We start from the raw sequence: 43887 nt of genomic DNA on the forward strand, positions 1-43887 counted from the left end.
AGCCGTTTGAGTCAGGCGATCGCTATGTTTTTCTAAGATTTTAGGTGTTCTGAAGAAAAAAGGGGTGAAACTGCTTCCAATTTTAGCTCCTCGCGATCGCAAAATTTTAGAATGAAACAGCCCTGCCCTTTTTAAGGGGGGATCAAGGGGGGATTGGAGAGGGGTTGGGGGAGAGGTCAAACCTAATCTCAAAAAAATATCAAAATGGAAGCAAAAAACATTGTTATCGGACAAAAAATAACCCCTGAAAAATATCAACGTTCAAAACAGCTACGCAAAGAAATGACACCAGAAGAAAAAATACTCTGGGAACAGTTAAGAAGGAATAACATCAAAGGATTACACTTTCGCCGTCAGCAAATTATTGACGGTTTTATTGTAGATTTTTACTGTCATAAAGCAAAATTAGTTATAGAAGTTGATGGCGAAATTCATAACCAACAGCTTGAATCTGATCAAGAAAGAGATCAAATTTTATCAGCTAGAGGGTTAAAGATATTGCGAGTTACAAATCAAGATGTTAGAGAGAATTTGCAGGAAGTTTTACAAAAAATTATGGAGAGTTTGTAGTAGAGTACGAGTAAATGCTAAACCTGACTTTTTGATTAAGTCACAGCGTTAGGTTTCATTGCGTTCAATACAGCCTACAGGTTAAGAGGCGATGACCCTATCGAAGCTAAATGTCATTCTCTTGTCTAATAGAAAAAAAATGTTGGGTTTCACTGCGTTCAACCCAACCTACAGGTTAAAAGGCGATCGCACTGAAGATTGTTAGAATATAATGATAATAATTGTGCAGAATCAAGATTATGTTACCACAACCTCTATCCAATCTCAGCATTGAACAATTAAAAGGCCTAGTTATTTCTATTGTTGATGAAAGACTGAGCCAACATCAAGTTATACAAAAAACTCCCAATCAACAGCAATTGCAAGAACTCTTTAACTCGATTGACTCTCATATTTGGAATCCCCCTTCCTCTGCACCTTCTACCTTAAAACTCTTGCAGGAGGAGCGTCATCAATAATGAATCATTATATTATTGATGCGAGTATTGTAATTCAGCGATTTATTCAGCAAGAATATACTCCACAAGTCAGAATGCTTTTTAATCGTCTCTTGAAAGGAGATCGGTTTTACATTCCTGAATTTTGCTTACTAGAATGTACAAATGTCATCTGGAAACAAGTCAGATTTTATGGACTTCCAGAAGAACAAGCACAATTACTGATTCTGGATTTACAATCTATCCCTTTTAATATAGCTTCTGTTAATTACTTACTCTCTTCTGCATTAGATATTGGGTTAACTCATCAATTGGCTATTTATGATTCTCTATATATTGCTTTGGCATTGCAGTTAGATTATCCTTTAATTACGGTTGATGATCGCCAACTTAATGCTGCGATTAATTGCGGTGTTACACTGATTCCGATTACAGATTTTACTGAATAGAATAACTGCTAATTTTTGTTTGTTAGTTTTGAGACTGTTGTTCACTGGCTACTTCTAACCACGCTTCGATCGCCTCTTTAACCATTTCCATTAAATTTTCGTAACTCTCACCCCAAGTATGACAACCCGGTAACGCAGGAACACTCGCACACCAAACGTTATCTTCTTGCCAAACAATCACTTTAATTTTCATATCATTATTTTTTTGGGTTAATTTTAATTGATTTTATCACAATTAATCTGAATTGGCTTATCGTTTAAAACTGTTGGGTTGAACGCAGTGAAACCCAAGCTACAGGTTAATGAATGCGATCGCGCTGAACATTGTTAGACTATAATGATAATAACCGTGCTGAATAAAGATCATGTTACCACAACCTCTATCCAATCTCAGCATTGAACAATTAAAAACTCTAGTTATTTCCATGTTTACAACCATTTGATGAATTAATATACAGTATTTATATTGATCGTTTTTGGTAAAAACTTATGAAAATACACAATAATCTCTATGAACAAGACTTTTACCTGTGGACACAAAAAACGGCTCAACAGTTGAAGGAAAATCAATTCAATGAGGTAGATATTCCGAATTTAATTGAAGAAGTTGAAAGTATGGGGAGAAGTGAGAAACGAGAATTAAAAAGTCGTTTGATTATACTGTTAATGCACCTGCTAAAATGGCATTATCAGCCTGAAAAACGTAATGAAAGTTGGCGCAGTACCATCACCGAACAACGGATTTGTATTGAAGAATTACTAGAAGATAGTCCTAGTTTGAAACCTCTGCTTTCAGAAGTATTTGAGGACTGTTATCAAAAAGCACGTTTCAAAGCATCGGATGAAACCAAAATTAAATTAATTTTTTTTCCAAAAGAATCACCTTTCACTCTTGAGGAAACCTTAGAATCTAATATTATTAACGAATAAAACCAATTGTCATTGAAATTCTAAGTTTTTTAGGCTGTTCTTCCATGCAATCAGAAGATATTATCTTAGCGTTTTTCCATCGGAAGAACGGAAATTTACCGAGTTTACAACGGTTTAATAGGTAGACTGTTAACTCAAATAGGTGCGATCGCACTTCTAAACCTCAGAAACGCGATCGCAGATTGCTAAATTTATTTGCTATAACTAAATCTAATCTTGTATTTCTTCTGATTGAGAATCAAAAGCGAGGGTAAAGGAAGCTTTCGGGAGAACCTGTTTCAAATGTTGTAAGTGACCCTCGGCATTAGACCGACTGCGGAATCGACCTATGACTGTACGTTCTAAGTTGGGAAGTAAACGAGTGATTGTCCAGGGATTCAGACGATCTCGATAGGAGACTGCTGAAGACTTTGAGGTAGAATTGTTCTCTGGCATGATCAAATTATCCCTACAATTTTTAAACTTGGACATTTATGACATCCGGAGATGAAAATCGTTTCTGCCCTTCTTATAGCATTAAATACTGATAAATATAAAATGTCAAGGGTTAAGAATTAATAGTCAAAATTAAAATAACATTTTATGCCGTTTGAATGATATAATTGATCAGGTGACTTTTTCAAAAATCATATAATATCCTTAAATATTTGCTATAACTGCTTTACCGATTAACTAAATCAAGAATCGCTGTAATTAAACGATCCGGTTCAACAGGCTTACAAATATGTTGGTTAAACCCGGCAGCAATGGCTTTATGAAAATCACTTTCTCCCGCATAAGCCGTTAATGCGATCGCAGGCATTTGTTGGTCTGATCTATTCTTATACAAAGATCGAACTTGCTTCATTAACTGATAACCATCCATTGCAGGCATCCCAATATCACTGACTAAAATATCGGGAGTCGAACGCATAAACGCTTTCAGGGCTTCTATTGCAGAATCAACAGCAATCACCGTTGCACCCGCTTGTTTTAACATTAAAGTGAGAAAATCTCGGGTATCCGCTTCATCCTCAGCAATTAAAATCCGAATTCCCTGCAAGCACTTAGGGTTGAAAGACTCAGCATCTAGAGTTTGGTCATTTTTGGCAGATTCGCCGTTTTGAGGAATCAGGGGAAACTTGACAATAAAAGTAGCTCCCTGTCCTTCACCGGGACTATCCGCTTGCACTGTTCCGCCGTGCATTTCGGTAATATAACGAACTATAGCCAATCCTAAGCCCAGTCCGCCAAACTTGCGCGTCGTCGTTCCATCTTCCTGACGGAAATATTCAAAGACATGAGGTAAAAATTCAGGACTAATTCCCTTACCTGCATCTTTGACGCGAATTTGAGCCTCAGTCCCGACTTGTTCTAACCAGATATCTACTTTGGCGCCAATCGAACTAAATTTAACGCTATTGGAGAGCAAATTCCAGACAATTTGTTGTAAACGCCCCGCATCACCGAGAACTTGTCCGACTTGAGGATAGAGGTGAGTTTTAATCTCAATGGACTTCGCTTCGGCAGCCAGACGAACAGTTTCCACAGCCGAGATGATCACAATTCTCAGATCAACCGATGAGCGATTTAAGTTCAGCTTACCGCGTAGAATCCGAGAAACATCTAACAAATCATCAATCAACTGCACTTGTAGCTTGACATTGCGCTCAATCGTTGTCAACGCTTGATGGAGGATTTTGTCATCCACCTTTTGACGCTGAAGCAAATTCGCCCAACCCAGAATCGGATTTAACGGCGATCGCAATTCGTGAGACAAAACCGCCAAAAATTCATCTTTGATGCGGTTAGCGGCCTCTGCTTCTTCTCTAGCGGCGCGTTCACGGGCGAGAAGTTGGTCTCGTTCGGCTTCGGCTCGTTTGCGATCGCTAATATCAGCCGTCGAACCAACAACCCGAACTAACTCACCTTTGCGATCGCGAAGAATATACCCTCGATCCCAAACATCAACCCAATGTCCATCCTCATGGCGAACTCGATATTCAAAACTATAGCGATCAAAGCCATTGTCTATATTTGACAACATCTGAGGTTGAATCACTAAACGATCCTCGGGGTGCATCCGTTCACTCCACCAATCTCGATCTTGAGGAACCTCTTCCGGGCCTAGACCAATCAGTTGACGCAAACCTTCCGATCGATAGACGTGGTTGGTTTGCAGATCCCAGTCATAGACAATCCCTGTTACCGCCCGAGTCGCTAACCGGAACCGTTCTTCACTGGCTTGTAGGGCTTCTTCAGCGCGTTTGCGTTCCGTCATATCCAAAAACGCTCCAATCACTCCCCGCACTTGTCCATTGTCATCTCGCAACGGCACCGCTTTACCGTAGATATAACGAACCTCCCCAGAATCAAAAATAAATTCTAATTCCCCTTCGACTTCCTCACCTGTTCGTCCGGCTTTCTGCATGGGTAACTCCTGGGGGGGAATATTTTTGCCATTAATTTGTTGCTTGAAAGGTAGAGGGTTTTTTCCATCAGCCGGAGTCGCCGTTGGCACTGAACCGGGAAACATCCGCATCAGTTCATAAGCCGTTAAGTTGGCGCTCATCTGATGACAGTGGCGATCATGGGCTATCCAAATAGCCGCCGGAACCGCTTCCATCAAGGCTTCGAGTTCTTCTGCTCTAGCTCGGGCGTTGGCTTCACTTAAACGTAACGCCACTTCTGCTTGTTTGCGATCGCTAATATTGCTAAAGGAAACTGCTACCCCATCTTCTAATTTAACCGCCATATTGTGAAACCAACCTCTAATCCCGTCAGCATCGTAGAAAAGCTCAATATCGTCAGGTTCACCTGTTTCAACAACTTCAACATAACGTTTAAACAAATTAAAGTGGAACTGGTTTCCGGGTAAAACCTCTAAAAGTCGTTGACCGAGGAGATCTTCTGCGGGACGTTTGAGGGCTTCTGCGGCTTTGGGATTAACGTAAATCCATTCAAAGTCAATGATCTCTCCGGTTTTATCCCGTATACTTTTGAGGATGGTAAACGCATACAGTGATAACTCTTGAGCGACGCGAAATTGTTGTTCACTGCGTCGCAGAGCCGCTTCAACTTGTTTGGCTGGGGTAATATCTTCAGCAATCCTAGCAACCCGACGAATTACACCCTGTTCATTGTAAATGGGAAACGAGCGATCGCGAATCCAACGAACGGAACCATCGGAACGAACAATGCGATATTCTTGACTAAATTGACCTTCAACAGCCTGTTCAAAAAAGGCTCGTCTAACGCGCTCTTGATCTTCAGGATGAATCGTCTCTAACCAGTCATAGGGATTATTGCAAAGGCTTTGCAGGGAATTTCCCCAGATGCGTTCATAGGCAGGACTGACATAAAGAATTTTAATCTCCTGCATATCCATGATCCAGAAAACATCCTCGATATTTTCCGCCAATTGCCGAAATCGTTCTTCACTCTGACGCAGTGCCACTTCTGATCGCTTGCGATGGTCTACATCGGTGATCGTCCCGACCCATTCTCGGAGCGAACCATCCGAGTTAAACAATGGGATTCCCTTGGCTTCAAAGTAGCGATATTTCTGGGTTGCAGTATTCCAGATCCGTCCTTCAGACTGATACAGGGTTTTGCTATCTCGTGCTTGTATCCACAGGGATTTGACTCGCTCTTGGTCATCCGAATGAATCGCTTGTAACCAGCCCCAGTTTTGATGTTCACTCCAGCTTTGTCCGGTGTAGGTTTCCCAGGCGGGCTGAGGCTGAATAAATTGACCTTCGGGGTCAGCGATCCAAACTATCGAACTGAGAATGGAGACAAGAGATCGATAGCGTTGTTCACTCTGGCGAAGGGCTTCTTCGGTTTGCTTTAAGGTGGTAATGTCAGTAATCAGTGCATAAAATCCTGTTACCGTAGCATCACTGGCAATATTGGGAATATATTGACGACGAACATAGCGGGGGCCGCCATATTTAAAGGGCATCAAGAGTTCAGCCGTTACGGGTTCTCCAGCGAGTGCGGACTCGACATCAGGACGCATGAACTGATAGGCGGTTTCCCCAAGAAATTCAGCAAGATGCTGACCGATAATGTTTTCCGGGAGATGCCCAAACCAATCAGAATAAGCCCGATTAACAAAGCGATACCGTTGATCGCGATCAACGTAGGCGATTAAAGCCGGAACTGCATCGGTAATTAAGCGCAGTTCTTCTTCTCGTTGTTTTAAGGCGGCTTCGGCTTGTTTTCGTTCGGTAATATCTTCTGCAATTCCGGCGACTCGGCGAATTTGACCGTCTTCTTCGGGAATGGGAAAACCGCGATCGCGTATCCACCGAATAGAACCATCGGGACGAATCACCCGAAATTCAACCGCACATCGACCGGTTTTAACCTGTTCGGTAAAGGCGACTTCAGCTTTTGAACGATCTTCGGGATGGATCATTTCCATCCATTTATAGGGATTTGCATAAAGACTTTCACAGGAATATCCCCAGAGTGTTTCATAGGCGGGACTAACGTAGAGAACTTTGTAGTCTTGCATTTGGGCGATCCAGAAGACATCTTCAACATTTTCTGCCATTTGTCGAAATCGTTCTTCGCTGGTTTGTAGGGCTTCTTGGGTCTGTTGGCGTTCGCTAATATCTCGAACAAAGGCTTGCCAGCGGCCATCGGGTAATATTTTGGTACTGATTTCAACGGGAACGATAGTGCCATCTTTTCTAATCAGCGTCCATTCTTCGACGTGGGTATTCCCCAGCAGTAAGGATTGTTTGACGGCTTCGAGTCGAGGTTGATCTTTGGGGGGAATAATCTCTAGGATTTGCTTACCAATCAGTTCTTCTCGTGAATAACCGAGTAAGTTACAGGCGTTGTTATTCACATCGATATAGGTGCCTTGGAGATCGGCGATTAATACAGCATCGGGTGCCTGTTCGATCAGGGCGCGAAATCGTTCTTCACCCCGTCTCAGCGCCAGTTCTGCTTGCCGTTGATAGGTAATATCTCGAAACACAACAACGGCTGCTAAAATCTCTCCTTGTTGATCTCGAATCGGGCTAGAATTCACATCAATAATGATGCGCTGACCATCTGCTCGGTGAATTTCGATTTCTTCGCCTAAAACCACTTCGCCTGTCCGTAGCGATCGCATGAGGGGATATTCATCGGGACGATAAGGCTGTCCATTGGGATGAAAACCCTCAAAGGTGACGTCTTGATCGTAGGCTTCTAACTGCCATTCTAGGGCGTAGGAGTAGCCCAGTATCTCTTCTACTTGTTGGTTCGCCAGGACTAATTCTTCGGTTTCAGCATCCGCGATTAGGACTCCGGCTGGCATTTGCTGTAAGATGGCTCTCATCCGGGAGCGTTCGGTTTCAAGCTGTTGGAGAAGTTGCTCTCGTTCGGCTTCGGCTTGTTTGCGTTCGTGGATGTCTGTGGTGATGCCTATCCATTTTATGATGTTTCCGCTTTCGTCTTTGAGGGGAACCGCACGACCCATAAACCAACGATAAACCCCGTCATGGCGGCGATAACGAAATTCCGCTTCAAAAGCTGTTCCTTGTTGTTTGGCTTGATCCCAGGCTTCTTGTAAGTAGGGATAGTCATCGGGATGGTTAATCTGTTGTAAGCCTTTTTTATTCAGTTCTTCTAGGGTTAAACCCGTGTATTCTATCCAGCGTGAGTTAACAAAATCAGTTTGTCCTTTACTATCACAAGACCAGATAAAGTCGGGGACTGCATCACTGAGAGTTCGATAGAGGCTTTCGCTGGTTCGCAGCAAATCTTCTGCTTGTTTTAAGTTAGTAATCTCTCGGGATAACGCCAGAATTTGTTCGACTTTTCCTTGACTTCCAAAGATGGGAGTGAGCAACACATCCCACCATTTTGGTTTACCTGTTTGACTCGGACAATAGCCTTGAAAGCGACTGGTTTTTCCTATTCGTGCTTGAGTTAGGGCTATTTCTGCTTTTTCGCGATCGCCATCTTGCCAAAATTCCACCCAAGGTTGATGCAAATAGGGCTGAATATTATTGATTTCTAACAGGTATTGTCCGCCGGAGTTTATCAACAGCAGTCGCCCTTCTAAGTCTAACACTTTGATACAGTCCATGCTGCTTTCGATAATCCGACGGTTAAATTCTTCACTCGAACGCAGTTGGGATTCGATTTGTTTGCGTTTGCTAATATCTCGAAAATAAACAGAAATTCCTTCTTCTGATGGACAGGCGTTGATTTCTAAATAGCGATTAAGCACCGACGAAAACGTTTCTAATTGTAGGGGGATTTGTTCTCTCATGGCTAGACGCAATTGTTGCGTTGCCGGATGTTCTGCCTCCTCAGAAAATACATCTTTCCAGAGTTCTTTACCCAGCAATTCTTCCCGAGTATATCCCAACAAACGAGCGGCTTCTTGATTAATGTAGGTATAACGCCAATTTCGATCTAAGGCAACAAAAGCATCAGTAATTCGTTCTAATATCTTGTAACTTTGATTGAACTGAGGTTGGCTAAGGGTTTGAGAGGTGGTTTCGATCAGCGTTCCCAATACTCCGGCGACTTCACCCGTTTGACCCAAAATCGGACTATAAGAGATGTTAAAATAACGCTGTTTTTTGGAACTGAATAATTGTGAATTAAATTGTTTATTTTCCCGCAAAATTGCTTGTCTAGTTTCTAAAATCTCTTGTAGATCTGAAGCGATTTCCTGGCTCATTTCCGACCAACAAGAATTCAACGGTTGACCCAAGGTAGAGAGAGGCTGAATTTTACCCCAAATTGAATAATAGGCATCATTGTAGAGTAAAATCTGTTCATTTCCCCAGAGGATAAACTGAGGATGACAGGTATTTAAAACAAGATTTAAAATCGTTTTGAGCTGTACAGACCATTGTTCAACGGCACCCAGGGGAGTTGGCGACCAATTCTGCGATCGGATTATTTTCCCCATTTCACCTCCAGCTTGAAATGGATCGGGTGATGTTGCTTTCACGGTCTTTTTTCCTCCACTGATGAAGCAGAACCCATAGATTTTTTTGTGTTTCTAGGCTAAGTTTTGAGTCAAAAAACAGGTGGTCAGTGAGTCCAGATTAAACTGATATTTTAGCTTGACGGTATCCTGCTATCGCTCTATTTTAACAATAAATATAACGCGAATTCCAAGGGTTGACTAGATCTATTTTTTCCGATATTAACTCTTTCAGGCAAGATCGGCAGATCCGAGGCAAATGTTTTCGGCTGGAGATGGAGTTGGTGTCTTCTGTTAATTGGTGTAACGAGGGATATCTAATCGGTGACAGGGGTACTGAAATTTGGGTAGATTGTCTATTCTAGCTTAAGATGAGCCAGGGGTTAGATATCTCTATCTTGAGATAGATTCAGGCAATTGGATTTTTCAGTAAAAAAGGTGCGCTCACGTTTTAAAATGAAATGGAGCTGATGCTGTGTAGAGTGCTAGATTAAATGATGTCTCAACCCAATGAAAATCAGGATGACGTTTTCTCTAAACCTGTTAAGAAATATTCTCAATTTGAAATTGATGAGTTTTTCTCGGAAATTGCAGCGACACCTCCTGAATATCGGCCACATCTATTAAAGATGATTCGCCTATTTCGTGAAAGTGTGACGCTGAATTTACAGGTTTCCCAACGGCATGAACCCGACACCAAGACTACAGCTATTTTAACAGAAAATTTCGCTCCGGCTCCACCTGTTAAAAAAACGCAAGAAACTCGAAAAGATTCATCACAAATGGAGGAAGTCACCCTTTATACGGATGGGGCTTGTTTGGGAAATCCGGGGCCGGGTGGTTATGGTATTGTATTAATTCAGGGAGATGATCGACAGGAATTATCGGGGGGTTTTCAGTTAACAACCAATAACCGGATGGAAATGATGGCGGCTATTGTTGGACTCCAAGCTTTAGAGACAAAAAGTAGAGTCACGCTGTATAGTGATTCAAAATATGTGATTGATGCGATCGAAAAAGGTTGGGCTAAACGCTGGAAAGCCAATGGCTGGAAACGCAATAGCAAAGAATGGGCGATGAATCCTGATCTTTGGGAACAGTTATTAGAACTTTGTTCACAGCATGAGGTAAAATTGGTTTGGGTGAAAGGTCATGCGGGAAATCTAGAAAATGAATGCTGCGATCGCCTCGCAGTTCGAGCTTCTCAACAAAGAAATTTACCGCCCGATTTAGGCTATGAAAATCCTGCGATGCAGCAGCAAATCTCTTTGTTTTAAAGGTGTTAATTTGGCTTCAGACAATATTCCAGAAAGTTTTCAGGATATAAAGTCAGTTCACCGGATAAAAAGCCTGAGAGTGGAACCCAAAGTGCGATGTTTTCGCGTTTTCCTTCTTTAAAAGTGAGTTGTTCGATCTGATAAAATTTCGGATCGGCAAAGTCACATTTATAGAGTTGAATGATTTCATGTCCGGGTTTATCTTTGTAGACAAAGAGACTTTCTAAGCAGCCTAAATACTGAATATTGGTTAGGGCTGCTTGAATTTCTTCTAAAAATTCTCGTTGTAAAGCGTCTCGACTCTGTTCTCCAAAGTCTACACCGCCCCCTAAAGCCCGATAAAAGGTTTCTTGCTTGATAGGATCATAACCTTGGGATAAAAACAAGCGGTTTTTATCTTGAATTAATCCTAAAGCTAATACCCGAATTTTCTTCCCCATAATTCCCCCAATCCCTTGAATTATTTTGCAGTTAATGCTCGATTTAGACGGTTAGTTATAGTCTGCAAACGTTGAATTTTTGTAATCTTCATCAACAGGCCAATCTTCATTTTGTCCGCCAATAATTAATTCTTCAATGGTGACGTATTCTTTACTCAGTTGTTGGAAAGCATTAATCAAAATATCGAGGGAAAAAGAGTCAGTGGTTCCTAAGTCAAACCAACATCTCACCCAAAGTCCTTGATATTCTATTTCCCCCATATTGTGCATGAGTGCCATCATGCTACTCTCGCTGCTATCTGTATCATAGGTCATGTAGTTGAGATCGACTCCACACTCTTGAACTTGCAGATTTTCTGCATTAAATCCTCCCAATTTTCCTAAGAGAAACCAGGAATCAAAAACTTCTTCAATATATTGGCGTTCAGTCATGGAGGGAACGGTACTAAATCTCAGCCAAATCCACAAATCAAAGGGATTACATTCGCGAAATAGAATATCCATAGAATTGCTCGTTGATGGGGTTTACAAGGAGGGCATTTGCTCAGGAACAGGCCCCCACGGGCTATTTATTGATCTGATTGTATCTCGCATTGGATCACAAGCACGACTTTGATTATCAATGCGGTTGAGAGTCTTACATTGTTCGTAAAAGATTTGAGCAACAATGGTTTTCGGGAGTTGTTGGGGTTGGGCTAAAGCGGCTTGAAAGTTGTTTTTGGCTTCTGTTAAGGTTAAGGTATTATTGTTATTTCGTCGAGCAATAGAAGAGAGAAGTTGTGCTTTAATATAGAGAACTTCGGGATTATTCGGCACTTCTTCTATCGCTTTATTAATAAACTCTAAGGCTTTTTCATGTTGATCTAAATCCCGATAAGCTAAAGCCAGACCTCGATAGGCAAGATGACGGGGACTGCCATGTTGTTCGAGTTTTTGGATAGCGGATTGAGGATCAGAAAACGGCAGATTGAGAGCTAAAAATATATCCATATAGCCGCGAATTAAATTCAGTTCTGGGTCAGTTGAATCGACTTGAGCTGCGGCATCCATATGTTTGAAAACATCCTGAAGCAGATTTAGGGCAACGGGCGCACCTTTGAACGTGCCTTCTGTGGATAAAATATAAGCCCCGTCTAGAAAGTAAGCGATCGCAATATAAAGATTACTTCGCACTAAATCGCGACTTTGTAAGGCTTTTGCGGCGGTCATGGTTTGGCTCGAATAGGTTTTTAAACCCTGCCAATCTTGCTGTTGATAAGCTAAAGAAGCCAGCAAGGCATAAATCATCGGTTCGTCTGATTCTTCCGACTTTGCTTGTTCGAGATACCATTGGGCATCTTGATAGTTTCCCCGTTCAAACATTGCCTTAAAAGCGGCTTCTGTATTCTCTCCAATTTGTCGGGCTTTATCTCCCTCACGAAAGGGATCGGCTGCTAAAACTGGACTATTCCAAAAACTGAGGGCGATGAGTGTCGCTGTAGCAGTGATAGCACTGATGCTTTGCCAAGTTGTTGTTAAGGATTTTCGGAAAGATTTTGAAGACATGAGCATCTATTTTTGAGCGATTACAAGAGTTTAAGAATAGATTGTTGACGTTAGGAGAAAAGGACAGGTTCCACAAAACGGGCGAGCAGATGTTATGATTTTGAGTAGCTGTGTATAACGGTTTACGAACTTTGAAAGTTTAGCTTTTTTCCCTGATGCTTTATCTCAAAAATATACTTTATCATCCTCCTGCTAGTTCGGTGCCGATTCTCAAAGATGTATGTTTGGAACTTGCGCCCCAACAAATGGGGTTAATTGTCGGTCGTAGTGGTTCCGGTAAAAGTACACTTCTTGAAATTTTAGCGGGTTTAGCTGAAAAAACAAGGGGAGAAATTTGCTGGCGAGATCAGGAGTTAACTGCTGAACACTTACAACAGTTAGCAGGTTTGGTGTTTCAGTTTCCGGAAAGACATTTTTGCGGGGGAACCGTTTTGGAGGAGTTGCGCCTGGGACACCCCGAGTTAGGATTAGAACAGGTTAATAATGCTTTGAACGAGGTGGGTTTGGGTCATTTGTCTCTACAAAATCCGCCCCATTCGTTGAGTGGAGGACAGCAACGACGCTTGGCTTTGGCGGTACAATTGATTCGTCAACCGCATTTGTTGATGTTGGATGAACCGACAGCCGGATTAGATTGGTCAATGCGCCAACAGTTGGTGAGTTTGTTAGGGAAGTTAAAAAACCATTGGACGTTGTTGGTTGTTACGCACGATGCGGCGGATTTAATGGGAGTGGCGGATCGCTGTTGGACGTTGAATCATGGAGATTTACAAGTGATTGATCCGGCTACTTGTTGAATGAATTTAGGCGAATGTTTGTTGAGAGAATTTTTGTAGTTGAAAGGACGATGAACGAGACTGAAAGGCCGATGATTTTAGAGATGACATCCGTTTGGCAAGAAACGTTAAATTGGCAACCGACGGCAGTCCAGCAACAGCTATTTCAACGTCTTTATGAGGGAATATTGGCGGGAAATCAATCTTTGAATTTAACTCGGATTACTGAATCTGATGCTTTTTGGGAAAAACACTTATGGGATTCTCTAGCGGGAATTGCACCGTTTTTTAGGGGAGAATGGGATTTTTCAGCCTCGACTGTTGAGGTTATTGATATTGGAACAGGTGCAGGTTTTCCGGGTTTACCTGTGGCGATTGCGGTTGCCGAAAGTTCGGTCATGTTGTTAGATAGTACCCGCAAAAAAATTACGTTTTTAGAATCATTAATTGAGACTTTAGAGATCAAAAATGCCAGAGGATTCGTCGGTCGTGCTGAACAGGTTAATCAACAATTAAAGTTCAAAAGAAAGTATCATTTAGCTTTAGTTCGTGCAGTAGCAACGGCTTCAGTTTGTGCAGAATATGCTTTACCTTTTTGTACTCAAGGCGGTCGAGTTGTTTTGTACCGAGGACATTGGACGGTTGAAGAAGAAAAAGCGTTACAATTGGTGGTCAAGAATTTAGGCGGTGAAATCGAATCAATTCGCCAGTTTACAACACCCTTAACTGAGAGTATTAGACATTGTATTGATTTGAAGAAGTTGTCAGAATGAAGCTTGAACCCACACCGAAACTGAACCGCCATTACAGCGAAATTCTCCCCAACCGTATTCATTTGTATAAACGGGTTCTTTGATGTGTTCCGTTACATCATAAAATTGAGTATTGGGTTTACCGACTTTCATCCATTGTTGACCCTGAGAAGCGTTACTGAGAATGACAGCCATCGCTTGTGGATGAGTTTGATCACCGAGTCTTGTCCAACCAATGAAATCGGGATGATTAAAATAATCTTCTTGCTCTCCATAGGCAAAATGTTGACGAGCGTATAACAATTTATCAATAATCCAACGGTGAGTATTCATCCAAATTTCATAGCCCTTATCGAAATAATGAGCGCCATAATAATCCGCATAAAAAATACAAGGACAACCTTCTTGTCGCAGTAGAATAATGGCATAAGCTAAGGGTTTAAACCAGGGTTCGACAACAGATTGTAATGCTTGTAAAGGTTGAGAAGCATGATTTTCTACAAATGTAACGGCTAGAGCGGGTTGTTGTTGCATCAGTGTTCCATTTAAAATGGTTCGCATATCATAGTAACCTCCGCTTTGGCTAGCCCGATGAAAATTGTAGTGTAAAGGAACATCAAATAATGACATTTTTCCCTGGGTTTTACTAATATATTCATGTAGGGCTTCTACATTGTTTTCCCAGTATTCCCCGACTGTAAATAATTCTCGACCTGTGTATTGACGTAGAAAATTTAACCAATCTACAAAAAAGCTAGAACTAATGTGTTTAATCGCATCTAACCGAAAGCCATCAACGCCAGTTGTTTCTAATATCCATTTTCCCCAATGGTACAGTTCTTGACGCACTTCTTCGTTGGAGGTATCGAGATCACAAGCCATCAAAAAATCATAATTTCCATGACGTGGATCAACCTGGGTTTCAAAGGTTTTATCTTTAAGGCGATAAATCGTTTGATCATTCCAGTTAGACGCATTATGATTAACCGCATCAAAATGCCACCAGCGCCATTTTAAGCTAGAATATTTGTCTTGGCGACCGGGAAATTTAAAATGGCTGTAAATTTGAATGGTTCGGGTGTGACCCATATCAACATTTCGGTTATTCCAAGCCACAGGAATAGCTTCGACAAATTCGGGATCATCGGCTGCATTTTTATGCTTAAAAACCACATCAGCGTAAATTTGAATTCCCGCATGATGAGCGGCTTGAATCGCGGCTAGATATTGTTCACGAGTACCATATCGGGTGCGAATGGCTCCTTTTTGATCAAATTCACCCAAATCAAATAAATCGTATGTACTATAACCGACGTCATTCCAAGCCCGTTCGGGTTCAGTCAGGTTACAACCTTTGTAGGCGGGAGGTAGCCAAAGAGCCGTAATTCCAGCATCGGCGAGTTCTTTTGCTCGGTTTTTGATTTCATTCCACAGGCTTAAACTCGGATCGATATACCAGTGGAAATACTGCATGATGGTACCGTTAATTTTACTCATTTTGATGAGATCCTGGCAGAATGTATGAATGCGAGTCTGTTGATGATACCATTAGAAAGTTGGAAGTGAGTTGTCTGGATTTTTTGAGTGAGAAAGGAAAAATTGACCGTTAGTGCGGTATGATTATAATAGCAACAATATTCTGAAGCCCAAAAAGAAAGTGATATCTTAGGTACAATTTCTACTCAAAACGGATCGAGTTTTTGATGGAATACCCGATCCGCACGTTGCGGTTATAGAGAGTGAAAGACTCTGAAAAAGGGATTATTTTTGAGGGGGTACAACGCAGGTTTCTTGACAATCTTCTAAAGTAATAAAGTTATTTTCGTTCCCTTCACAACCGCCAAAGGAAAAGGTGACACACTCGCTACCGTTAAAAGCGTATCGGTTGAAATCTGCTTGGCAGGAGCCACTCTCTATCCGTTGAGCGCAAATTTCTTCGGCTGTACTCACTTCCGGCTTGACGGCTGATGCTTCACCCAAACAGGTTTGTTGACAGTCACCGAGGGTAATAAAGTTATTTTCGTTTCCTTCACAACCGCCAAAGCTAAACTGAACGCATTCGCTCCCATTAAACGCATAGCGGTTAAAACTGGCTCGACAACTCCCGGTTTCAATGGGTTGATTACAAATGGTTTTTTCTTGAGCAAAAACAGTTTGAGGGAATAGCGCCACATTAAAAATGACGATAGCGATCGCTATAAAAATTTTGGTGATCAGCCAGATCGTTTGTTTTTTCATTATGGATTTTCAAGCAAGGTTCAGCTCAAACATTAGCAGAGAGAGGCTACAGGTTGAAGGATTTTGAGATTTATTTCCTATTGACTTCTGGGATTTTGCAAATTTTGTGAATCGAGAGCAGGATTGCTTTGAGAGGGAAAAAAAGTAGAGAGGAAAAAGCAAATCCTCTCTGTTCTATCTAAGATGTTGCACCAATCACCCAAATCCCTATCGCACGGGAGGCGATATCATATCCTGAAGCGGTCGAGTTATCCAATTGAAAGCCACCCTCACTTGATGATCGAGTGTGGGAAAACGATAAAGATAAATCAAACGACGAGCCAAATGTGCCATTTGCCCTTCTAACTTAATCCCCAAACCTGTGAGGGTGGCGTCATCGGTTCCCAAAGTCATCATTTCGCCCAAACCCTGATAGCGGAAGGGTAATAAAGGCCGTCCGGTCATAGAGGCCCAAATATTCCAGGCGGCATAATCGGCTTGTTGAAAGGCGGCTTGAGCGGTGGAAGGAACCTGCTGACCGTCAACATCCTTACAATCAGCCAAATCCCCCAAGGCAAAAATCTCAGAATGGTCAACAGCCTGTAATGTCGTTGTCGTCATCACCTGACCTCGTTGATTGTGTTTTAACGGTAGAGACTGCACAATCGGCGAAATTCTCGTTCCGACTGTCCACAACACTAGGTCAACGGGAATTGGATCAACCTGTTGTCGATACTCCAAAGCCATCGTCGAGGCTTCAATCGATTGAACCGTTGTTTCCAAATCAACCCAAACTCCGCGTTGTTGGAGGGCGCGTTGGGCGGCTTCGCGGTTAAAATTGGGAGAACTCCGCAAAATCCTATCATCTCGTTCAATCAATCGTAGGCGTCCCCGTTCTTGGAGTCGGTCAGCCAGCTTACAAGCCAACTCCACGCCACTGTAACCCCCGCCAACAATGGCGATACGAATTTTGTCTTGATCAGAGGCTTCTAGAAGCCGCAGCCGTTCCTCGAGGCGATAGGCGTCTTCAATGCTTCGGAAGGGAATGGCATATTCCGCAGCGCCCGGTACAATATCGAGGGGTGTTTCACCTCCCATCGCCAAAACTAAATAATCAAAAGTCAGAGCCTCACCTTCAGAAAGCTGAACTTCCTTGGCTTCAATGTCGATAGCGGTGACAACTTGCTGACAGAAGCGTATATTTGTATTTTGCAACAGTTGTTCAAAGGGAGGAGCGATTTCCCAGGTTTGCAGTTCTCCGGTTAAAAGTTCGTACAAAAACGGCGAAAATAAAAAGCGATCGCGGCTGTCAACGAGTGTGATTTCCGGTTGTTCGGACTTCCGCCAGGGTAACTCATTTAAGCGTAGAGCGGTATAGAGTCCACCAAAGCCTCCACCCAAAATACAAATGCGGGTCGGTTGTTCAGTCATAATTTGTGGATGAGGAACGGATAAGCAATTGAGCAGTTTCTCTCACTAGGATAACAAGGTAACTGGGAGTTTTCTGCCTGTCGTTAGGAGTTAAGTGTACGGTTCATGGCGGAGTAAGTCAGTAGAGTGATGCAAGATAGATAGAGAGAAGGTCTTAGCTGTGAACAATTAATCTATGCCGGAAGATAAGTTATTTGGACGTTTACATTACAGTAAATTACTGCTGTTAGAGTTGCAAAGGCGACTGCAAGCATTGGGTCTTGATCCGGGGCCTGTTAATGGTCGATGGAATCCTGAAACAGAAGCGGCTTTAGAAGAAGCACAACGGGCTTATGGAGTACATGGAGGTAAAGCCCAAGCTGCTTATTTTGTTGTCATTCCGGGTGCGTCAGAAGAGTTACCTAGAATTGCTGAACAAGTGGTTTTATTGGGGGTACCTGAAACGGGTGTTTATCAACGCTATAGTGCAAGTGATCCGAAAGTTGCGGTCGGGCCTTTTTCTAATCCTGATATTGCCAAGCGCTGGCAACATTATTTACGTGACTTTGGCTTAGGTCAGGCTAGAATTTACTATGGTTGTTAAGTTCTTGTGAGGGGTTTAAAGTATTTTTATTTTCACCAAATTTTCCTCTTTTACGGGGATGATTGTTCTGTTATTTTTCTAGAGATTAGAGTGAAGAACTGATTTTTTACAAAATTTTTACAATGGAATCTCTAAACAAAAAATATACTCGGCTAGGTAATAAACAACAATTATCTCGACTGAATCGCTGGCTAGCTAGATTGTTACGAGATGTTTTTGAAATTTTGATTATTCTGGCTGCTGTCATTTTGGTCATTCTTTCTATTTTATATCTGGAGAATACACTAGAACAGCAAAAAACCTGGGGGAAATTTTTTATTCAATCTATAGAAGAATCTCGAATTTTAGGAACGTTTGAAAGTATTAGTATTGTTACTGCTTTAGTGGTTTATCTCCGACGAGGAAAGAAACAATCTCATTACGAAGCTTGGCAAGTGATTGATTCTGCCCAAGGACTAGAATTCAGCCACGCTCGGATTAAAGCGTTAGAAGAATTAGCCAAAGATGGGATTAGTTTAAAGGGTTTATTATTACCAAAAGCGAATCTAGAACAAATTCATGTCGTTGATGGTGATTTCAAAGAAGTTAACTTGCAAGGGGCTAAACTTCAAGAAGCCAATCTACAAGGAAGTACATTTGAATTGACTCAGCTTCAGGGCGCGAATTTATGGAAAGCGAATCTTCAAGAAACGTCTTTTCTGCTGGCTCAAATGCAAAAAATTAACTTGAGTTCAGCCAATCTCAGCTATGCAGATTTACAAGGGGTTAACCTGTTAGAAGCTAACTTGCAAAAAGCGGAATTACAAGGGGCTTATATTCTCGGAAATTTGCAAGGGGCTGACTTTCAAGAAGCGAATCTCAAAGGTACAATTCTCGAAGGGGCTTATCTTAAAGATGCAAATTTTCAAAATGCAAACCTCAGAGGGGCTAATCTTAAAGATGCTAACTTACAAGGTGCGAACTTTCAAGGCGCCAATTTGCAAGGGGTTAATTTTCAAAATGCCAAAGGTTTACATCCGTCTCAAGTTTTGGAGGCTGAAAATTGGGAATTTGCTCGATATTCTCAAGAGTTTATTTACCAATTAGGGTTAAAGTTAAAGTCATCAAATTAGAGTGAATTATGCTTGACTTCCTAATAATTTTTACTTTAAAAGTGAGCAAAATGATCGGCTTTTTATTCAACAGGTAAGGCGTAAATTCCTAAATGATTGGCGATGGGACGCTGACGCATGGGGATTCGACTATGAAAGGGTGCATTTAAAACTTTAGTGTTAATTCCCTCGGAAATCACTAACGTTGTGGAACCGCCTCCATCCAAATTTAACGCCGTTTCAACGCCTTCTATTTCTAGGATAATATTCGTTAAAGTGGCTAATGTTGCGCCTTCACTATACAACCCTTGACGACCATCGATTAATATTAACCATAAGGTTTCCCCAGACTGATCAATTGCCACAGCAGTTCGAGGAAATTTTTTATTGAAATCTGAGAATTTTTGGGATTGAACAGGTTTACCTTTCTCAATTAAAACGAGATTTCCTGCTATTCCTTGAACGGTATTTTCTGGACAAGTATCGGTTAATATTTCTGCCTTTTTTTCAGGAGAAATACACAGCACTGGCCAGTCTTTATTGACGCTTGAATATATTTTACCCTGAGAAATTGCTTGTCCTAAGATATTAACCCGATCTCCTGAATAGGGAAAATAATCTATCGGACTTTTTACATAAAATGGATGAAAGAAACTGCCATTAATTGCCAGTTGTAAGTCATGTTTTTGTAAAAATTCTGATGTGGTTTGAGCGGCAATATCCCGATCATCTTCTCCGGGTTCTCCAGGTGTCACTAACAGTTCAATTCCCGGTGTTTTTAAGTCAACTTTAACAATATGAATCATTAAAGAATTGGGTTGTGAACGGCGAATGCGTTGGTAAGTAATGCCTTGAAACAGTTGTTGTTGTTTAGCTGTTGGTAAAGGTCGTCTCAGCATCAATGCGAGGTATAATAAAGCAGGAGTGCCTAGAAGAACTAGGCTGGAAATTAGTATGGTTTTGAGTAGAAAACGTTGATTCATATCAGTTGAGAGAGACACAGAAAAGGCTTAACCCAATTTGAGGGTCATACAACTAATTACTCATTCATTTGGCTGTAATAACCGGATTTTTATCGCAGATTTTATTTTGAATCAATTAATGTGCTATAATGATGCTAGAATTAGCGTTAGATCATCATCGGTTCGTTGAGTGACCCGAGGCGATCGCAAAAAAGATTCTAACTGTTCTTGAGCCTCGGTTTGATCTGTCACTGTTGAGATAAACTGAAAAAGCGGCGAAAAGAAAGGCTTATGAGGTGTTCCTTCGGGCATTTTTAATGCTAACATTTGTAAGCCGTCTGAGAATACCGCTAAATGAGCAGGCTCACCTTGCCAAACGTTAATCTGTGCTGTTTCCACCGCATCAAGCCCAATCAAAAATTTCGTTTCATTCAAATATTCACCCTGTTCGGGTTGCGTTATCGCCTCGATTTTTCCCTGTTTATCTTCGACAACAGCCGCCCCATCTCCCACTTGAGCAACGGCTACAAAATCTGATGTTGCGAGGGTTAAAATCAGCGTTGTTGCTAACTCTCGAATTTCGACTTCTTGAACGGCAGCTTCGACTTCGATTGCCATTTTTGCAGCACTCAATGTATCTGTTAACCGTTCTTTCCAGTCGATTTCTTCAAGTTCTGAAGACGGATGAATAATCGTTTGAGCCAAAGTATTCACAGCCGTTTGTACTGCTACTCTTGAGCCAATTTCTGATAATCTTGCTGAACCCGCTCCATCAGCCACCGCCACAATTAAAATATCATCTGATAATCTTTGGTAGCAATAAGCATCTTGACAGGGAAGATCACTTTTTTCGTGGCTTCTTCCCCGTACTGATGCGGATACAATTTGCCAGTTGGAGTCACAGTTAGACATGGGATATCCCGTAAAGAAAAGGCTCAAAAATCAGCGAATAATGATTAGAAATGGGCAGATTTGATTAGACGGCTCCCCATCCCGGTGGCGGTAAAGCAACTTGTTCATCAACTTTAGAATGAGATACCATCTGCATACTCGCAGACAGCCAAATAAACATTTCTCGAAAGTCTAATCCTTTTAATTTTAAAGGAGCGCGTTCGACGATTAAACTCAGGCGTTCCATATTCGCCCCTTCGACTCCAACCGCAAAAAAAGCAACCTGTTTATTCGCTTCTTCTTGCTTAATTCGTTCAGCCGCTTGGTTCGCCATTCGTTCCGACTCGCCCTGCGGTTCACCATCAGTAATGAGAAAAACCCAGGGGCGATAATAGGCAATACCATTATTACGATATTCGGCTTTACGGGCGGCAACTAAATCAAGGGCTTGGTTAATCGCCGTTCCCATAAACGTTTGTCCCTGTGCTGTTAACATCGGGGGTTCAAACTGATCAGCCGTCACAAAATCTTGTATAATTTTCACCTGATTATCAAAGGAGATGATGGCAACTTCGACTCGTTTTTTTGCCAGTTCATCGCGAACTAAATCCTGTCTAAACGTGTTCAAGCCGTCATTGAGAGCATCAATGGGTACACCTTGCATCGAGGCGGAGGTGTCCAACAACAGCACGCAAGGACACCGGGGTTCAGGGTTTTCAGCAAATTCTACAGCTTCCTCAAGTCTCATAATGGGTGGGGATGAGTTTGCAGTTCTCTTAGGATACTCGATTTTTGCCTGTTTCTATTATCGCTGATTTGAAGCGAGAAATTTGGCGATCGCATGATCGATCATACACCAATTGATTAAATTTGACTACGAATGTAACCCAGTCCGTTCTCGAAGCTAAATAAAATTCGACAGTTGTAGGATGCCAAACTATTAATAATATCGGGAGTGCCAAAATCTTTTGAGTTGCGATTCAAAAAACAGTTATTGCGGCCCGTTATATTGCTGAGATGGCTAATAACAGAAGCATAAACGATAGAATCTTGTGGAGTCAGGTCAAGTTCAGTTTGAAAAGAAATTGCTGCTAAAATAATTTCTTCATTTAAAGGAATGATCTCTGCAAGCTGAACCAACTCAGTAATTGTATCCTGTAATCTCTGCTTTTGATCTTCCTGAGTCCGAACCAAAAAACTGGTTAAATCCCGAAATAAATTGACCTGTTCAGAATAGCTTTGAGAACGACCGAGTTGTTCTAACTCAATCTTCAATTCCCCAGACAGTCTTCTTCTATTTTTTTCATAGCGAATCATTTTTTCATAGGGTTCTACCAGACTGTAGGCTGGAATCACTAAATGAATTTTATTGGCTCTACAAAGTTCAATAATTTGCAAACAGCTTTCGTGCTGTTCTTGCATGAAAGCTAATTCTAGAACAAAGTTTGTCTCAACATAGACGTTCATCGTTTATAACCTGTCCGCCTCTAATTGCATCAACCAACCCGGACTCAAACAGCCAATCTTGATTTTTAAAATCAACTTCATTTTCTCTTTTTATTCCCAACAATACCTCATTGAACCAGGAACACACAATCATTACAAAGCTTGACTCGCTAATTTTTCCAGGAGAGACACCCGATTTCTCAAAATAGGGTTTCAAAAGGGGTTTAGGATCGATTTGGTAGGTGGGTTCTATCAGATGTTCTGAGGTGTTTTCCGAGGTTTTCCACAGGTAAAAAACTTGAGGGTGAGCCAGCAGAAAAAAAGGGGTTTTGGCCATACCAGAAGCATACATATAATGGTAGATTTGAGCCGCCCAATTTAAACTTAAACTGGCTTCCGGGTTAATTTTTACTTCAACAATCAGCTTTAACTGTCCGTCTTGTCCGCAGATCGCGAGATCAAACCAGTTCCAATTTATTTTCCTTCGAGGTTGTATTGATAAAGACTGATTAACGTCAGCATTTGAAATTTGTTCTTTTACCCAAGTTCTAAAGGCTTTCATCGTCTTATTTCGGCCTTCGGTTTTCACCCGCTTCAAATATTCGGGAATAATTTCTTTGAGGGGGAAATTGGGAAAATGGGGGCTAAATTCCGACTCCACATATTGTCCCGATTGCAACAAATTAATTTGCAGCTTACCCTTTTCAAACCGCCACAGTTCAGGAACGCCTAACGCCGCATAAATATTGGGATGGGTGCGAGAAGTGACATCTATTTCCAAAGCCAAATCGGGCGGGGGATCAATCGTTAAATCTAATCTATCTTTACCTCTGACTGCGGCTTCATTCTCAATATAAAAACAATCATCCGGTTCTATCCCTTGCTTCATCAACTCATTTTTAAACGTCGTTGAACCGAGCGGATAAAACTCTATATCCATTTCTTCGAGTAAAGCTTTGATAAAGTCACCGATAAAAACTTTGTCAACTTCGTGTTCGGGTAAGGGGGTCATAATTTCTAAAGTTCCGTGAACATAAGCAATTCTAGCAGCCCGATGTTCTCCCAACTCCTCTAAAATTGTTTCAAACTCTAGCCAACTAACATCTGTTAACAAGACTTTATGACCAGGGGGAACATCAATCCGTTTTAATTCCAATAACATTTTAAAGCCTCCATATTTATCTATTAGTATAGCGCGATCGCAGTTCCTCGTTGAAAGCTAAATTAATGAATAACTTAGCGTTCTCAAGTCTTGATACATCATCTAACCTCAATCCGAAGTTGATTTTTTTTTCAAAATAGTGTATAATCTGAAAATGTAGTATAGTTAAATCGAGTAAAGATTATACTGACTTGACTAAAAAAATACCTAAATTGTAATTATTTATTGCATAAACTTGATATTGATGGCAAGAGGTGACATCCTTAGAAAACTATTTAAAAGCTTCTCTCAAGATGATCGAGAGGAATTTAAAGCTGCGGCTATGCAATTGATTCAAGAAGAAAGAGACAAGAGTCATACTTTACTAGCACACGATCTTGAAAGAATACTTCAAGGTAGTTCCTCAAAAATGCTTGCTTCTAATAATGTGCCTTGGCAAATTTATCCTGAAGTTCCAAAAGACAAGGATACAGGCTTGCCTCTAATTAGTGTACAGATGTATGAATTAAGCTGGAATCAGGTCATTTTACCTCCTAAACAGATAGAAATACTGGAACGAGTAATTTTAGAAAACAGAAAAAAAGAAATTCTCAAATCTCATAATTTGAAACCCAAATCAAAGCTATTATTCTGTGGGCCTCCTGGCTGTGGAAAAACGTTAACAGCAAAGGTTTTAGCTAGTGTACTTAATTATCCACTGGTATATGTCAATCTTGCTGCTGTATTCTCGTCTTATCTGGGAGAAACGGCAGTCAACCTCAAAAGAATATTTGATTATATTGACAAAGGAGAATGGCTGGTATTATTTGATGAATTTGATGCAATTGCTAAAGATAGAAATACACCTAATGAACACGGTGAAATACAGCGTCTTGTCAATAGTCTTCTTCAACTTATTGATCAGTCCAATGATCAAAGCCTATTTATTGCTGCTACAAATTATGAGTCGCTTCTCGACCAAGCAATTTGGAGAAGATTTGACGAAGTTCTTTTTTTCGATAAGCCCAACTATAACCTGAGACGCTCATTATTGAGAAAAAATTTATCTAGCATAAAGCATCCAGGCGTCAATTTAGAAAAATTTGCTTCTCGTCTTAAAGGAGCAACAGGATCAGACATAGAAAGAATTTGCACTGATGCAGTAAAATCTGTAGTTTTACGAGGTGACAGTAATTTAACTACACCGGATCTGGAAACGGCAGTTAAGCATCATTTAGACAGGAAACGTATAATAGAAAAATCGATAAAATTTACGGACTTTTGTATTGAGGAGGAAAATGACCAGTCAGTTTGAGCATCTACAGTTACCGAAAACTAACATAGAAATGCCACGCAGAAGTACAGGAGGTGGATTTGGTAGACGAAGAAGAGATAATCGCAGTAGTCATGGTAAGGCTCTTTTGGATCAAGCATCCACCTTACTTGATAGACCTCCTAGACAGCATACTCCGTTTGGCATTAATCCAAAATTAATTTTTAAATTAAAGCTTAGAGAAGGAGATAGTTTGCAAGATGATGAAGTTATTAGATCGGGATTAAATATCTTAGCTAAAGGAAATAAGTCAGATCAAGCTATCGTTGTTTTCCCATCGGATGATGATTTAACTGAATTCAGGAAGAGACTAGAATCATATAGTGATGAAAGTGAGAGTAGTCATCAGTATGGATACATAGATGCTATAGAAGAATTAGTGCCTTTGCAGCCTGAAGATAGAATCGGGCGTTTGCTAGAGCTAGAACCATTAGAGCCGGGTGAATTAGTACCACTAGATCTAGAGTTATGGCACACAGGAAATAGAGAGTAAATGCAACAATGTATCCAAGACTTAGATCATTTTTTAAGGGACTTTCAAGAATATCCAGAAATGAGAGTCACTGATCGATATATTGGGGAATACCTTTGTATAGCTCGGATTAAAATTAGACAGGAAGTGTTAGAAATTCTTCTGGATTATGATGCTGTAAAGGAAATAGATAGGAGGCCAAGACCTGCATTTGAGAGTTCAAGTCAACTTAGTGTTCCAGTATCAGAATTTCCAGAAGTTATGTCTCCTCCTATAGAAGCTTTTGGAGTATTAGTAATAGATTCAGGTGTTCAAAGAGGACATCCTTTGATTGCTCCTGCTTTAGGTGATGCAGAAGTTTTTCCTGACCCAAATTATACTTTTATTACTGGCGGTCCAGATGACGGGGATCAGACCAATGGTGGTCATGGAACAGGAGTTTCCGGAGTTGCTATCTATGGAGATGTTCGTCAGTCTTTTGAAGAACGCTCATTTCAACCCGAAGTCTGGCTATTTTCAGCTCGGGTGACTAATGAAAACAATGAATATGATCCTGATTTACTGCTAGAGAATCAATTAGAAAACGCAATTGATTATTTCACTCGAAACTACCCAAACTGCAAAGTTATTAATATTTCTTTAGGAGACAGCACATTAGTCTATCGAGAGGGGGAGAAGCAATTTCGTCTAGCCGCTAAAATTGATGAAATTGCATATCGATTGCAAAATAGAAATATTTTATTTGTGATTTCTGCGGGTAACTTTAAATTTTACGATCAAGTTGACTCTAAAGAACTTTTGCGACAAGATTATCCGCACTACTTAACCTTTGAAGAATCGCGTATTTTAGAACCTGCTACTGCTGCGATCGCCCTAACAGTAGGTTCTCTATCAATGGGTACAGGTAGTTGTCAATACCCTGATGATGCTCAGAGGAATGCAATTGCTAAAATTGAAGGATATCCCTCTCCATTTACAAGGACAGGATTTGGTGTAGATGGCATGGTTAAACCCGATTTAGTAGACTTTGGTGGCGATCTAATTTTAGATGGAACTAGAGTCATTAAAAATGAGATTGGTGTCTGCATACTTACCTTAGCTAAAAACTATCAAGGCTCTCTTTTTAGAGTATTTTCTGGAACTAGCTTTGCTGCGCCTCGTGTAGCAAATTTAGCAGCAAAACTATTTAATATATTCCCGAATGCAACACCTAACTTAATCAGAGCATTAATAGCAGATTCAGCAAATCTACCCGATGAAATTCCCCCAGATTTTCAGGCAGACGAGAAGTTAAGTTTAAGAATATATGGATATGGACAGCCAAATTTTGAAAAAGCTGCATACTCAACTGAAAATGAAGTTATCTTATTAGAAGATAATCGCATCATCACTGTAGGGAATTTTGAAATCTATGAAATCCCTCCTCTTCCGAATGAATTTTTAGAAGTACAAGGAAGTAAAAAAATATCTGTAACTTTAGCTTTTGATCCTCCAACTCGTCACACCAGAGGAGATTCTTATCTAGGAGTAACAATGGAATTTAATTTATTCCGAAATATAGATATTGAAAGTTTGAGAGGGGCATTTCAGAAAGTCAATAAGGAAGATAATGCTGAAAATATCATAGAAGTTACAATGGAGGAATTGAAGAAAAAACATGGCTCCAGTATTAAAGTTGATCTTCAACCAGGAGTAAATACAAGAAAGAAAGGAACACTTCAGAAGGGTTCAATTGAAATATCAAGCAAAACTTGGAAATATAACTATGAGTCTATGTATGTAGTTATCAGTTGTAGTAGAAAATGGGCAAAAAAGGATGAGATAGAAATGCAAAGGTATGCTTTAGTCGTGTCAGTTCGACACTCTAATCCTCAAGTTGACCTCTATAATAGGTTGAGACAGCAAACTCGTGTTGCTCAGAGAGTAAGAATTCGTTAAAACATGAGTTTTATTCTCATTTCCTCCGATGTTTTCAGGCTGCGGTTTAATAACAGGTATGAAACAAGGACGCAGTTTATGAAACAGTTGTAAAGCGATCGCATTGGGTTTTTTTAGGGACTTTTCCTGTGGCTATACTCAATTTTACAGAAAAATACACCAACCGGATAGAACGATCCTCAACCCGAATAAACTCCCAATGCGATCGCTAATTTTTACCCGGCAAAGTTCAACGTCTAATTTCTAGGAATATTCCCGCTAACCACTTTAGAAAACTCTGTGGGAGTCAGAGATTTTAACACACTCAACGTATAGGGATCTTCTCCAATTTCCTGACCATAGGCGGCTTGCAAATAGGGTTTATATTGGAGATCTTCAGTAACATAGGCTCCAAAAAAGGCAACACTCAAAGCGTTCATATAGTTGCGTGTTACTTCAACTCCGGGTGATAATAATCCGCCCATTCCCGGAATTTCACTCATGTTAGATTTATTCACATCAAAAAAGTGACTATCACCCCGTTTGATGACTAAATAACGATTAGAAGTGGTCAACCAAGTAAAAGATTGAATTTGTTCTAAAACGGCAGGTGCAAGCAAATCTGCACTACTCGCTCCCATCATTACCGGAATCGAGATTTTACTCAATCCTAATTCACCTAAAAGACCGCTATTAACGGGGTTGAGTACGACCACAGCTTTCACACGCGGATCGCGGAATTGATACTCAGCTTGAGGTAATTCTAAAGCGCGACATTGCAAAAACATTGAGGGATTAACGATTTTATTTTCCGGCGTGCAATTCGCTTGCAATTTTTCAAAATCAATCGTTGCACCTGCTAACGCCAGGGCTGTATATCCCCCAAAAGAATGACCCCAAACACCGACTTTTTCTAAGTTTAATTGATTATTGAGTTGTTTTTTATTTAACCGTTCCAGGTGATTGAGTAAGTAAGAAATATCTCGGGGGCGATCAATAAATTGATTCACTTCAAAGATGTCTGTTGCTTCACCAGCGAGTAATTTTTGTAAGGTTTCATAATCACTACCGGGATGTTGAGGAACCGCTACAGCAAACCCGTAAGACGCTAAATGTCGGGCTAAGTCTTCAAAGCGAGAACGATCAGAAGCTAAACCATGAGAAATAACAATAACCGGAGTTGACTGTTGGGTTGCGGCCTTTTCTTTTACCGCATTCGGTAGGTAAAAGTCTGCCTCAAATTGACGATTTCGCTGCCAATCAAATAAAGATAAAGTTTGCTTGGAAACTTCAAGAGTTCCGCGTTGGCGTAAGTCGGGCATTTGGTTAAAATCAACCGGACTAGAAGCTGTGACTTCGGCTGATGCTAGTTCTTCTAGAGAGGTAATAAGGGTATTCGTTTGTCGAATTAAGGTGACAACTCGTACCATTGTATCTAGGGCTTCTTCAAGATCGATGTGAATTTTTTCGGTGGGGAATTGCCGCAAAATCTCTATCAGATTAAACCCTTCAGGATCGGTAGCCGTTGCTGCAATAATTGCATTATAAATCGCCTCTGAACCATTTTCTCTAGATTCCGTTTGAATTAAACCTCCAAGGTACTCCAAAAAGGAAGCAACCATCGAAGATTTTAAGAGTCGGGAAGCCGCTTCAGTATCAAAAGAGTAACGAGTTCGTAATAATTCTTGAACTTGTCGTCGTTCACTGGGCGTTAACCAATTGAGATAGGTTTCTAAAGGTTGATTATCGGGAAGTAAACCCGTTTCAGCATAATGTTCTAAGGTATCGAGGGAAACCTCCAGATCCATTTTCCCTACAGGAAACACGACGGTTTCCGCAGCGATTGTCGGTAACGCAACCATTACAGCAGGCACAATACTTAAGGCGAGAGACTTTAACCAACCCATAGTTTTAAGCTCTTATTTGAATCTGACAGCTTCTCTCTCTATCCTAATTGATTGAATCGGAGAAAATTCTAATCTATAACGTTTGATTTATCTTTCAATAATAAATATTTAATAATGGTATCTAAAGTCACCAATTTCATCGTATTTCAAGCTGTTTTTTCTTTTGCATAGGTTTAAATAACTATTTCAAATTGCAAGTTTTTACTTTTGATAAAATCGTAACTGAAATGATCGACAATATTTGTATTACTTAATTCTAAATTGTAGAAATCTATTCTATCCTGCTCGAAATACGGCCCAGCGTGCCAAGTTCCAACTTCTAGCTTAATAAAACAGTTTCCTGGGATACGGAATGCTTTTAATTGTTCTAAATCAGGTTCATTGCTGTCTGAAGGGGGTGCAACCGCCATTAACCAATCCTTTCCTTCTAATGACCCTAAACATTGAGTACATTTAATATGACGGGTAATTTTGTTAAATTCGCGACCTCTTTTGTTTAGCCGCATGATGTAAAATCTGGGTATCCCGTTTTTGAGATTCAGTTGAGCATCGGTTTCATCGTAGGTTTTGCCCTCTGTTGATGCTGAAATCACTTGTCCGTAGGGTTGAAAATTTTCAGCAGTAATCCATTCAGCCAACAGTTGTTGAACGGTAATTAACTCACTCATCAGTTTTACCTCATTTAATCTGAACTCGATTGATATTCAAAGCCGTTTTCTTCAGCGTAACGGTTTAAAAATCGCATGACTCGTTCAAAGATATCTTCTGCTTCCACTTCAAACGTACATTCGACTTTAGAAAGTTCATCATCTCCCACATAGAAAAATTTTACTCCCGTTGGAGTCACTTTAATTTCCCCTTCTTCGTCACGTAACCAGAGGTTCGAGATTTGTTTGCGATAAGCCCGCAATTGTTCGACGGCTTGTAAACGTTCAAAGGTTAACACTACGATTTTTTTCTCGGAGTTACGAGGTTTGCGAAGGCTAACTTCACTAATATCTTCGTTCAGTCCTTGTATAAATTGAATTGATGTAGACATATCTAGCACCAACATATATTTATACTTTAAGTTTATCAAATTTTAAGCAAAAAATTCAACTTCAAAATAATAAGTTTTAATAAGTTATGTTTTAAATAAAAACCCGGTTTCGCTAAAGTTACCAGGTTTTTGAGTTGAGTTAGGTTAATTCAAGAAAGCGGGTTAAGGATTCAACTCCAAAACTATAAGTTTTTATAATTTATGTCTCACCGATATTCAACGATAAAACCCGTTTTTTAGAACCCTAAAGACTCAAGTTCTTGACGTATTGTTTAATAACGGGTTGTAGGGTTAAAGCCGGAGATTTTGTCAGTAAATTCCGTTTACTCAGGGATTGTATAGCCTTCAAAAAATCTTCATCCGGTAAAAGATCAGGGGGTTTCTGGTTTATTTCTGGGGAGTTTTCTTGCTGTGCTAACCACCGGAGCAAGATTTTTTCAGATTCACAGAGGCGTTGATAATGTTGTTTGAGGATAGGTTCTAAATCTCCTAGATATAGGGTAGAATAGGAGAGGAATTGTTGAACACTACCATTAAATAAATCCAGGATAGCAGTCGCAATTATATTTAACCATAAAGGGTTGCCATTGTAAAGTTCTATCAGCCGTGACCATTGATGTTTATCTTTGAGTTTTCTGGCGGTGAGGAGTTGGCTGGCTGATTTCCCTAAGCCGGGAATTGGTAAAGTTTTGCAGTAGATATTTTCAGCTTCTAGAGTCGCAATTTCTAATGGTTTTTCCCAACTGAGGAGAAGTAGACAACTGTTGTGGTTTAATTGTCCAATTTCGTTGAGTAGTTGACCATAGTTTTGATATTCTGGGCGATAATGTCCGATAAATTCTCCGGGAGTTAAGGTTTCCTGGAAGTCGTCAAGAATGATAAGACAACGGTGGTTTCTCAGATAGTCTAAGATGGAACTACGGGAGTTGAAGTAGTTGATCATCGAGGGGTTTTTCAGGGGAGAAGCGGGCGCCAGAAATTCGATGATGTTGCTTTGTAGGGCGTTGAGGCTGGGAAATTTGCGATGACTGCGCCATAAAATGCGAACAAAGTTGTCTTTTATTTGTTCAACCAGTTGTCTAGCTAGAGCGGTTTTTCCGATACCAGATAATCCTGTGAGGATGACAATGCGGCTCTTTTCTTCTAATATCCATTGTTTGAGTATCACCAGTGAGTCAGTGCAGTTGTAGAGGGGATGATCGTATTCTGGCGCTTGGCTGAGGTCGTGGCGGGGTTGAGATTCTTTGCTAGTATTGGAAGGCGATCGGTTTTTCGGGATTTTTGAGTGATTGTATAGGTCGTCACAGACATTTATTTGATTACCAATATGTAGCCCGTCATTGTAATAAGATAATACCCCATTTTCAACAAGCGATCGCACATTCTTTTTTTTAACATCTTCTCCCAACAAATCCGACAGGAGTTTCCAGAATTCCGATGCAGATTTTTTCACATGATCGCCACTACAGTGGTATTTCTCAGCGATCTCCTTATATCCTTTACCATCCCATGCCCCCTCCAAAATAGCCCGTTGCAGTGAGTCCAGATGCTTCCCCGTTCTAGCAAAAATCAACTCATCCGTCCACCGCAAGGCTTCTTGAATTTCCATAGCTTTTAAATTCGGTTGTAGTTGGGTCTACTTCAACTGCCAATTATCCCACATTATCCCCCTTTTAACCACAAAATCCCACCTTTTCCCTTTTTTGTACTTTTAACCCCTTAATAAATCCCCCCTAAATCCCACTTTTATGGGCTTGCCAAACTGAGAATAAGTTAAGAAAATAATAGACATGGGGAAATAAAATTACGCAGGAATTAATTAGGATTAAATTCTTTGAAATTTACCTATAAATTAGAATGAAAACTTACTCCGCTTCAGGCGAACGCGGGTCTGAGTTCAGTGAAGAAAAATAGTTAACACGCCATTATCTATCCAGTCTTTCGACTGTTGTAAATTCTTTAAACCCTCAAGGAAATACCATTATGCTTTCTGATATCATCACCGAAAACGGGTTGGACTTGGGTATAGCTACCACTGGGAACGACTCTATTATCATGTCTCAGCTTCCCCCAGAGCAACTTGCCTATTTCAGCGCTTCACCTTTTCCAGATGCGATCGCACTTTTGGAGGGAGACGATAATGTACTCAACGACAATACTGGACGTATTTTCTACGGAAACCAAGGCAGTGACACCATTATTGGCGGGGGTGGAAATGATACCCTCTTTGGCGGTCAAGATAATGATTTCCTAGAAGCTACTGGTGGTAATAATATTTTATTTGGTAATTTCGGAAATGATACTTTAATTGGAGGTCCGGGAAACGATAGTCTGTATGGCGGCGCGGGTAATGATGTGATTATTGGAGGTCTTGGAAATAGTATTATCTCTGGTGATAAAGGATTAGACACTTTAACAGGTAGTGGTGGTGCTAACCAATTTATCCTAGCATCATCGGGGGCTGACGGGGATGTGATTACTGATTTCCAACCCGGTATCGATAAAATGCGTCTCCCCGCAGGTGTTACCTTTAGTGACTTAGAGGTTCGCGGTGTTGGTGGTAATACAGAAATTCTCCGCAATGGTGAAGTTGTGGCAATTCTCAATGGTGTGATATCTTCTTCCATCAATAGCAATGACTTTATCACAGCCGGACAAGAAACATCACCTTCATTCGATAATGTTCCAGTATGGCTTTCAACAGGTGATGGAGCTGTCGGAATATTTAATCCTCAAACAGGAATTTTTTCTGCAATAGGAACAGGAGTGACTTTGACAGACATTGCATTTGATGGTTCTACGCTTTGGGGACTGAATTCCTCAGATTTATATCGGATTAATCTAAACACAGAAGATTATGAATTAGTAGGCACTTTAGATCCTTCTATTAACATTAATGGTCTTGAATTAGATAGCCAAGGTAAACTTTATGCTACAGGAGAACAATATATATTTGAGGTTAACCCTATAAATGGTTCTGCATCAATAATTGGAAATGGCAGAAGTCAAGGGTTTAGAAGTAGTGGAGATTTGGCTTTTGATGAAAGAAAAAATTTATTTTATTCGACATCATCAGGTTCGGACACTGATGATTTATTTTCTATCACAGCGGATGGTATATTTACACGCATCGGGCCGATTGGTTTTCCGGATGTATTTGGATTAAGATTCCGTGATAGCAATCTTTATGGATATACCAGCAATAGCTCTGAAATTTTAATTAATACAAATACTGGGAGTGGTAGTTTTGTTCAATTTGTTCAAGGAGGAGTTGGAGAAATTTTTGGTGCTTCATAATTATAAAACATCTAGCATACCGCGCTAATATTAGGTTTGACTGCGTTTCATCAAACCTACAAAGTTGAGTAATAGGTGGGGCTATTGGAACGAAACCCAACACCACCATCTCTAACTCCTGTTGGGTTTCACTCCGCACAAGTAAAAGCGATCGCTGTTTTGAAATTCCCCCTCAAACTCAATGCGATCGCGTTACTTCCATGCGATCGCCTGAGACTTTGAAACCCAGTTTCTCTGAGAGTTTCAATCGTCCTAACCTAGATATTAATTGAAGTCTTTTTAGATACATCCTTTGCGATCGCCCTATCTTCTATTACAGACCAACATCATATTATAGCCCTTGCATTAGCGACTCAACTATGAGTTGGCGTAAATCAGGTATAATTGACATTAATCAGAAATCGGAGGGATTCATGCTGAATATAGAACTAGATCAAGAAACGGAAGCGTGTTTAGTGGAAATTTTGGCAAGGGAAAAAACGACCAGCGATGAATTGATTAAACGCTTGGTTAAAGAACGCTGGTTGAGTTTACAACCCCGCAAAACTATTGTCGAAAGACGTGGAGGACATCCCGAACATCTGTTAGAAAATGCGCCACCTGGTTTATCAGAACGGGTCAATCGAAAAAAGGCGATTGCTGATTATTTGGAGAAAAAGCATTCTCAACATCATTCGTAATGACTTATTATCCGGTAATTATTGTAGATAGTGGAATTTTAGTGGCTTACTACAGTGTCAAAGATCGCTATCATCAACAGGTACGAGTCTTCTTTGAAAGATGTACAAGTAATCTAGTCACTACTGTTAGCTGTGCTACTGAGGTTATGTGGCTACTTAGTCAAGATTGGCGTACACAAAATGAGTTTCTTCGTGATCTTGCTACAGAACTTTATAAATGTATCCAATTGATTCCTGAAGATTTTTCACGGATTGCTCAACTGAATCAGCAGTATGCAGATTTGCCCGGAGATTTTGCTGATTTATCTCTAATTACTATTTCTGAACGGCTGAATATTCCGGCTATTGCTACTTTGGATAGTGATTTTGATATTTATAAACGTTATCGAAAGCAATCTTTTGAACGGGCATTTATACCTGAGAACTGAAGCTATTTGCACATCGCTAATGCCCAAATTCAAGAAAAACTAGCAGAAATTAGTCTTGATTTTGCCTGTGTGTTGCCTGTTATCTAAGAGCGATCGCGAAGCGTTGCGGATGCTATATCGCCTGAGACTCAGAAACCTAGTTTCTCTGAGAGTTTCAATCGTCCTAACCCAGATATTAATAGAAACCCGCTTTCTCGGCATATAGCGATCGCCCATCTACAATAGTTATAAACCATCACAACTCAACCCCGCTTATGAAAGGTATCCAATTTTTAATCAACGACACAGGCGAGAAAACTGCTGTTCTCATTGACTTAGAGGAGTGGGGGGACTTATGGGAAGACTTTTATGATGTCATGGTATCCCATGTCAGAGCAGATGAACCCGAAGTGAACTGGGATGAGTTAGAGGCTGAAATTGTTGAGAATGCCTAACCTATGGAACCCTATCGTATCAAGTTCAAATCATCTGCGGCTAAAGAATTTCGTAAGAGCGATCGCTGTTTTGAAATTCCCCCTCAAACTCAATGCGATCGCCTGAGACTCAGAAACCTAGTTTCTCTGAGAGTTTCAATCGTCCTAACCTAGATTGAAATAGAAACCCCTCGGCAAAGTCTTTTTGCTTTTATCCTGGGATAACTTCAAAAGCATCCTTATCATATAGTCGATAAATATAAAAATCACTGTCTAATGCACCAATTAAATCTGCGATTTTTTCTGATAAAAGTTCTGCTTCTGGCTGGCACTGATAAAGTTGAGATAAAATCCAGTTTTCCGGGGTTAAACCTTGTTTTTCGGCAACTTATAAGAGAGCTTGGTAAGTTTGTTCAGATAGGATGATGGTATGTTCTGACATGATTTTACTCAGTGAGCTTGATACTATTTTAACCCCAATCAATGTTAATGTCAGTTATTTATAATAAATCATATTACGGCGATCGCGCAAATTCTCCAATGGTTGTAGCATAGATGTATAAATCGGGTTTTGTGCGGGAGATTTCTGCATCCTCATCGAGATGCCAGAAACCCGCTTTCTCTGCACTTCAAACCTGGCGCTACAATAGTTGGACAATTTGAAGTCTTAACATTTAAGTTCTGTTTGAAATAAAAACCCGGTATCTCAAAGAAACCGGGTTTTTGAGTGTTTCGCAGAAGTTACCAAACTTTTGAGTAATCAGATAATATTATTATGGAAATACATGAGTTTATCTTTGATTTTTTGAAATGACTAAAACGTTTATTGACTTATTTTCAGGTGCGGGGGGAATGTCCTGCGGTTTAGAACAAGCGGGGTTTGAATGTGTGTTAGGAATTGACCAAGATAAAGCCTCCTTAGAAACCTTTCAAGCCAATCATCATCACGCTAATATTATCTGCGGAGATTTGCGAGAAATTAGCCTTGAAGACATTAACGAAAAAATTGATAATCAAACCATTGATTTAATTTGTGGTGGGCCTCCCTGTCAGGGTTTTTCAACTATTGGGGCGAACGATAACCGCGACAAACGCAATTTTTTATTCTTTGAATTCCTGAGAATTGTTACGGCTTTAAAACCCGATTATTTAATCATGGAAAATGTGACGGGCTTACTATCTCGAAACAATGAACCCACCCTTTCATTAATTCTGAATTCTTTTGCGGAGTTAGGATATACAATAGAAGTCAGAGTTTTAGCCGCTCATCATTATGGCGTACCTCAAGCCAGAAGACGAACAATCTTTCTCGGAAATAGGTTTGGGGTTCCAAATCTTTATCCCGAAAAACAGTTTAAAGATTCTCCCAAAGATAGCGAAAATTTACCCGCAGCTAGAACCGTTGGTTGGGCGTTTGAGAACTTATTAGCCTGTCAAAATACAACGTTTAACCATGATATTGAAACTGCACAAATTACCAACGAACTCGAAAGAAAACGAATTCATCATATCCCAGAAGGACAAGGAATTCGCTATCAAAAAGATGAACTCGCCTATCTTCCCCGTGAACTGTGGTTTAATATTGATTGGGAGAGTTTACCCGAACAACGGTTTCGAGAAACCAAGTTAAAACGATTGGATAGAAACGCTGTTTCTAATACCATTAATACCAGTCGTACAACATATTATCATCCCACAGAAGAGCGCTATTTAACTGCTAGAGAAGCAGCAGCCATTCAGTCTTTTCCGCCCAACTTTATTTTTAAAGGCAGTTTAACTCAACAATGGCGACAAATTGGTAATGCAGTTCCGCCTCTATTAGCTAAAGCCATCGGAGAAGCTATTTTAAAGTTAGATCAACAAAAAGACAAACTCAAAAAAGCAGATTCTACTCAAGATATTGCGGAAATTAGAGCGAAAGCATTCACCTACAAAGAAAAAGAACCATTGACAGATATCAAAGAGGAAAATAATGATGAGCCTGAGTTTGTTCAACTAAGTTTATTCTAAACTGATATTTAAAGAAAGATGGGAGGAAATACCCTTCCGTCTTTTTCTTCAATATCATAGGGCGACTTTTTAGGTTTTCCGACAAGTTTCAAAACCGCACAAAATCTATAGTTATAAATAGGTTCGCTACGAATAGTCTTAGCTCTTAGTCTTAATCTTATATTACTATTAAATTGGGGTGTTTTCAATCCCAGAATATCTTCGGATAAATGATAAAAGCCATAGCCGCCTATTTGCATATAAAAACATCCCTTGTTTCTATAATAGGAATGTAACGCACTAATAGATATAGGTAAGTAGTCTTTAACATTTCTTTGATCGAGCGATTTCTGCTCTCTAGTTAATTCATTCTGAGGAATAGTGTATCTGTAAGGAATAATATCTTTTTTATTTATGTATTCAAGCACACCAATACTTGTATAAAGTTCAGTAGTTTCGTCTTGACAACTCCAAGACCAAACTCCATCATCCCATCTTAACATCTTTTGTCCATAGTCAGCGTTTAAATCAAGCTTTACCTCTAAGTTATGTTCTCCAGAGTTATGTAAAAATTTTATATCTACTCCAGTTCCTGCACCTGCACGAGTTGCGTTTGGGGATAAAAATCCTTTCTGTTGAAGAATGTTAAAAACAAGTTGTTCATAAGCATCTCCTTTGTTATATCCTGAAGGCATTTTCTGTCATTCAACCTCAATTTATCCGGGTACTATAAACTCGATTTGAGTTATGTATGCAATCCCATTATGAAAGTTAGGAAGAATTAAATAGGGATTGAAAGTTATACTTTGACAATCTCAAGGTGAGTCTAATACGATTTCATAACACCTCTGGATCAATATTCAATTCCCGCAGTTTTGCGGCTAATTTTTCCTTTTGTTGGCGTTCTATCTCTAGTTGCTGTTGTGCGGTTTGAGCGGATTCTTCTGCTGCTATTGCTCGTTCCTCTGCGGCTTGTCGTTGCAGTTGTTCAGTTTGGGCGGATTCTTCAGGAGTTGGAACTAACTCACCTTCGGGAGTAAAAAACCTCAATTTATGTTCATGTATTCCTAAAAATAGTTGTAATTGTTGACTCCAAAGCTGTCCTCTTTCGTTAGGTTGGAGTTCTTGATATTCTCCATCAACCAGATGAAATCCTTGAAACTCTAACGTATTCGGTGAAAACCAAAAATAATCGGGTGTTCGGAAGATATCTTGATAAATATTTTTTTTCGTTGTGCGATCAACATTTGCAGTTGAAGGGGATAATAATTCAATAATAACATTGGGATATTTTCCGCCTTCTTCCCAGACAACCCAACTTTTACGGGGTTTGCGTGAGGTGTTTAATACTACGAAGAAATCAGGCCCCCTAAAGTCTTGAGTTTTCTGTTGTTCTGGGCTATAATAAATAGTAAGATTTCCAAAAGCATAAAAATCTTGACGGTCTTGCCAGAGATACTCCAGCATTTGAATCAGTAGCAAAATTTGTCGCAAATGCAGTTCACTTTCCAAGGGTGGCTCCTGACTTTCTAAATCTCCCGAGGGGTATTCAATGTCTTCAAATTTAGGTTCAGTTTGAAGTGTTTCTAGATCTTGAGCAATAGTCATTATCTTCTCCTGAATCTTACTTTTAGTATAACTCATCTTGGGTTAGGAATTGAATTTAGAGTATATCTGGATCAATATTCAATTCCCGTAATTTAGCGGCTAACTTTTCCTTTTGTTGGCGTTAAAGTTCAAGTTGTTGTTCTACGGCTTCTCGTTGTTTTTTTTCAATTTTAGCTGATTCTTCGGGAGTTGGAACTAATTCACCTTCGGGGGTAAAAACCTTGTTTCCTCCTGATTTTTTAGATTGTATCATTCATTAACCTTCAACATCAGGGAAGCGTTGATTGATTTTATTATAACGCGATCGCCTCATTCCTTTAGAAAGAATTGCCAAGAATAGTCCCGTCAAAATCGAAAATTCCCAATGGGTGTAAACCGTTGTCAAGGTCAGTGAACCCAAAATCAATAAACCAATGGCTGTATATCGAATCCATTTCATTTTAGACATATCCCTACCCTTTGTATTAAAAATTTTTATCATCTCAATCCCCATTTAGGCTCCTTTGAATTATAATATAAAGACTAAACTCATAAATAGGTCGAAAAATTCATCCTATTGTTTGCGAGGCGAATCGAAAATTTTACACAAAATGACTACAACTCCCCGTCGCTATCACATCACAACCTTCGGCTGTCAAATGAACAAAGCCGACTCGGAACGCATGGCTGGAATTTTAGAAGAAATGGGGTTACTTTTTACCGAAGACCCCAACGAAGCCGATGTCGTTCTTTATAATACTTGCACCATTCGGGATAACGCCGAACACAAAGTTTATTCCTATTTGGGAAGACAAGCCAAACGCAAACACACTGAACCCAATTTAACGTTAATTGTCGCTGGATGCGTCGCCCAACAAGAAGGAGAAAGCTTACTCAGACGGGTTCCCGAACTTGATTTAGTCATGGGGCCACAACACGCCAACCGTCTGCAAGAATTATTAGAACAGGTCGATAATGGCAATCAAATTGTCGCCACTGAACCCATTCATATTGTCGAAGATATCACAAAACCTCGTCGAGATAGTGATGTTAGCGCCTGGGTAAATGTGATTTATGGCTGCAATGAGCGCTGTACCTATTGTGTGGTTCCCAATGTACGCGGAATTGAACAGTCCCGCACTCCTGAAGCCATTCGTAGCGAGATGGAAGAATTAGGGCGCTTAGGCTATAAAGAAGTCACCTTATTAGGGCAGAATATTGATGCTTATGGGCGAGATTTACCCGGTTCTACCCCTGAAGGACGACACAAACATACGCTAACAGATTTATTGTATTTTGTTCACGATGTAGCGGGAATTGAACGCCTGCGGTTTGCCACCAGTCATCCCCGCTATTTTACCGAACGTTTGATTAAAGCTTGTGCGGAACTGCCGAAAGTTTGCGAACATTTTCACATTCCGTTTCAGTCCGGCGATAACCCAATTTTGAAGGCAATGTCACGGGGATATACTCATGAAAAATATCGTCGCATTATTAACACGATTCGTCAATATATGCCCGATGCGTCCATTAGTGCCGATGCCATTGTTGGGTTTCCAGGCGAAACCGAAGAACAGTTTGAAAATACCTTAAAGTTGGTAGATGATATCGGATTTGATTTGGTGAATACGGCGGCTTATTCCCCTCGTCCGGGAACCCCTGCGGCGTTATGGGAAAATCAGATTTCAGAAGACATCAAAGCGGATCGTTTACAACGATTAAATCATTTAGTCGGGGTGAAAGCAGCAGAGCGATCGCAACGCTATTTCGGACGGTTTGAAGAAGTCTTAGTCGAAGGGGAAAACCCCAGAGATCCGTCTCAGGTGATGGGGCGTACACGGGGAAACCGTTTAACTTTCTTTACCGGAAATCTCGCGGAATTGAGGGGTAAAGTTGTGAAGATCAAAGTAACCGAAGTGCGGCCTTTTAGCCTCACAGGAGAAGCCGTTGAGTTATGTGTAAGCCGATGATTACTAACATTATTAAAGCAAATCCTGGCACCGTTCGCAAGTTAAGCGCGTTGTTAATTTTAGGTGTAATTTGGATGGGGACGGTGGCTTGTGAAAGTACATCTTTAGCCTTTAAACAAAATCCCACCAAAACCCCTGTTGTGGCTCAAAATGCCGAGCCAAATTTACCTAAACCCCTGGAAAATGGCGATTATCGTCGTTCACCCCAGATCACTTGGGAAGCGGTTAATGCTGACTCGAATGGGTTAAATTGTCACGGTCTTGATCTCAGCTACGAAGAACTCATCGATCCGCGAAATTCGGTCAAATTTGATATTCAAAACTGGCCGGTTGTCGGCAAATTAAAGCAAGGACAAGACTTTGAAATCAACCTCGGCCCAGCCGGATTTGGGGTGGTTTATGATACCCAACAAAACCCTTGGATTTATGTAGAAAATCTCGCCGGAGAAAACGGTCCAAGTCATTGTTTTGTGCGGGCGAATAGTCGTTTTGTTAAACCGATTTCAGTGAAAGCGTTTAATCAAGGTTAAAAGTTGATTAAAATAGAAACCTCACCCCCGTCCCCTCTCCTAGCAAGAGAGGGTTATTTGTTGAAATCGCGTTTTTACCCAATTCTCTATACTCTAGAATATAATTATAACATACTTTCTTGAACAAGGATTTAGGCGATGAAACTCATCGAATATTGTCCACGAGCTTACGTGATCAATCTACCTGAAAGAACAGATCGACGCCGGATGATTATCCGAGAATTAGAAAAACCAGACAGTCCCCTCGCTCCCGATCAGGTGGAATTTTTTCCGGGGATTCGTCCCGACGATCCGGGAGAGTTTAAAAACATAGGAATTAAAGGATGTTTTTTGAGTCATTTAGCCATCCTAAAAAAAGCCAAAGAAGACAACTTACCCAATATTTTGATTCTGGAAGACGATCTCTGCTTTTCCCGAGAGTTAAAACCTCACCAAGACGCACTGATCGATCAGTTATCCCAAAGTAATTGGGGATTAGTTTATTTTGGGCATCGATTAAAATTGGAGGCGACGGATACCGTCAAACTGATTCCTTATTCTGGCCCCATCGAAACGACTCATTTTTATGGAGTAAATGCAGTAATATTTGACTCACTAATTGAGTTTTTAGAAGGATTACTTCAACGACCAGCCGGACATCCTGACGGCGGTCCAATGTTTATCGACGGAGCGCTTTCAACCTTTCGACGGAAAAACCCAGATGTTCTCACCTGGGTTGCTTCTCCCACTTTAGGAATGCAGCAGAGTTCCCGCAGCGATCTAACCACAAATCGCTTAGATAGTATCACTTTTCTCAGGCCTTTTATGGGGTTCTTGAGAACGATTAAAAAGCAATTAGCTAGCAAGTAACTTGTCTATAGCAATCCTAAATCATTCGTGATCGATCTTCTGTGTCATTGGTGAACCCCGTGAAGAATCTACAGCATTGAAGTGTTCACAAATCAAATAAGACTGCTATATCTAATCCTGTGTTGATCTCAGGGTGTATTTATTCAGAAGTTTTGACTTCATTTAGGGGAATATATTCGTCAGGGTGTATTTATCCCGAAACGGGTTCAATCCGAATCAGTTGCCCGTTGGATTCATCTGTGAGAATATATAATAGTCCGTCAGGCCCTTGTTTAACATCTCGAACTCGTTGACCCATATCAATGGCTTGCTGACTGACCACATTTCCCGACTCATCCACCTGAATACGGCGAACATCTTGGGAAACTAAACCCCCTGCAAATAAGTTACCTTTCCAGGATGGAAAGCGATCGCCCCTATAAACCGTCAAACCCGAAGGCGCTTTTGCGGGAGTCCAGACGACTTTTGGATCAATCATCCCTGGACGAGATCGTTCTTGAGTAATTTCTCCTCCACTGTATTCGCCGCTATGCGTCACAACAGGCCAGCCGTAGTTTTCACCCGCTTTGACTAAATTCAGTTCATCACCGCCACGCGCCCCATGTTCGGTTGACCAAACTCGCCCCGTTTCGGAGTCAAAAGCGAGTCCCTGAATATTGCGATGTCCATAACTCCACACCACCGGAGCAGCATTTTCAGTATTCACAAAGGGATTATCTTGGGGGGCCGAACCATCATCATTCAGTCGGATAATTTTACCGAGATGACTGCTGAGGTTTTGGGCTTGTTCACGGATCAGATCGCCGTCAAGTTCAACGGGTGGGTTGCCGCCATCGCCAATCGCCACCAACATTGTATTATCCGGTAGCCAAGTAATGCGAGAACCAAAATGTTGTCCATCGGGTTTGGTTTGGGAAACCTCGAAAATCACCTGTAAATTCTGTAACGCCTCACCGTCAAAAGTTGCACGGGCGATACGGGTACGGTTGGCTTCTCGGGTGCCGTGAGAATAAGTCAGATAAATCAAACGGTTTTCGGCAAAGCGAGGATGCAACGAAATATCTAGCAAGCCGCCCTGTTTGAAGCTGAAGACTTCAGGAACCCCGGAGATCGGTGTTGGGTCAAGGGTGCCATTGCGAACAATTCGTAGGCGTCCAGGCCGTTCGGTAATCAGTTGATCGCCATTGGGCAACCAAGCCATACTCCAAGGGTGTTCTAAGCCTTCAATGACAGTTACTTTTTGAAAGTCTTGGGATGCGATCGCCACATCATCAGTCGTTTCTGTTGAGTCTGTCGAAGAGGATGTCTCTATGGCTTGACTTGGGGTTTGAGTCGAGGTTGAGGTATCCGATGAGGTTGGCGTGAAGGAACAACTCGTCAAAAAGAGTGCAACTGCCATTCCTGCGCCTTTTTTCAGGGGGTTAAGAGAAATATTCATCTGCCATTCAACCCTAACACTCGCTACAGTTAACAATTTTAAGAAAAAACCGTACAAACTAAACTGTAGAAAACAATTGTTTAGTTCTTCTTACTGGATTGACCAGTAATGGCTGTACGGCACAACTCACTATTTCCTCGACGGTGAACGCCTCTGGAAAATACTTTCTAATGAT

The 43887-nt window shown here is 40.7% G+C and carries 44 protein-coding genes; 21 read left to right on the forward strand and 23 right to left on the reverse strand.

The window, feature by feature from the left end; translation table 11 throughout:
* Nucleotides 1-204 precede the first annotated feature (204 nt).
* The 3 genes from VB836_RS28045 to VB836_RS28055 all read left to right on the forward strand — a co-directional run bounded on the left by VB836_RS28045 (nt 205) and on the right by VB836_RS28055 (nt 1456).
* Nucleotides 205-570 carry an endonuclease domain-containing protein gene (locus tag VB836_RS28045; RefSeq protein ID WP_323224538.1) on the forward strand — a complete coding sequence of 122 codons (366 nt, stop codon included), beginning with the start codon at nt 205-207 and terminating at the stop codon, nt 568-570.
* Nucleotides 571-809: 239 nt separating this feature from the next.
* The gene (locus tag VB836_RS28050) at nt 810-1028 is read left to right on the forward strand and encodes a hypothetical protein (RefSeq protein WP_323224540.1); all 219 of its coding nucleotides are present in this window, start codon (nt 810-812) and stop codon (nt 1026-1028) included.
* On the forward strand, nt 1028-1456 hold the full coding sequence (locus VB836_RS28055) for a type II toxin-antitoxin system VapC family toxin (RefSeq protein ID WP_323224542.1): 429 nt from the start codon (nt 1028-1030) through the stop codon (nt 1454-1456). The genes VB836_RS28050 and VB836_RS28055 overlap by 1 nt, the downstream gene beginning before the upstream one ends.
* Before the next feature lie 22 nt (nt 1457-1478).
* Here VB836_RS28055 and VB836_RS28060 read toward each other — a convergent pair whose 3' ends face one another.
* Nucleotides 1479-1649 (reverse strand): type II toxin-antitoxin system HicB family antitoxin, encoded by a 171-nt coding sequence (locus tag VB836_RS28060; RefSeq protein WP_323224544.1) that lies wholly within the window; start codon nt 1647-1649, stop codon nt 1479-1481.
* Between the two features lie 296 nt (nt 1650-1945).
* Here VB836_RS28060 and VB836_RS28065 point away from each other — a divergent pair, with 296 nt between their 5' ends.
* Nucleotides 1946-2386 carry a DUF29 domain-containing protein gene (locus VB836_RS28065; protein ID WP_046277526.1) on the forward strand — a complete coding sequence of 147 codons (441 nt, stop codon included), beginning with the start codon at nt 1946-1948 and terminating at the stop codon, nt 2384-2386.
* 210 nt (nt 2387-2596) lie between these two features.
* Here the strand turns inward: VB836_RS28065 and VB836_RS28070 are convergent, their stop codons facing one another.
* Both VB836_RS28070 and VB836_RS28075 read right to left on the reverse strand, forming a co-directional pair.
* Nucleotides 2597-2821 carry a hypothetical protein gene (locus tag VB836_RS28070; protein WP_046277531.1) on the reverse strand — a complete coding sequence of 75 codons (225 nt, stop codon included), beginning with the start codon at nt 2819-2821 and terminating at the stop codon, nt 2597-2599.
* A 226-nt stretch (nt 2822-3047) separates the two neighbouring features.
* Nucleotides 3048-9335, reverse strand: a complete 6288-nt coding sequence (locus VB836_RS28075; protein WP_323224546.1) for a PAS domain S-box protein — start codon at nt 9333-9335, stop codon at nt 3048-3050.
* Nucleotides 9336-9805: 470 nt separating this feature from the next.
* Between VB836_RS28075 and rnhA the strand changes: the two genes are divergently transcribed.
* The gene (gene rnhA, locus VB836_RS30535) at nt 9806-10588 is read left to right on the forward strand and encodes a ribonuclease HI (protein WP_323224548.1); all 783 of its coding nucleotides are present in this window, start codon (nt 9806-9808) and stop codon (nt 10586-10588) included.
* A gap of 5 nt (nt 10589-10593) precedes the next feature.
* Here the strand turns inward: rnhA and VB836_RS28085 are convergent, their stop codons facing one another.
* From VB836_RS28085 to VB836_RS28095, 3 genes are read right to left on the reverse strand one after another with little or no spacing between them, the layout of a single operon-like run.
* Nucleotides 10594-11028: an NUDIX hydrolase gene (locus tag VB836_RS28085; protein ID WP_323224549.1), complete on the reverse strand. Its 435-nt coding sequence runs from the start codon at nt 11026-11028 to the stop codon at nt 10594-10596.
* 51 nt (nt 11029-11079) lie between these two features.
* The gene (locus tag VB836_RS28090) at nt 11080-11532 is read right to left on the reverse strand and encodes a DUF3531 family protein (protein WP_046281279.1); all 453 of its coding nucleotides are present in this window, start codon (nt 11530-11532) and stop codon (nt 11080-11082) included.
* A 21-nt stretch (nt 11533-11553) separates the two neighbouring features.
* Nucleotides 11554-12573: a Sll0314/Alr1548 family TPR repeat-containing protein gene (locus tag VB836_RS28095; RefSeq protein ID WP_046281278.1), complete on the reverse strand. Its 1020-nt coding sequence runs from the start codon at nt 12571-12573 to the stop codon at nt 11554-11556.
* Nucleotides 12574-12728: 155 nt separating this feature from the next.
* Here VB836_RS28095 and VB836_RS28100 point away from each other — a divergent pair, with 155 nt between their 5' ends.
* Entirely contained in the window at nt 12729-13370 is a 642-nt protein-coding gene (locus VB836_RS28100; RefSeq protein ID WP_046281277.1) for an ABC transporter ATP-binding protein, read from the forward strand.
* Between the two features lie 50 nt (nt 13371-13420).
* The gene (gene rsmG / locus VB836_RS28105; protein ID WP_323224553.1) at nt 13421-14122 is read left to right on the forward strand and encodes a 16S rRNA (guanine(527)-N(7))-methyltransferase RsmG; all 702 of its coding nucleotides are present in this window, start codon (nt 13421-13423) and stop codon (nt 14120-14122) included.
* Here rsmG and VB836_RS28110 read toward each other — a convergent pair.
* The 3 genes from VB836_RS28110 to VB836_RS28120 all read right to left on the reverse strand — a co-directional run bounded on the left by VB836_RS28110 (nt 14114) and on the right by VB836_RS28120 (nt 17749).
* Entirely contained in the window at nt 14114-15598 is a 1485-nt protein-coding gene (locus tag VB836_RS28110; protein ID WP_323224554.1) for an alpha-amylase, read from the reverse strand. The genes rsmG and VB836_RS28110 overlap by 9 nt on opposite strands.
* A gap of 264 nt (nt 15599-15862) precedes the next feature.
* Complete coding sequence (locus tag VB836_RS28115; protein ID WP_323224556.1) at nt 15863-16339, reverse strand: BPTI/Kunitz-type proteinase inhibitor domain-containing protein; 477 nt, start codon at nt 16337-16339, stop codon at nt 15863-15865.
* Between the two features lie 207 nt (nt 16340-16546).
* Entirely contained in the window at nt 16547-17749 is a 1203-nt protein-coding gene (locus tag VB836_RS28120) for an NAD(P)/FAD-dependent oxidoreductase (RefSeq protein ID WP_046281273.1), read from the reverse strand.
* A 175-nt stretch (nt 17750-17924) separates the two neighbouring features.
* On the opposite strand from VB836_RS28120, the gene VB836_RS28125 reads away from it, so the two are divergent.
* Both VB836_RS28125 and VB836_RS28130 read left to right on the forward strand, forming a co-directional pair.
* A complete protein-coding gene (locus VB836_RS28125; RefSeq protein ID WP_046281272.1) occupies nt 17925-18332 on the forward strand; it encodes a peptidoglycan-binding domain-containing protein in 408 nt (135 codons plus the stop codon).
* 122 nt (nt 18333-18454) lie between these two features.
* Entirely contained in the window at nt 18455-19444 is a 990-nt protein-coding gene (locus VB836_RS28130) for a pentapeptide repeat-containing protein (RefSeq protein ID WP_046281271.1), read from the forward strand.
* 62 nt (nt 19445-19506) lie between these two features.
* Here VB836_RS28130 and VB836_RS28135 read toward each other — a convergent pair whose 3' ends face one another.
* The 5 genes from VB836_RS28135 to VB836_RS28155 form a co-directional block, all read right to left on the reverse strand.
* On the reverse strand, nt 19507-20406 hold the full coding sequence (locus VB836_RS28135) for a phosphodiester glycosidase family protein (protein ID WP_323224558.1): 900 nt from the start codon (nt 20404-20406) through the stop codon (nt 19507-19509).
* Nucleotides 20407-20529: 123 nt separating this feature from the next.
* Nucleotides 20530-21297 (reverse strand): PP2C family serine/threonine-protein phosphatase, encoded by a 768-nt coding sequence (locus tag VB836_RS28140; RefSeq protein WP_323224561.1) that lies wholly within the window; start codon nt 21295-21297, stop codon nt 20530-20532.
* A gap of 64 nt (nt 21298-21361) precedes the next feature.
* On the reverse strand, nt 21362-22024 hold the full coding sequence (locus VB836_RS28145) for a vWA domain-containing protein (RefSeq protein WP_046281268.1): 663 nt from the start codon (nt 22022-22024) through the stop codon (nt 21362-21364).
* Nucleotides 22025-22140: 116 nt separating this feature from the next.
* A complete protein-coding gene (locus VB836_RS28150; protein WP_323224564.1) occupies nt 22141-22743 on the reverse strand; it encodes a PIN domain-containing protein in 603 nt (200 codons plus the stop codon).
* Nucleotides 22727-23884: a Uma2 family endonuclease gene (locus VB836_RS28155; protein ID WP_323224566.1), complete on the reverse strand. Its 1158-nt coding sequence runs from the start codon at nt 23882-23884 to the stop codon at nt 22727-22729. Before VB836_RS28155 ends, VB836_RS28150 begins: the two co-directional genes overlap by 17 nt.
* A gap of 244 nt (nt 23885-24128) precedes the next feature.
* On the opposite strand from VB836_RS28155, the gene VB836_RS28160 reads away from it, so the two are divergent.
* From VB836_RS28160 to VB836_RS28170, 3 genes are read left to right on the forward strand one after another with little or no spacing between them, the layout of a single operon-like run.
* The gene (locus VB836_RS28160) at nt 24129-25178 is read left to right on the forward strand and encodes an AAA family ATPase (RefSeq protein WP_323224567.1); all 1050 of its coding nucleotides are present in this window, start codon (nt 24129-24131) and stop codon (nt 25176-25178) included.
* Nucleotides 25162-25689, forward strand: coding sequence for a hypothetical protein (locus tag VB836_RS28165; protein WP_323224570.1), 528 nt, complete (start codon nt 25162-25164; stop codon nt 25687-25689). Before VB836_RS28160 ends, VB836_RS28165 begins: the two co-directional genes overlap by 17 nt.
* Nucleotides 25690-27606 (forward strand): S8 family peptidase, encoded by a 1917-nt coding sequence (locus VB836_RS28170; RefSeq protein WP_323224572.1) that lies wholly within the window; start codon nt 25690-25692, stop codon nt 27604-27606.
* A gap of 236 nt (nt 27607-27842) precedes the next feature.
* Here VB836_RS28170 and VB836_RS28175 read toward each other — a convergent pair whose 3' ends face one another.
* From VB836_RS28175 to VB836_RS28190, 4 genes are all read right to left on the reverse strand, one after another.
* Complete coding sequence (locus VB836_RS28175) at nt 27843-29492, reverse strand: alpha/beta hydrolase (protein ID WP_323224574.1); 1650 nt, start codon at nt 29490-29492, stop codon at nt 27843-27845.
* Between the two features lie 173 nt (nt 29493-29665).
* A complete protein-coding gene (locus VB836_RS28180) occupies nt 29666-30160 on the reverse strand; it encodes an ureidoglycolate lyase (RefSeq protein WP_323224576.1) in 495 nt (164 codons plus the stop codon).
* A gap of 14 nt (nt 30161-30174) precedes the next feature.
* Complete coding sequence (gene psb28 / locus VB836_RS28185) at nt 30175-30531, reverse strand: photosystem II reaction center protein Psb28 (protein ID WP_323224578.1); 357 nt, start codon at nt 30529-30531, stop codon at nt 30175-30177.
* Between the two features lie 244 nt (nt 30532-30775).
* Nucleotides 30776-32140, reverse strand: coding sequence for an ATP-binding protein (locus VB836_RS28190; protein ID WP_323224580.1), 1365 nt, complete (start codon nt 32138-32140; stop codon nt 30776-30778).
* A 374-nt stretch (nt 32141-32514) separates the two neighbouring features.
* On the opposite strand from VB836_RS28190, the gene VB836_RS28195 reads away from it, so the two are divergent.
* From VB836_RS28195 to VB836_RS28220, 6 genes are all read left to right on the forward strand, one after another.
* Entirely contained in the window at nt 32515-33828 is a 1314-nt protein-coding gene (locus tag VB836_RS28195; protein ID WP_323224582.1) for a hypothetical protein, read from the forward strand.
* A 413-nt stretch (nt 33829-34241) separates the two neighbouring features.
* Entirely contained in the window at nt 34242-34508 is a 267-nt protein-coding gene (locus VB836_RS28200) for a hypothetical protein (RefSeq protein ID WP_323224584.1), read from the forward strand.
* Nucleotides 34508-34936 carry a type II toxin-antitoxin system VapC family toxin gene (locus VB836_RS28205; protein WP_323224586.1) on the forward strand — a complete coding sequence of 143 codons (429 nt, stop codon included), beginning with the start codon at nt 34508-34510 and terminating at the stop codon, nt 34934-34936. Before VB836_RS28200 ends, VB836_RS28205 begins: the two co-directional genes overlap by 1 nt.
* A gap of 254 nt (nt 34937-35190) precedes the next feature.
* The gene (locus tag VB836_RS28210) at nt 35191-35370 is read left to right on the forward strand and encodes a hypothetical protein (protein ID WP_323224588.1); all 180 of its coding nucleotides are present in this window, start codon (nt 35191-35193) and stop codon (nt 35368-35370) included.
* 3 nt (nt 35371-35373) lie between these two features.
* Nucleotides 35374-35523, forward strand: a complete 150-nt coding sequence (locus tag VB836_RS28215; protein WP_323224590.1) for a hypothetical protein — start codon at nt 35374-35376, stop codon at nt 35521-35523.
* Between the two features lie 636 nt (nt 35524-36159).
* Nucleotides 36160-37359 carry a DNA cytosine methyltransferase gene (locus tag VB836_RS28220; protein ID WP_323224592.1) on the forward strand — a complete coding sequence of 400 codons (1200 nt, stop codon included), beginning with the start codon at nt 36160-36162 and terminating at the stop codon, nt 37357-37359.
* 8 nt (nt 37360-37367) lie between these two features.
* On the opposite strand, the gene VB836_RS28225 is transcribed toward VB836_RS28220, so the two are convergent.
* The 4 genes from VB836_RS28225 to VB836_RS28240 form a co-directional block, all read right to left on the reverse strand.
* Nucleotides 37368-38033, reverse strand: coding sequence for a hypothetical protein (locus VB836_RS28225; protein WP_323224593.1), 666 nt, complete (start codon nt 38031-38033; stop codon nt 37368-37370).
* Nucleotides 38034-38175: 142 nt separating this feature from the next.
* A complete protein-coding gene (locus VB836_RS28230) occupies nt 38176-38946 on the reverse strand; it encodes a Uma2 family endonuclease (protein ID WP_323224595.1) in 771 nt (256 codons plus the stop codon).
* 121 nt (nt 38947-39067) lie between these two features.
* Nucleotides 39068-39199, reverse strand: coding sequence for a hypothetical protein (locus VB836_RS30440; RefSeq protein WP_281062628.1), 132 nt, complete (start codon nt 39197-39199; stop codon nt 39068-39070).
* Between the two features lie 3 nt (nt 39200-39202).
* Complete coding sequence (locus VB836_RS28240) at nt 39203-39394, reverse strand: hypothetical protein (RefSeq protein ID WP_046279289.1); 192 nt, start codon at nt 39392-39394, stop codon at nt 39203-39205.
* A 142-nt stretch (nt 39395-39536) separates the two neighbouring features.
* On the opposite strand from VB836_RS28240, the gene miaB reads away from it, so the two are divergent.
* The 3 genes from miaB to VB836_RS28255 all read left to right on the forward strand — a co-directional run bounded on the left by miaB (nt 39537) and on the right by VB836_RS28255 (nt 42274).
* Nucleotides 39537-40895: a tRNA (N6-isopentenyl adenosine(37)-C2)-methylthiotransferase MiaB gene (gene miaB / locus VB836_RS28245; RefSeq protein WP_323224597.1), complete on the forward strand. Its 1359-nt coding sequence runs from the start codon at nt 39537-39539 to the stop codon at nt 40893-40895.
* On the forward strand, nt 40892-41425 hold the full coding sequence (locus tag VB836_RS28250) for a hypothetical protein (protein ID WP_323224599.1): 534 nt from the start codon (nt 40892-40894) through the stop codon (nt 41423-41425). The genes miaB and VB836_RS28250 overlap by 4 nt, the downstream gene beginning before the upstream one ends.
* A 138-nt stretch (nt 41426-41563) precedes the next feature.
* A complete protein-coding gene (locus VB836_RS28255; protein WP_323224601.1) occupies nt 41564-42274 on the forward strand; it encodes a glycosyltransferase family 25 protein in 711 nt (236 codons plus the stop codon).
* A gap of 190 nt (nt 42275-42464) precedes the next feature.
* Here the strand turns inward: VB836_RS28255 and VB836_RS28260 are convergent, their stop codons facing one another.
* Nucleotides 42465-43712 carry a PQQ-dependent sugar dehydrogenase gene (locus VB836_RS28260; protein WP_323224603.1) on the reverse strand — a complete coding sequence of 416 codons (1248 nt, stop codon included), beginning with the start codon at nt 43710-43712 and terminating at the stop codon, nt 42465-42467.
* Nucleotides 43713-43887: the final 175 nt, after the last annotated feature.

The organism is Limnoraphis robusta BA-68 BA1 (genome assembly GCF_034932365.1).
GTDB classification, from domain to species: domain Bacteria; phylum Cyanobacteriota; class Cyanobacteriia; order Cyanobacteriales; family Microcoleaceae; genus Capilliphycus; species Capilliphycus robustus.

Excerpts from the sequence above, each read along its gene's own strand:
- VB836_RS28230 (WP_323224595.1), bottom strand. The coding sequence starts at position 38,946 with ATGACTATTGCTCAAGATCTAGAAACACTTCAAACTGAACCTAAATTT.
- VB836_RS28050 (WP_323224540.1), top strand. The coding sequence starts at position 810 with ATGTTACCACAACCTCTATCCAATCTCAGCATTGAACAATTAAAAGGC.
- VB836_RS28135 (WP_323224558.1), bottom strand. The coding sequence starts at position 20,406 with ATGAATCAACGTTTTCTACTCAAAACCATACTAATTTCCAGCCTAGTT.
- VB836_RS28115 (WP_323224556.1), bottom strand. The coding sequence starts at position 16,339 with ATGAAAAAACAAACGATCTGGCTGATCACCAAAATTTTTATAGCGATC.
- VB836_RS28210 (WP_323224588.1), top strand. The coding sequence starts at position 35,191 with ATGAAAGGTATCCAATTTTTAATCAACGACACAGGCGAGAAAACTGCT.
- miaB (WP_323224597.1), top strand. The coding sequence starts at position 39,537 with ATGACTACAACTCCCCGTCGCTATCACATCACAACCTTCGGCTGTCAA.
- VB836_RS28125 (WP_046281272.1), top strand. The coding sequence starts at position 17,925 with ATGCCGGAAGATAAGTTATTTGGACGTTTACATTACAGTAAATTACTG.
- VB836_RS28220 (WP_323224592.1), top strand. The coding sequence starts at position 36,160 with ATGACTAAAACGTTTATTGACTTATTTTCAGGTGCGGGGGGAATGTCC.
- VB836_RS28190 (WP_323224580.1), bottom strand. The coding sequence starts at position 32,140 with ATGGAAATTCAAGAAGCCTTGCGGTGGACGGATGAGTTGATTTTTGCT.
- VB836_RS28225 (WP_323224593.1), bottom strand. The coding sequence starts at position 38,033 with ATGCCTTCAGGATATAACAAAGGAGATGCTTATGAACAACTTGTTTTT.
- VB836_RS28140 (WP_323224561.1), bottom strand. The coding sequence starts at position 21,297 with ATGTCTAACTGTGACTCCAACTGGCAAATTGTATCCGCATCAGTACGG.
- VB836_RS28130 (WP_046281271.1), top strand. The coding sequence starts at position 18,455 with ATGGAATCTCTAAACAAAAAATATACTCGGCTAGGTAATAAACAACAA.
- VB836_RS28060 (WP_323224544.1), bottom strand. The coding sequence starts at position 1,649 with ATGAAAATTAAAGTGATTGTTTGGCAAGAAGATAACGTTTGGTGTGCG.
- VB836_RS28110 (WP_323224554.1), bottom strand. The coding sequence starts at position 15,598 with ATGAGTAAAATTAACGGTACCATCATGCAGTATTTCCACTGGTATATC.
- VB836_RS28120 (WP_046281273.1), bottom strand. The coding sequence starts at position 17,749 with ATGACTGAACAACCGACCCGCATTTGTATTTTGGGTGGAGGCTTTGGT.
- VB836_RS28085 (WP_323224549.1), bottom strand. The coding sequence starts at position 11,028 with ATGGGGAAGAAAATTCGGGTATTAGCTTTAGGATTAATTCAAGATAAA.
- VB836_RS28055 (WP_323224542.1), top strand. The coding sequence starts at position 1,028 with ATGAATCATTATATTATTGATGCGAGTATTGTAATTCAGCGATTTATT.
- VB836_RS28180 (WP_323224576.1), bottom strand. The coding sequence starts at position 30,160 with ATGAGTGAGTTAATTACCGTTCAACAACTGTTGGCTGAATGGATTACT.
- VB836_RS28155 (WP_323224566.1), bottom strand. The coding sequence starts at position 23,884 with ATGTTATTGGAATTAAAACGGATTGATGTTCCCCCTGGTCATAAAGTC.
- VB836_RS28070 (WP_046277531.1), bottom strand. The coding sequence starts at position 2,821 with ATGCCAGAGAACAATTCTACCTCAAAGTCTTCAGCAGTCTCCTATCGA.
- VB836_RS28165 (WP_323224570.1), top strand. The coding sequence starts at position 25,162 with ATGACCAGTCAGTTTGAGCATCTACAGTTACCGAAAACTAACATAGAA.
- VB836_RS28200 (WP_323224584.1), top strand. The coding sequence starts at position 34,242 with ATGCTGAATATAGAACTAGATCAAGAAACGGAAGCGTGTTTAGTGGAA.
- VB836_RS28170 (WP_323224572.1), top strand. The coding sequence starts at position 25,690 with ATGCAACAATGTATCCAAGACTTAGATCATTTTTTAAGGGACTTTCAA.
- VB836_RS28160 (WP_323224567.1), top strand. The coding sequence starts at position 24,129 with ATGGCAAGAGGTGACATCCTTAGAAAACTATTTAAAAGCTTCTCTCAA.
- rsmG (WP_323224553.1), top strand. The coding sequence starts at position 13,421 with ATGAACGAGACTGAAAGGCCGATGATTTTAGAGATGACATCCGTTTGG.
- VB836_RS28260 (WP_323224603.1), bottom strand. The coding sequence starts at position 43,712 with ATGAATATTTCTCTTAACCCCCTGAAAAAAGGCGCAGGAATGGCAGTT.
- VB836_RS28250 (WP_323224599.1), top strand. The coding sequence starts at position 40,892 with ATGATTACTAACATTATTAAAGCAAATCCTGGCACCGTTCGCAAGTTA.
- VB836_RS28065 (WP_046277526.1), top strand. The coding sequence starts at position 1,946 with ATGAAAATACACAATAATCTCTATGAACAAGACTTTTACCTGTGGACA.
- VB836_RS28045 (WP_323224538.1), top strand. The coding sequence starts at position 205 with ATGGAAGCAAAAAACATTGTTATCGGACAAAAAATAACCCCTGAAAAA.
- VB836_RS28145 (WP_046281268.1), bottom strand. The coding sequence starts at position 22,024 with ATGAGACTTGAGGAAGCTGTAGAATTTGCTGAAAACCCTGAACCCCGG.
- VB836_RS30440 (WP_281062628.1), bottom strand. The coding sequence starts at position 39,199 with ATGATACAATCTAAAAAATCAGGAGGAAACAAGGTTTTTACCCCCGAA.
- VB836_RS28095 (WP_046281278.1), bottom strand. The coding sequence starts at position 12,573 with ATGTCTTCAAAATCTTTCCGAAAATCCTTAACAACAACTTGGCAAAGC.
- VB836_RS28090 (WP_046281279.1), bottom strand. The coding sequence starts at position 11,532 with ATGGATATTCTATTTCGCGAATGTAATCCCTTTGATTTGTGGATTTGG.
- psb28 (WP_323224578.1), bottom strand. The coding sequence starts at position 30,531 with ATGTCTACATCAATTCAATTTATACAAGGACTGAACGAAGATATTAGT.
- VB836_RS28240 (WP_046279289.1), bottom strand. The coding sequence starts at position 39,394 with ATGTCTAAAATGAAATGGATTCGATATACAGCCATTGGTTTATTGATT.
- VB836_RS28175 (WP_323224574.1), bottom strand. The coding sequence starts at position 29,492 with ATGGGTTGGTTAAAGTCTCTCGCCTTAAGTATTGTGCCTGCTGTAATG.
- VB836_RS28150 (WP_323224564.1), bottom strand. The coding sequence starts at position 22,743 with ATGAACGTCTATGTTGAGACAAACTTTGTTCTAGAATTAGCTTTCATG.
- VB836_RS28255 (WP_323224601.1), top strand. The coding sequence starts at position 41,564 with ATGAAACTCATCGAATATTGTCCACGAGCTTACGTGATCAATCTACCT.
- VB836_RS28100 (WP_046281277.1), top strand. The coding sequence starts at position 12,729 with ATGCTTTATCTCAAAAATATACTTTATCATCCTCCTGCTAGTTCGGTG.
- VB836_RS28215 (WP_323224590.1), top strand. The coding sequence starts at position 35,374 with ATGGAACCCTATCGTATCAAGTTCAAATCATCTGCGGCTAAAGAATTT.
- VB836_RS28195 (WP_323224582.1), top strand. The coding sequence starts at position 32,515 with ATGCTTTCTGATATCATCACCGAAAACGGGTTGGACTTGGGTATAGCT.
- rnhA (WP_323224548.1), top strand. The coding sequence starts at position 9,806 with ATGATGTCTCAACCCAATGAAAATCAGGATGACGTTTTCTCTAAACCT.
- VB836_RS28205 (WP_323224586.1), top strand. The coding sequence starts at position 34,508 with ATGACTTATTATCCGGTAATTATTGTAGATAGTGGAATTTTAGTGGCT.